Annotated in this window: 48 protein-coding genes, 1 tRNA gene and 1 pseudogene (1 of these 50 only partly in view); 19 read left to right on the forward strand and 31 right to left on the reverse strand. The window is 68.5% G+C overall.

Translation table 11 applies throughout. The features are described from left to right. The 3 genes and pseudogenes from CJ301_RS12140 to CJ301_RS12150 form a co-directional block, all read right to left on the reverse strand. Window positions 1–165: pseudogene (locus tag CJ301_RS12140) on the reverse strand (ATP-binding cassette domain-containing protein) (its annotated part extends 180 nt beyond the left edge of the window); the annotation flags it as partial. Beyond that, the gene (locus CJ301_RS12145; RefSeq protein WP_099277661.1) at window positions 150–368 is read right to left on the reverse strand and encodes a hypothetical protein; all 219 of its coding nucleotides are present in this window, start codon (window positions 366–368) and stop codon (window positions 150–152) included. The pseudogene CJ301_RS12140 and the gene CJ301_RS12145, both read right to left, overlap by 16 nt. A gap of 454 nt (window positions 369–822) precedes the next feature. After that, window positions 823–1,101 carry a hypothetical protein gene (locus tag CJ301_RS12150; RefSeq protein ID WP_099277663.1) on the reverse strand — a complete coding sequence of 93 codons (279 nt, stop codon included), beginning with the start codon at window positions 1,099–1,101 and terminating at the stop codon, window positions 823–825. Window positions 1,102–1,310: 209 nt separating this feature from the next. Here CJ301_RS12150 and CJ301_RS12155 point away from each other — a divergent pair. After that, a tRNA-Arg gene (locus CJ301_RS12155) sits at window positions 1,311–1,387 on the forward strand. Window positions 1,388–1,828: 441 nt separating this feature from the next. Then, window positions 1,829–2,275 carry a calcium-binding protein gene (locus CJ301_RS12160; protein ID WP_099277665.1) on the forward strand — a complete coding sequence of 149 codons (447 nt, stop codon included), beginning with the start codon at window positions 1,829–1,831 and terminating at the stop codon, window positions 2,273–2,275. A gap of 58 nt (window positions 2,276–2,333) precedes the next feature. Here the strand turns inward: CJ301_RS12160 and CJ301_RS12165 are convergent, their stop codons facing one another. Further along, window positions 2,334–2,549: a hypothetical protein gene (locus tag CJ301_RS12165; RefSeq protein ID WP_099277673.1), complete on the reverse strand. Its 216-nt coding sequence runs from the start codon at window positions 2,547–2,549 to the stop codon at window positions 2,334–2,336. A 255-nt stretch (window positions 2,550–2,804) separates the two neighbouring features. Between CJ301_RS12165 and CJ301_RS12170 the strand changes: the two genes are divergently transcribed. Next, the gene (locus tag CJ301_RS12170) at window positions 2,805–3,539 is read left to right on the forward strand and encodes a hypothetical protein (RefSeq protein ID WP_099277675.1); all 735 of its coding nucleotides are present in this window, start codon (window positions 2,805–2,807) and stop codon (window positions 3,537–3,539) included. On the opposite strand, the gene CJ301_RS12175 is transcribed toward CJ301_RS12170, so the two are convergent. From CJ301_RS12175 to CJ301_RS12190, 4 genes are read right to left on the reverse strand one after another with little or no spacing between them, the layout of a single operon-like run. After that, window positions 3,536–4,333 (reverse strand): alpha/beta fold hydrolase, encoded by a 798-nt coding sequence (locus CJ301_RS12175; RefSeq protein ID WP_099277677.1) that lies wholly within the window; start codon window positions 4,331–4,333, stop codon window positions 3,536–3,538. The two genes, CJ301_RS12170 and CJ301_RS12175, sit on opposite strands and share 4 nt — an antisense overlap. After that, a complete protein-coding gene (locus CJ301_RS12180; protein WP_099277679.1) occupies window positions 4,330–5,304 on the reverse strand; it encodes a threonine ammonia-lyase in 975 nt (324 codons plus the stop codon). Before CJ301_RS12180 ends, CJ301_RS12175 begins: the two co-directional genes overlap by 4 nt. Further along, on the reverse strand, window positions 5,301–6,143 hold the full coding sequence (locus tag CJ301_RS12185) for an alpha/beta fold hydrolase (RefSeq protein WP_099277680.1): 843 nt from the start codon (window positions 6,141–6,143) through the stop codon (window positions 5,301–5,303). The genes CJ301_RS12180 and CJ301_RS12185 overlap by 4 nt, the downstream gene beginning before the upstream one ends. After that, the gene (locus tag CJ301_RS12190; protein WP_099277682.1) at window positions 6,143–6,820 is read right to left on the reverse strand and encodes a haloacid dehalogenase type II; all 678 of its coding nucleotides are present in this window, start codon (window positions 6,818–6,820) and stop codon (window positions 6,143–6,145) included. The genes CJ301_RS12185 and CJ301_RS12190 overlap by 1 nt, the downstream gene beginning before the upstream one ends. 177 nt (window positions 6,821–6,997) lie before the next feature. Between CJ301_RS12190 and CJ301_RS12195 the strand changes: the two genes are divergently transcribed. Then, window positions 6,998–7,432 (forward strand): FKBP-type peptidyl-prolyl cis-trans isomerase, encoded by a 435-nt coding sequence (locus CJ301_RS12195; protein ID WP_099277684.1) that lies wholly within the window; start codon window positions 6,998–7,000, stop codon window positions 7,430–7,432. Between the two features lie 96 nt (window positions 7,433–7,528). After that, window positions 7,529–7,852, forward strand: coding sequence for a YnfA family protein (locus tag CJ301_RS12200; RefSeq protein ID WP_099277686.1), 324 nt, complete (start codon window positions 7,529–7,531; stop codon window positions 7,850–7,852). Here CJ301_RS12200 and CJ301_RS12205 read toward each other — a convergent pair. The 4 genes from CJ301_RS12205 to fabA all read right to left on the reverse strand — a co-directional run bounded on the left by CJ301_RS12205 (window position 7,849) and on the right by fabA (window position 10,910). Beyond that, window positions 7,849–8,277, reverse strand: coding sequence for a VOC family protein (locus CJ301_RS12205; RefSeq protein ID WP_099277687.1), 429 nt, complete (start codon window positions 8,275–8,277; stop codon window positions 7,849–7,851). The genes CJ301_RS12200 and CJ301_RS12205 overlap by 4 nt on opposite strands. 64 nt (window positions 8,278–8,341) lie before the next feature. Continuing rightward, entirely contained in the window at window positions 8,342–9,127 is a 786-nt protein-coding gene (locus CJ301_RS12210) for an enoyl-ACP reductase FabI (RefSeq protein WP_099277688.1), read from the reverse strand. Window positions 9,128–9,149: 22 nt separating this feature from the next. Then, window positions 9,150–10,379, reverse strand: a complete 1,230-nt coding sequence (gene fabB, locus CJ301_RS12215) for a beta-ketoacyl-ACP synthase I (RefSeq protein WP_099277689.1) — start codon at window positions 10,377–10,379, stop codon at window positions 9,150–9,152. A 21-nt stretch (window positions 10,380–10,400) separates the two neighbouring features. After that, the gene (gene fabA, locus CJ301_RS12220) at window positions 10,401–10,910 is read right to left on the reverse strand and encodes a bifunctional 3-hydroxydecanoyl-ACP dehydratase/trans-2-decenoyl-ACP isomerase (protein WP_099277690.1); all 510 of its coding nucleotides are present in this window, start codon (window positions 10,908–10,910) and stop codon (window positions 10,401–10,403) included. A 161-nt stretch (window positions 10,911–11,071) separates the two neighbouring features. Here fabA and irr point away from each other — a divergent pair, with 161 nt between their 5' ends. From irr to CJ301_RS12240, 4 genes are all read left to right on the forward strand, one after another. Further along, the gene (gene irr / locus CJ301_RS12225) at window positions 11,072–11,497 is read left to right on the forward strand and encodes a Fur family transcriptional regulator Irr (protein ID WP_099277691.1); all 426 of its coding nucleotides are present in this window, start codon (window positions 11,072–11,074) and stop codon (window positions 11,495–11,497) included. 178 nt (window positions 11,498–11,675) lie between these two features. After that, the gene (gene proC, locus CJ301_RS12230; protein ID WP_099277692.1) at window positions 11,676–12,491 is read left to right on the forward strand and encodes a pyrroline-5-carboxylate reductase; all 816 of its coding nucleotides are present in this window, start codon (window positions 11,676–11,678) and stop codon (window positions 12,489–12,491) included. Next, the gene (locus CJ301_RS12235; RefSeq protein ID WP_099277693.1) at window positions 12,484–12,837 is read left to right on the forward strand and encodes a tRNA-binding protein; all 354 of its coding nucleotides are present in this window, start codon (window positions 12,484–12,486) and stop codon (window positions 12,835–12,837) included. The genes proC and CJ301_RS12235 overlap by 8 nt, the downstream gene beginning before the upstream one ends. Next, the gene (locus tag CJ301_RS12240; protein WP_099277694.1) at window positions 12,834–13,796 is read left to right on the forward strand and encodes a 2-hydroxyacid dehydrogenase; all 963 of its coding nucleotides are present in this window, start codon (window positions 12,834–12,836) and stop codon (window positions 13,794–13,796) included. Before CJ301_RS12235 ends, CJ301_RS12240 begins: the two co-directional genes overlap by 4 nt. A gap of 3 nt (window positions 13,797–13,799) precedes the next feature. Here the strand turns inward: CJ301_RS12240 and CJ301_RS12245 are convergent, their stop codons facing one another. The 3 genes from CJ301_RS12245 to carB form a co-directional block, all read right to left on the reverse strand. Beyond that, window positions 13,800–14,384, reverse strand: coding sequence for a thymidine kinase (locus CJ301_RS12245; protein ID WP_099277695.1), 585 nt, complete (start codon window positions 14,382–14,384; stop codon window positions 13,800–13,802). 92 nt (window positions 14,385–14,476) lie between these two features. After that, a complete protein-coding gene (locus tag CJ301_RS12250; RefSeq protein WP_099277696.1) occupies window positions 14,477–15,061 on the reverse strand; it encodes an HPF/RaiA family ribosome-associated protein in 585 nt (194 codons plus the stop codon). Between the two features lie 63 nt (window positions 15,062–15,124). After that, window positions 15,125–18,454, reverse strand: coding sequence for a carbamoyl-phosphate synthase large subunit (carB, locus tag CJ301_RS12255; protein ID WP_099277697.1), 3,330 nt, complete (start codon window positions 18,452–18,454; stop codon window positions 15,125–15,127). A 180-nt stretch (window positions 18,455–18,634) separates the two neighbouring features. Between carB and CJ301_RS12260 the strand changes: the two genes are divergently transcribed. The 3 genes from CJ301_RS12260 to aspS all read left to right on the forward strand — a co-directional run bounded on the left by CJ301_RS12260 (window position 18,635) and on the right by aspS (window position 22,242). Continuing rightward, window positions 18,635–19,747, forward strand: coding sequence for an aminodeoxychorismate synthase component I (locus tag CJ301_RS12260; RefSeq protein WP_099277698.1), 1,113 nt, complete (start codon window positions 18,635–18,637; stop codon window positions 19,745–19,747). Window positions 19,748–19,786: 39 nt separating this feature from the next. Continuing rightward, a complete protein-coding gene (locus tag CJ301_RS12265; protein WP_099277699.1) occupies window positions 19,787–20,392 on the forward strand; it encodes an aminotransferase class IV family protein in 606 nt (201 codons plus the stop codon). A 74-nt stretch (window positions 20,393–20,466) separates the two neighbouring features. After that, window positions 20,467–22,242, forward strand: a complete 1,776-nt coding sequence (gene aspS, locus CJ301_RS12270) for an aspartate--tRNA ligase (protein WP_099277700.1) — start codon at window positions 20,467–20,469, stop codon at window positions 22,240–22,242. Window positions 22,243–22,324: 82 nt separating this feature from the next. Here aspS and CJ301_RS12275 read toward each other — a convergent pair whose 3' ends face one another. Further along, window positions 22,325–22,684, reverse strand: coding sequence for a diacylglycerol kinase (locus CJ301_RS12275; protein WP_099277701.1), 360 nt, complete (start codon window positions 22,682–22,684; stop codon window positions 22,325–22,327). A gap of 137 nt (window positions 22,685–22,821) precedes the next feature. On the opposite strand from CJ301_RS12275, the gene trhA reads away from it, so the two are divergent. Continuing rightward, a complete protein-coding gene (gene trhA, locus CJ301_RS12280; RefSeq protein ID WP_099277702.1) occupies window positions 22,822–23,478 on the forward strand; it encodes a PAQR family membrane homeostasis protein TrhA in 657 nt (218 codons plus the stop codon). 18 nt (window positions 23,479–23,496) lie between these two features. Here the strand turns inward: trhA and CJ301_RS12285 are convergent, their stop codons facing one another. Further along, window positions 23,497–24,270, reverse strand: coding sequence for a M48 family metallopeptidase (locus tag CJ301_RS12285; protein ID WP_173812359.1), 774 nt, complete (start codon window positions 24,268–24,270; stop codon window positions 23,497–23,499). 153 nt (window positions 24,271–24,423) lie between these two features. Between CJ301_RS12285 and CJ301_RS12290 the strand changes: the two genes are divergently transcribed. Further along, window positions 24,424–24,657 carry a hypothetical protein gene (locus tag CJ301_RS12290; protein WP_099277703.1) on the forward strand — a complete coding sequence of 78 codons (234 nt, stop codon included), beginning with the start codon at window positions 24,424–24,426 and terminating at the stop codon, window positions 24,655–24,657. 137 nt (window positions 24,658–24,794) lie between these two features. Here CJ301_RS12290 and CJ301_RS12295 read toward each other — a convergent pair whose 3' ends face one another. The 6 genes from CJ301_RS12295 to CJ301_RS12320 all read right to left on the reverse strand — a co-directional run bounded on the left by CJ301_RS12295 (window position 24,795) and on the right by CJ301_RS12320 (window position 31,788). Further along, window positions 24,795–25,055, reverse strand: coding sequence for a formate dehydrogenase subunit delta (locus tag CJ301_RS12295; protein WP_099277704.1), 261 nt, complete (start codon window positions 25,053–25,055; stop codon window positions 24,795–24,797). Further along, complete coding sequence (gene fdhD, locus CJ301_RS12300) at window positions 25,045–25,851, reverse strand: formate dehydrogenase accessory sulfurtransferase FdhD (RefSeq protein WP_099277705.1); 807 nt, start codon at window positions 25,849–25,851, stop codon at window positions 25,045–25,047. Before fdhD ends, CJ301_RS12295 begins: the two co-directional genes overlap by 11 nt. Further along, window positions 25,848–28,799 (reverse strand): formate dehydrogenase subunit alpha, encoded by a 2,952-nt coding sequence (gene fdhF, locus CJ301_RS12305; protein ID WP_099277706.1) that lies wholly within the window; start codon window positions 28,797–28,799, stop codon window positions 25,848–25,850. The genes fdhD and fdhF overlap by 4 nt, the downstream gene beginning before the upstream one ends. Continuing rightward, entirely contained in the window at window positions 28,796–30,328 is a 1,533-nt protein-coding gene (locus tag CJ301_RS12310; protein ID WP_099277723.1) for a formate dehydrogenase beta subunit, read from the reverse strand. Before CJ301_RS12310 ends, fdhF begins: the two co-directional genes overlap by 4 nt. Before the next feature lie 2 nt (window positions 30,329–30,330). Next, complete coding sequence (locus CJ301_RS12315) at window positions 30,331–30,810, reverse strand: formate dehydrogenase subunit gamma (RefSeq protein WP_099277707.1); 480 nt, start codon at window positions 30,808–30,810, stop codon at window positions 30,331–30,333. A 93-nt stretch (window positions 30,811–30,903) separates the two neighbouring features. Further along, window positions 30,904–31,788: a LysR family transcriptional regulator gene (locus tag CJ301_RS12320; protein WP_099277708.1), complete on the reverse strand. Its 885-nt coding sequence runs from the start codon at window positions 31,786–31,788 to the stop codon at window positions 30,904–30,906. 521 nt (window positions 31,789–32,309) lie between these two features. Here CJ301_RS12320 and CJ301_RS12325 point away from each other — a divergent pair. From CJ301_RS12325 to CJ301_RS12345, 5 genes are all read left to right on the forward strand, one after another. Continuing rightward, entirely contained in the window at window positions 32,310–33,953 is a 1,644-nt protein-coding gene (locus CJ301_RS12325) for a peptide ABC transporter substrate-binding protein (RefSeq protein ID WP_099277709.1), read from the forward strand. A gap of 91 nt (window positions 33,954–34,044) precedes the next feature. After that, a complete protein-coding gene (gene oppB / locus CJ301_RS12330) occupies window positions 34,045–34,968 on the forward strand; it encodes an oligopeptide ABC transporter permease OppB (RefSeq protein ID WP_099277710.1) in 924 nt (307 codons plus the stop codon). Window positions 34,969–34,979: 11 nt separating this feature from the next. Continuing rightward, window positions 34,980–35,912: an ABC transporter permease subunit gene (locus CJ301_RS12335; protein WP_099277711.1), complete on the forward strand. Its 933-nt coding sequence runs from the start codon at window positions 34,980–34,982 to the stop codon at window positions 35,910–35,912. A gap of 25 nt (window positions 35,913–35,937) precedes the next feature. Then, the gene (locus CJ301_RS12340) at window positions 35,938–36,912 is read left to right on the forward strand and encodes an oligopeptide/dipeptide ABC transporter ATP-binding protein (protein WP_099277712.1); all 975 of its coding nucleotides are present in this window, start codon (window positions 35,938–35,940) and stop codon (window positions 36,910–36,912) included. Further along, a complete protein-coding gene (locus CJ301_RS12345; RefSeq protein WP_254050146.1) occupies window positions 36,909–38,141 on the forward strand; it encodes an oligopeptide/dipeptide ABC transporter ATP-binding protein in 1,233 nt (410 codons plus the stop codon). The genes CJ301_RS12340 and CJ301_RS12345 overlap by 4 nt, the downstream gene beginning before the upstream one ends. A gap of 75 nt (window positions 38,142–38,216) precedes the next feature. On the opposite strand, the gene CJ301_RS12350 is transcribed toward CJ301_RS12345, so the two are convergent. From CJ301_RS12350 to CJ301_RS12385, 8 genes are all read right to left on the reverse strand, one after another. Next, the gene (locus CJ301_RS12350; RefSeq protein WP_216823290.1) at window positions 38,217–38,597 is read right to left on the reverse strand and encodes a response regulator; all 381 of its coding nucleotides are present in this window, start codon (window positions 38,595–38,597) and stop codon (window positions 38,217–38,219) included. Next, window positions 38,575–39,621: a sensor histidine kinase gene (locus CJ301_RS12355; protein ID WP_099277714.1), complete on the reverse strand. Its 1,047-nt coding sequence runs from the start codon at window positions 39,619–39,621 to the stop codon at window positions 38,575–38,577. Before CJ301_RS12355 ends, CJ301_RS12350 begins: the two co-directional genes overlap by 23 nt. 135 nt (window positions 39,622–39,756) lie before the next feature. Then, a complete protein-coding gene (gene rimO / locus CJ301_RS12360; RefSeq protein ID WP_099277715.1) occupies window positions 39,757–41,136 on the reverse strand; it encodes a 30S ribosomal protein S12 methylthiotransferase RimO in 1,380 nt (459 codons plus the stop codon). 19 nt (window positions 41,137–41,155) lie between these two features. Continuing rightward, window positions 41,156–42,001 carry a metal ABC transporter permease gene (locus tag CJ301_RS12365; protein WP_099277716.1) on the reverse strand — a complete coding sequence of 282 codons (846 nt, stop codon included), beginning with the start codon at window positions 41,999–42,001 and terminating at the stop codon, window positions 41,156–41,158. Next, window positions 41,998–42,846 (reverse strand): metal ABC transporter permease, encoded by an 849-nt coding sequence (locus CJ301_RS12370; protein ID WP_099277717.1) that lies wholly within the window; start codon window positions 42,844–42,846, stop codon window positions 41,998–42,000. Before CJ301_RS12370 ends, CJ301_RS12365 begins: the two co-directional genes overlap by 4 nt. Beyond that, window positions 42,843–43,730 (reverse strand): manganese/iron ABC transporter ATP-binding protein, encoded by an 888-nt coding sequence (locus tag CJ301_RS12375; RefSeq protein WP_099277718.1) that lies wholly within the window; start codon window positions 43,728–43,730, stop codon window positions 42,843–42,845. The genes CJ301_RS12370 and CJ301_RS12375 overlap by 4 nt, the downstream gene beginning before the upstream one ends. Continuing rightward, window positions 43,730–44,617, reverse strand: coding sequence for a metal ABC transporter substrate-binding protein (locus CJ301_RS12380; protein ID WP_099277719.1), 888 nt, complete (start codon window positions 44,615–44,617; stop codon window positions 43,730–43,732). The genes CJ301_RS12375 and CJ301_RS12380 overlap by 1 nt, the downstream gene beginning before the upstream one ends. A gap of 165 nt (window positions 44,618–44,782) precedes the next feature. After that, on the reverse strand, window positions 44,783–45,158 hold a 376-nt coding region (locus CJ301_RS12385), incomplete at its 5' end, for a GcrA family cell cycle regulator (RefSeq protein WP_301553817.1).

Below are 45,158 nucleotides of genomic sequence, written 5' to 3' on the forward strand. Positions count from 1 at the left end.
GATCTTCATGGTGGTGGATTTGCCCGCCCCGTTCTCTCCGATCAGCGCGTGGACCTCGCCGGGATAAAGGTCGAGATCGACGCCGTGCAACACCTCGACCGGCCCGAAGCTGCGCCTTATCTCGCGCAGCGACAGGATCGGCGCGGCGCTCACAGCCTCGTCCAGGCCGCGTCGGCGCGCGAGGAGGCGACGCAGGCGGCGATGAAGCCCATGCCCGCCATGCCGTCCCCGATCCCCGGCAGCAGCGCTTGCGCGGTGTCGCGGTCACCGCCCGCCTGCACCGCGCGGATCGCGTCGGCGGCCTCGGCATGGAACGTGGCGAAGGCTTCGAGATAGCCCTCGGGGTGGCCCGCGGGGATGCGGCTCACGGCGTTGGTCGCCTCCTGCGCGCCGCCGCCGCGGCGGATCAGGCGGCTGGCCTCGCCATGCGGGGTGAACCACAGCGCGTTGGGCGCCTCCTGCGCCCATTCGAGCCCGCCCGTCGCGGCTCCTCCACAAAGCGCACGTCGCGGGCGCGGCCCGCTTTCGGATCGCCCCCGGGTTGCCCGGGGCAGTCCTCCCTCACGAAAGCGTATGAAGCATTTTGACTTACGTCAATCATGCTCGGGCAAGAGCCGTGAAGGGCGCGCGGCCGATGGGGTGATGGGAAGGGGGGTCGCCATGCCGGGGCGATGGCCCGAGGCAGGCGGCGTGGCCGCGAAAGGCGGCGCGGCGGCCATCCCGGCAAGACGGGGCGGGAATGCCGGGGGGCGTGTCTTGAGCGAGGCGTCCCGCGCCCCAAGGCCGGTTCGGCCATGGGCGCGGGCGCCAAAGAGCGGTGGCTCAGAGCGTGGCGGCGGCCGGGCCGGAGCCCTGCTGCGGCGCCGCAAGCGGCATCTCCGCGATCACGTCGGCATCCGCGCCCAGCTCACGGCGGGCATCGGCCACGATCCGCTCCGCCTCCTCGATCGTGTCCGCGGGCTTGCGCCACAGGAACTCCGTTCCGTCCTTGTCGCGCCGCCGGGCGACGACGTCGTATTCGGTGGCGGCCTGTGGCCCGGAGCGGAGGCGAAGCCCGGTATCGGTGCATTGCAGCGGAACGATCTCGATCGAGTGGGTCATTGACTTGTCGCGTGTTGTTTCGGATGCCGCCCTCTTAGCGCAACGGGCGCCTGCATGTAACCGCTTGGCGCCAGAAGGCCGCGGGCGCTGTGTCCTGCGCCGTTCGCCTGCAATTGCCGGGTTGAGTCGCCCCGCGAATTTGCGCATCTTCGCGCCGACTCGTCAGAGTCGCCCCCGGCGCGCGGTTTCGGCCCCGAGCCGGCCTTCGCGGTCCCATAGCTCAACTGGATAGAGCAGCTGACTTCTAATCAGCAGGTTCGGGGTTCGAGTCCTCGTGGGATCGCCATGGGCCGTTTTCCTCTTTCGCAACTTATTGATAGTAATTGGTCTTTTGGCGTGTGTTTACAGCCGGTTCGGCGGTGTCTACAACTCGTCACCCCCGCCGCGCTGCTGGCGCTCGGCGCTGCCTGTGCCATGACCGCGGGGCCGGTGGGCGGGAACGGGGCGCGCGTTGCGGATCACTTCGAAGGCCGCGTCACGCAGGTCACGGCGCCGCTGACCTTTCGGCTCGTTTGCTGCGAGACGCTGCTGGGCCTTGCCGATCTGGCGCCGGTCGATGCCACCCCCGCCACGGCCCAAAAGCTGCGCGCGGCGCTTCTGGGGCAGGTTCTGTCCTGCACGACCGGCAGCGGGCTGACCGAGGCGGGGGGCGGCGCGTGCGCTGCCTCGACGCGAATGGCACGCCGCTCTCAAGGCGGCTGGCAAGGTTCGGCCTGGCCGAGAGGCGATGCGACAGCGGTGCCGCCACGCGCGACGCCTGCTGAGACGAAAGCGGCGCGGGGCGGTCCCGTGCCGGGGTGAGAGCGGCGCAATTCGGAGCGGCGTCAAGGGCACGCCCGAGCGGGCGCTGCTCTACTGGGGCGGCCTGATCGGCATCGAGATCGACGACCCGCTCACCGGGATGGAGGGGGATGACGCGATCTACGGCCTGCAGGACAACGACAGGCTGCTCGGTCTGGCGGGCAACGACATCCTCGCCGGGCACGAGGACAACGACCGGCTGGTCCGCGGGCCGGGCAATGATGCCGCGCGCGGCGGCGCGCGGCGCGACCTGCGCCGCAACCACATGGCGCAGGAGGGCGAGGATGTGCGCATCGATGACGGCGCGGGCATGGTGATCATGTTGCGCGACCTGGCCCTCGGCGATCTGCACGCGCGCGACGTCCAGTTCTGAGCGCCACGAGGCGCGGCGCCCCCGAAAATCCTTCGGGCGCCGCGCCGATGGGGCGGGGTCAGTCGGCCTTTCTTTGCAGCCGGGCCGCGCGCAGGGCGGCGATCTTGGCGGTGCGGGCCTCGGTCTCGGCGTCGAGGATGGCGCGGGCGGCGCGGGTGGTGATGTCGCCCTTGGTTTCGGCGACGGGCGCCGGGGCGGGCCGGGCGGGGGCGGCGCCATTCGCCTGGGACATGCGGGCTTCGAGGTTGGCGAAGGTCAATTCGAGGGCGTTCATGATCTGTCCTTTGTCGGGGCACGGTGTCGGGGCACGGTGTCGGGGCACGTTCGGACCATTGCGTCGGGGTCGGCGCGCCGCCTGTGCCGTTGCGATAGAAGCTATGTCGCCACCGTCATCCGGCAAGGTGCCGCGAGGTGCGGCATTGCGCATCATGCCGCGCGGGGGTGCGAAAGGGGCTGTGGCGGCGCGGCGGGGCGGTGTAGACCAAGCCCCGAGGATCGGCATCAAGACCAACCCATGAGGACAGAGCAGATGATGACACGGGCAATCGGCATGGCGGGGCTTTCGGCGGCCTTTGGCCTCGCGGCGGCGGCCGCATCGGCGCAGGGGCTGGCGGGCGGCACGCTCGCGCTCGAAACCTCCGCCTTCTTCGAAGAGGGCGCGATCGGCCATACCAGCTATTCGGGCGGGCTTCAGTTCGACATCGGGCTGGGCTTCGGCGCGGCGATCGACCTGGCCTCCTATGGCTTTTCGGGCTTCGGGGCCGATGGCAGCAATGCGACGCTGCACGCGCTTTACGATTTCGGCCCCTATGTGATGGGCCTCGACGGCGCGGTGGTCGGGGCCTTCATCGGGCGCGACGGCTACGAGGAGGGCGACGCGGAGATCCTTGGCGTCGAGGCTGCCGCATCGGTCTTCGGCCTGCGTGCGGAGGGCTATCTCGTCCGCCATGACGGCACGCGGGGGCAGGCCGACGTGGCCGGTCTTTCGGCGCGCTACGAGATCACGCCCGCGATCTTCGCCACGGGCGGGGTCGGCTATGCCGATGCCGATGAGGGCGCGCTGACCCGCATGGCGCTGGGCGGCGGCTACCGGATCGAGGGCGGCCCGCGGCTCTGGGGCGAGCTGGGCCGGATCGAGGCCGAGGACGAGGCCTTCGGCGGCGACGAGACCTTTCTCGCCATCGGCGCGGAGATCGGCTTCGGCCCGCTGTCGGGCACCAGCTTCGGCACGCGCAGCCTGTTCGACGTGGTGCCGGGGCTCTAGGCCCCGCCCGAGAGCCCGAGCGCGCGCAGTTGCGCGCAGACGAGAGCGGCCCAGTCCTCGGGCCGCTCCATCGGGGGCAAGTGCCCGGCGCGGCGCAGGATCTCGAAGCGCGCGCCGGGGATCAGCTCCACCGTCTCGCGCATGAGATCGGTGGGCACCGAGCGGTCCTCGGCGCCCGCGATGCCCAGCACCGGCAGGCGCAGCCCCGAGACCGGGGTCCACAGATCGGTGCCCGAGACGGCGGCGCAGCCGCCGAGATAGCCCTCCAGCTGCGTGCCCCCCAGCATCCGCCGCGCCCGCCCCGCCGCCGAGCCGTGGCGCGCGTCGCGCCCGAGCCAGCGGTCGAGCACCGTCTCGACCTGTGCCGCGAGCCCGTCGCGCCGGATCGTGGCGATGCGGTCCTCCCAGATCCTGGGCGTGCCGATCTTGGCCGCGGTGTTCGACAGGATCAGCGCGCGCACGAGGTCGAGCCGCTTGACCGCCAGCCCCTGCGCCACCATGCCGCCCAGCGACAGCCCCGCCACCACCGTCTCGCGCAGGCCATGCGCCTCGATCACCGCCTCGGCATCCGAAACCATCTGCCCCATGGAGTAGGGCGCGGGCGGCACGTCCGAGCCGCCATGGCCGCGCAGATCGTAGCGCAGCGCGCGGATGTCGCCGGGCAGCAGCGGCAGCACCGCGTCCCACAGCGTCATGTCCATCCCGAGCCCGTGCAGAAGCACCAGCGCGGGCGCGCCCTCGGGCCCCTCGATCCGGGTGGCGAGCCGGCAGCCATCGCGCGCCCCGACGATCACCGGGCCGTCTCCAGCGCGCGGGCGAAGAGCGGCCCGTCGACATTGCCGCCCGTCGCCACCGCGATCACTGCCTCGCCCTCGATCTCGCCGGGGTGAAACAGCGCCGCGGCCAGCGCCACCGCGCCGCCCGGCTCGATCACGATCTTCAGGTGCCGGAAGGCCAGCGCCATGGCGCGCAGCACCTCCTCCTCGGTCACCACGAGGCCGGGCCCGGCGAGGCGGCGCAGGATCGGAAAGGTGATGTCGCCCGGCTGCGGCGTGACGATGGCGTCGCAGATCGAGCCGTTCAGCCGGGCGTTGCGGCGGATCTCGCCCGCGGCGAGGCTGCGGGCCGTGTCGTCGAAGCCCTCGGGCTCTGTAGTGCGCAGCCGCATCTTCGGGGCCTGCGCCTCAAGCGCCAGCGCGATGCCCGCGCTGAGCCCGCCGCCACCGCAGCAGACCAGCACCTCCGCTTCGCTCACGCCGAGCTCCGACGCCTGCTCGGCGATCTCCAGCCCGGTGGTGCCCTGACCCGCGATCACCAGCGGCGCGTCGAAGGGCTTGATCAGCGTCAGCCCGCGTTCCTCGGCCAGCGCCGCGCCCATGGCGTCGCGGTCGTCGGTCTCGCGGTCGAAGGGCACGACCTCCGCGCCCAGCGCCCTCGTCCCGTCGATCTTGGCCTGCGGCGCGTCCTTGGGCATCAGGATCACCGCCGGGATGCCGTGTTCGCGCGCGGCATGGGCCACGCCCTGCGCGTGGTTGCCCGAGGAAAAGGCGATGACGCCGCGCGCGCGGATGTCTTCGGGGAGGGCCGAGACGGCGGACCAGCCGCCGCGCGCCTTGAAGGAGCCGGTGACTTGCAGGCACTCGGCCTTCACCAGCAAGGGGCGGCCTGCCATGCGGTCGAGCGCGGGGGCCCTGAGAAGCGGCGTGCGCCGCAGCCTGTCGCCGATGCGGGCGCGTGCCGCGCGGATCATCTCGATATCGCTCAAAGCCCGTCCTCCATGGCCGACCGGCACTTCGCCAGCCAGCCCTGCAATGCCGCGAGGGATCGGGCCTCGTCAAGAAAGGGCACATGGCCGCGGCCCGGCACGTCGGCAAAGATCATGCCGGGGTTGCGGCGGCGCATCTCACCCGCTGTCTCTCGGGTCAGCAGTTCGGAATTCGCGCCCCGGATCAGCGCCACGGGCAGGCCCGAGAGCGCATCGAAGAGCGGCCACAGATCGGGCGCGGGCTGCACCGCGCCGCCCAGCACCGCCTCGCGCAGAGCCGGGTCGTAGCGCAGCTCGAGCCCGTCAGGCGTCTGCTCGTAATGCGCGCGCACCTCCGCCAGCCAGCGGTCATGCGGCACGTCCTCGAAGCCGGTCCATGTCCTGGCGCGAAAGCGTGCGGCCTCTTCCCATGTCCTCTGCGCGGGACGCCGCCCGAGATAGCCCTTGATCGTCTCCAGCCCCGCGGGCGCGATCTCGGGGCCGATGTCGTTGAGCGCCACGCCGATCAGCCGCCGCTTCGCGCTGGCGGCGAGCGCCATGGCGATCAGCCCGCCGCGCGAGGTGCCTAGGATCGCGGCGCGCTCCAGCCGCAAGTGATCCATCAGCGCCAGCACGTCGCGCGCCTCCTGTCCCACCGTGTAGCTCGCCGGATCGGCCCGATCCGACCGCCCCCGGCCGCGGTAATCGGGCCGGATCAGCCGGACGCCGCCCAGATGCGGCGCGACATGGTCGAAATCGGCGGCGTTGCGCGACAGGCCGGGCAGGCACAGAAGCGGCAGGCCCTCGCCCTCGTCGAGGTAATGCAGCCCGACGCCGTCTTCCGCCGCAAAGCGCGGCATCAGGCGAAGCCCGCGATACGGGTCAGGTCGGGCAGCACATGGGTCGGGCGCGACCAGAGCCTGTCGCGCGGCTCCTCGTTGCGGTTCACCCATGCGGTGATGAAGCCGTAGCCCGTGGCCCCCGCGATGTCCCAGAAGTTCGAGCTGACGAAGAGCACCTCGTTCCTGGTGCAGCCGAAATGCTGGCCGACGAGGTCGTAGACCCGCGCATCGGGCTTGTAGACCCCGGCGGCCTCGGCCGAGAGCACCGCGTCGAGGCTGCCGCCGATGCCGGCGCTCTCAACGGCGCGGTCGAGCATCTGCGGCGCGCCGTTCGACAGGATCGCGACGTTGCGGCCCTTGGATTTGAGGTCGGCCAGCACCTCGCGCGCTTCGGGAAAGGCGGGCAGCGTGTCGTAGAGCGCCAGGAGCCGCGCGCGCAGGTCGGGGTCAGGCAGCCCGGATTTTTCGAGCGCATAGGTCAGCGCGTCGGCGGTGACATGGCCGAAATCGATGTGGTGGCCCGCGATGCTGCGCAGCCATGTGTATTCGAGCTGCTTGGTGCGCCAGTCGCGCGAGACCTGCTCCCAGCTTTCGGCCAGCGCCTCGCCGCCCGGCTCGGCGCTGGCGATGCGGGCCGCGCCGGCGACGTCGAAGATCGTGCCGTAGGCGTCGAAGACGATGGTGCTGATGGTCATGAAATCCCCCTGTGGTGGCGAGGCTGGCATGCCTCGTGTCCCAGTGAAAGGCTTCTGGGGGCGATCGGGTTGCGAATTGGGCGCAGTCTTCCTACCTAGGGGGGGACAGACGAGGAGCACCCGCCAGACGCGGCCTCCGGAAATTCACCCCCACGATCCCAGTTCAAGGAGAGGCTCATGACGCAAGTCAAGCAGGGCGACACCGTGCGCATCCATTACACCGGCACTCTGAATGACGGCCAGACCTTCGATTCGAGCGAGGGCCGCGACCCGCTCGAATTCCAGGTCGGCTCGGGCCAGATCATTCCCGGTCTCGACAGCGCCATGCCCGGCATGGAAGTCGGCGAGAAGAAGACCGTCGAGGTCGCCTGCGACAACGCCTATGGCCAGCCCGACCCGAACGCCCGCCAGGCCGTGCCGCGCGATTCGATCCCGGCCGACATCCCGACCGATCCGGGCACCCGCCTGCAGATGCAGACCCCGCAGGGCCAGGTCGTGCCGGTCACCGTGATCGAGGCCAATGAAGAGCAGGTCGTGCTCGATGCGAACCACCCGCTTGCCGGTCAGGACCTGACCTTCAATGTCGAGCTCGTGGGCGTCGACCCGGCCTGATCTCGGGCTTCGAACATCCGGGAAAGGCCCCGGCAGCGTGCGCTGCCGGGGCCTTTTTCATGTGACATCCCGACCCGTGGAGGCGAAGAAGGGGCCATGCCGATCCTGCCGCTCTACCTCCTTGCCGCCCTGCTCGAAATCTCCGGCTGCTTCGCGGTCTGGGCCTGGTGGCGGGCAGGGGGCTCGGCGCTGTGGCTGATCCCCGGGGCCGCCGCGCTGGCGGGCTTTGCGCTGCTGCTGGCGCTCAGCCCCGCCGCCTTCGCGGGAAGGGCCTTCGCGGCCTATGGCGGGGTCTATATCGCGGCCTCTCTGGGCTGGCTCTGGATCGCGGAAGGCCAACGCCCCGACCGTTTCGACGCGGGCGGGGCGCTCCTATGCCTGATCGGCGCGGCGCTGATCCTCTGGGGGCCGCGCGGCTAGTCTTTCTGTGCCGCCATCGCGGCCTGCATCTTTTCGGCGTCCATCCAGCCGGTCTCCAGCACGTTGCCGTCCGGGTCGCGGATGGTGCGGCCATACATGACATCGCCGTGCTCGACCGTCTTGCCGGTGTCGCTGCCGCCCTGCGCCACCGCCGCCTCGACGATGGCGTCGACCGCGTCGCGGCTCTCGCGCGGGATCGCCACCAGAACCCCGACCGTCTCGTGCGGATCGGCGACGGGGCCGGGGGCGAAGCCGGCGAAGGTTTCGCGGTCGAGCAGCATCAGGCAGACGCCATCGGTCACGCGGATGCAGGTGGTTTGATCGCCGGTGAACTGCGCCACAACGGAAAAGCCCAAGCCCTCGTAGAAGGTGCGGGCGCGGGCGGCGTCCTTCACGGGCAGGTTGATGAAGACGTCCTGTGACATGGAAAGGCTCGCGACAGGGGAAACCTGCCGCGAGCCTAAACCCGTTGCGCTTTCGCGCAAGTCTTCAGATGTTCTCGCTCTGGGGCATGCCCAGCACGTGGTAGCCGCCATCGACATGCACGATCTCGCCGGTGGTGCAGGCCGCCGCATCCGAGCAGAGGTAGAGCGCCGTGCCGCCCACCGCCTCGAGCGTGGCGTTGGCGCGCAGGGGCGCGTTGGCGTCGGTGTGCTTGAAGGTCTTGCGCGCGCCGCCGATCGCGGCGCCCGCCAGCGTCTTCATCGGCCCGGGCGAGACCGCGTTGACGCGGATGCCCTCGGGGCCGAGATCGTTGGCGAGGTAGCGCACGCTGGCCTCCAGCGCCGCCTTGGCCACGCCCATGACGTTGTAGAAGGGCGTCACCTTGTTCGAGCCCTGATAGGTCAGGGTGATGATCGAGCCGCCGGCGCTCATCAGCGGATGGGCGCGGCGGGCGATGTCGATCAGCGAGTAGCAGGAGATGTCGAGCGAGTTGCGGAAGTTCTCGCGGCTGGTGTTGATGAAGCGGCCCGTCAGCTCGTCCTTGTTGGAATAGGCGATGGCGTGGACCACGAAATCGAGCCGGCCCCAGCGCTCCTCGATCTTCTTGAAGGCCGCGTCGAGCGAGGCGTCGTCGGTGACGTCCACGTCGAGCAGGAAGTCCGAGTTGAGCTGCGCCACGAGCGGCGCGACGCGCCGCCCGAAGGTCTCGCCCTGATAGGAGAAGGCCATCTCGGCCCCCGCGCCATGCAGCGCCTTGGCGATGCCCCAGGCGATCGACCGGTCGTTCGCGACCCCCATGACAAGGCCGCGCTTGCCCACCATCGACATCATGTCCGTCTCTCCCGCCTCTGCGTCAGTCGTCGTAGCGGGACAGCAGCATCGAGCCGTTGGTGCCGCCGAATCCGAAGCTGTTGGTCATCACCGTGTCGAGCCCGGCATTCTCGCGCAGCTCGGTCGCGATCTCGCCTTCGTTGATCCCCTCGGCGAGGTTCTCGACATTGATCGAGGGCGCGATGTAGTCGCCCTTGAGCATCAGCAGGCAATAGATCGCCTCCTGCGCGCCGGTCGCACCCTGGCTGTGGCCGGTCATCGACTTGGTCGAGGAGATCGGCGGGGTGGAGCCCTCGCCGAAGACGCGGCGCACCGCCTCGACCTCGCCCACGTCGCCCACGGGCGTCGAGGTGCCATGCGCGTTGATGTAGCCGACCTTGCGCCCTTCGGGCAGGGTGTTCAGCGCCAGCCGCATCGCCCGCTCGCCGCCTTCGCCGGAGGGGGCCACCATGTCGTGCCCGTCCGAGGTCGCGGCGAAGCCGGTCACCTCGGCATAGATCCTAGCGCCGCGGGCGCGGGCGTGCTCGAGATCCTCGAGCACCACCATGCCGCCGCCGCCCGCGATGACGAAGCCGTCGCGGTCGCGATCAAACGCACGGCTGGCCTTTTCGGGCGTGTCGTTGAACTTCGAGGACATCGCGCCCATCGCGTCGAAGAGGCAGGACAGGGTCCAGTCCAGCTCTTCGCCGCCGCCGGCGAACATCACGTCCTGCTTGCCCATGACGATCTGCTCGGCGGCCGCGCCGATGCAGTGCAGCGAGGTCGAGCAGGCCGAGGTGATCGAGTAGTTGATGCCCTTGATCGAATAGGCGGTCGAGAGGTTCGCCGAGACGGTCGAGGACATGCCGCGCGGCACCATGAGCGGGCCGATGCGCTTGGGCGAGCCCGATTTCAGCACGGTCTGGTGCGCGGCGAAGAGGTTCGAGGTCGAAGGCCCGCCCGAGCCCGCGATCAGGCCGGTGCGCTCGTTCGAGATCTCGGCCTCCTCGAGCCCGGCATCGGCGATGGCCTGGCGCATCGAGAGATAGGCATAGCCCGCGCCCGGCCCCATGAAGCGCAGGGTGCGCTTGTCGATCTCTTCCTTGAGATCGACCTTGAGCGTGCCCGCGACACGGCTGCGAAAGCCGTATTCGGCCATTTCCTCGGAGGCCTCGATGCCGGAGCGGCCGGCGCGCAGCGCGGCGTCCACTTCTTCGGCGGAGTTTCCGATGGGCGAGACGACCCCGAGGCCGGTGACGACGACGCGACGCATGGCGCCTCCTTCCTTGTCCGGTCAGCTCTCGGAGAGAGCGACCTTCATGTCCTTGACGAGATAGATGGTCTCACCATCGGCTTCGACGCGGCCATCGGCGACGCCCATGGTCAGCCGGCGGGTCTGCACCGCCTTGGTGAAATCCACGTGGTAGGTAAGCTTCTTGCGATCCGGGCGCACCATGCCGGTGAGCTTGACCTCGCCGACGCCGAGCGCGTAGCCGCGGCCCTTCCAGCCGCGCCAGCCGAGGTTGAAGCCGGTGAGCTGCCACAGCCCGTCGAGCCCGAGGCAGCCGGGCATGATCGGGTTGCCGGGGAAGTGGCATTCGAAGAACCACAGGTCCGGCTTGATGTCGAACTCGGCGGTGATGTGGCCCTTGCCGTGCTCGCCGCGGTCGGCCGAGACATCAGTGATGCGGTCCATCATCAGCATCGGCGGCTCGGGAAGCTGGGCGTTGCCTTCGCCGAACAGTTCACCGCGCGCGCATTTCAGGAGCGCGTCCTTGTCGAACTGGGTCGGATATTCTGACATGTGGCCCCGTCGGTTGCTCGTTGTTTGTCTGACCCAAGGCTCTAGCATCGCGGCGCGCGCGAGGGCAAGGGCGGCAGCATCGCGGCGCGCGCGAAGGCAAGGGCGGCGCGATGCAGGGCCACATTGAAATCCCGCGCGATAAAGGGCATATCTATCGGGTCATGACGCAAACGCCCCACCCCCCCGCCCGCCGCGGCGCCGACTGGCTGGCCACCGCCGGGCTGCGCCCGACGCGCCAGCGGCTCGCGCTCGCCACGCTGCTGGTGGGCGACGGGCAGAACCGCCACGTCACCGCCGAAAGCCTGTTCGAGGCGGCGTCGCGCTCGGGCCACAAGGTCTCGCTCGCCACGGTCTACAACACGCTCTCGGCCTTTTGCGCCGCCGGGCTGATGCGCGAGATCACGGTGGATGGCTCCAAGAGCTATTTCGACACCGACATGACCGATCACCCGCATTTCTACTGGGAGGACGAGGCGCGCCTGTCGGATGCGCCTTCCGAGCAGCTGGAGATCTCGCGCCTGCCCGATGCGCCCGACGGCGCGGAGATCGCCAAGGTCGACGTGGTGATCCGGCTGCGCCGCCGCTGAGCGTTCGGCGGCCTCGGCCCCGAGGCGGCCGGGCTGTCGCAGGCGAGGCGTCTCCCTTTCATCTTTCTTCAAATACGCAAGGCCCGCCGCCGGCCCCGGGCGCTGCCTTCGGGTCATCTGCTTGCAGCTTCGCGTCCGCGCGCCTAGCCTCCGGCGCAAACTCAAAGGAGGTTGCGCCATGCAGATGGATGAAGTCGCGCGCCGGGGCCTCGTGCTCCTTGGTTGCGGCAAGATGGGTTCGGCGATGCTGGCGGGCTGGCTCGATGGCGGGCTGCCCAAGACGTCGGTCACCGTGCTCGACCCCAAGCCCTCGGACTGGCTGCAAAACCAGGGCATCCGCCTGAACGAGGATCTGCCCGAGGACCCGGCGATCGTCCTCGTCGCGGTCAAGCCGCAGATGATGGGCGACGCGCTGCCCTCGATGCAGGCCAAGGGCAACGGCACGACGCTGTTCGTCTCGGTCGCCGCCGGCACGCCGATTTCCAGGTTCGAGGACGCGCTGGGCGAGAAGACCCCGATCGTGCGCGCCATGCCCAACACGCCTTCGGCGATCGGGCGCGGCATCACCGCGATCATCGGCAACGCGCATGCGACGGCCGAGCAGGTCGATCTCGCCGAGGAGCTTCTGAAGGCGGTGGGGCAGGTCGTCCGGCTCGAGAGCGAAGATCAGATGGACGGCGTGACGGCGGTCTCCGGCTCCGGCCCGGCTTACGTGTTCCACCTGATCGAGACGATGGCCAAGGCGGGCGAGGAGCAGGGGCTCAGCTCCGAGCTGGCGCTGCGGCTGGCCTCGGCCACGGTGGCGGGGGCGGGCGCGCTGGCGGATGGCTCGAACGAGCATCCCGGCAAGCTGCGCGAGAACGTGACCTCGCCCAACGGCACGACGCAGGCCGCGCTCGACGTTCTGATGAACGAGACCGACGGTTTCCCGGTGCTCCTGAGCCGGGCGCTCAAGGCCGCCGCCGACCGCTCGCGCGAGCTTGCGAATGGGTGAGGCGGTGGCCCCTGAGATCGTCTTCGACGACTTCGCCCGCGTGGACATCCGCGCGGGCATGGTGACCCGCGCGGAGCCCTACCCGGAAGCGCGCAGGCCCGCGATCAAGATGTGGATCGATTTCGGCCCCGAGATCGGCGAGAAGCGCTCTTCGGCGCAGGTCACCGAGCATTACGACCCGGCGGATCTCGAAGGGCGGCAGGTGCTTGCGGTGGTGAACTTTCCGCCGCGCCAGATCGGCAAGTTCCTTTCCGAGGTGCTGGTGCTGGGCCTGCCGGATGCCGAAGGCGCGATCGTGCTGATCGGGCCGGACAAGCCGGTGCCGCAGGGAGGGCGGCTGTCATGACCAGGAAGGCATTGCTTGTCACGCGGCCCTTGCCGCAATCGGTGCTCGATGCCTGCACGAGGCATTTCGACACCACCTTCCGCGACGCCGATCGCGGCCTGACCGAGGCCGAGGCGGCGGAGGCGCTTGGCGCCTATGACGCGATCCTGTGCACACTGGGCGACCGGTTCACGGCAGATGCCTTCGCACAGGCGGGCGAAATCCGCTGCGGCGTGCTGGCCAATTTCGGCGTGGGCTACAACCATATCGACGCGGAGGCCGCGCGCGCGGCCGGTGTCGCGGTGTCGAACACGCCCGACACGGTGACGGATGCCACCGCCGATATCGGCATGACGCTGCTTCTGGCCACCGCGCGGCGCGCGGGCGAGGGCGAGCGGCTGGTGCGGGCGGGCGGCTGGACCGGCTGGGCGCCAACGCAGATGCTCGGCACGCATGTGACCGGCAAGACGGTGGGCATCGTCGGCATGGGCCGGATCGGTCAGGCGGTGGCCAAGCGCTGCGCGCTCGGCTTCGACATGCAGCTTCTGTATCACAGCCGCTCCTCCAAGGCGGTGCCGCTGCCGGCGATGCAGGTGGACGATCTCGAGGAATTGATGTCCTCGGCCGATTTCATCGTCGTCACCGTCCCCGCGACGCCCGAGACGCATCACCTGATCAGCCGCGAGATGATCGGGCTGATGAAGCCCGATGCCATCCTGATCAACATCGCGCGCGGCGACGTGGTCGACGAGGCGGCGCTGATCGAGGCGCTGGAGGCGGGCCGGATCGGCGGTGCGGGGCTCGACGTCTACGAGAACGAGCCGGAGGTGCCAGAGCGGCTCGCGAAGCTCGACAACGCGGTGCTGCTGCCGCATCTGGGGACGGCGGCCTTGGAGGTGCGCGAGGCGATGGGGCGGATGGCGCTCGACAATGCCTGCGCCTGGGCCAAGGGGCAGGCGCTGCCCAACCTCGTCAATTGAGGCTCACGCGGGGCGGTCGCCGATCGCCTCGCGGAAATGCCGCCGGCAGAGCGAGACGTAGCGGTCATTGCCGCCGATCTCGACCTGGTCGCCCGCCATGGCGACGCGGCCTTCGGCATCCTTGCGCACCACCATGGTCGCCTTGCGCCCGCAATGGCAGATGGTGCGCACCTCGCGCATTTCGTCGGCGAGCGCCAGAAGCGTGGCCGAGCCGGGAAACAGCTCACCGAGGAAATCGACGCGCAGACCGTAGCACATCACCGGCACGCGCAGATCATCGACCGCGCGGGCGAGCTGCCAGACCTGATCGGGCGAGAGGAACTGCGCCTCGTCGACGAAGACGCAGGCGCAGGGCGTTTTCAGCCGCGCCTGGATCTTCTCGAACAGGTCGTCACCCGCATCGAAGGTATCGGCCCGGCTGCCGATGCCGATCCGGCTCTTGATGAAGCCTTCGCCCGCGCGGTTGTCGAACTTGGCGGTGAGCAGGTAGGTCTGCATCCCCCGCTCGGCATAGTTGTGCGCGGCCTGCAACAGCACCGTCGACTTGCCGGCGTTCATGGTCGAGTAGTTGAAATAGAGCTTGGCCATGGGGCGGGGACATACAAAGGGCGGCGCGCCATGACAACGCGCCGCCCTCGTGCGTGGGGCGTTTTTCGTGAGGCCCGCGATCAGGCCCGCGATCAGGCCTGCGAGGGCACGTCGCCTTGAAGCTGCATCCTGCCGATCGGGCGCACGCTGGTTGCCTGCGGGCCCATGCCGTTCGGGCCGTCATCGACGATGGACAGCTCGACCGGCGTGTCCTCTTCGAGCTTCTCGAAGCCGTCCTCGGCGACGCTGGCCTTGTGGAACCAGATGTCGCGCCCGTCGAGGGTTTCGATAAAGCCGTATTCGGTGAAGAGCTGGCGCACCCGGCCCTGCGGCGGCCCCTCATGCGCCTTCACCTCGCCCTGCACCTTCTGGGCGGCGTGTTCGAGCTGGCGCTCCATGGCGTAGAAGGCGTCGCGCACGGCGAGGTAGGGGTCGTGCTTGTCGCCGTTCCCCGGGTCCTGGCTCACCACGAGCTCCTTGCCGGGCACGCGGCATTCGACGCGCACATGGTAGCCTTTCGGCCCGCCCTGGCTGCGGTTCGGAACCTCGACCACGACATGGCAGCTGGTGATGTGGTTGTGGAACCGCTCCAGCTTGGCCGCGCGTTCGCGGATCCGGGCCTCCAGCCCGTCGGAGCTGTCCATGTTGTGGAAGGCGATTTCGAGGGGGGTGTCCATGCGTCTCTCCCTTCTGCTTGGTAAGGGAGAAACGCATGGGTCATTGTGCCGTTCCGGCTGACGTCACGCCTGCAGCGAGCGCACGCCGACATCACCCTCGACGCGGGCCTTCATCGCCTGCGCCGCGGCTTGCGCGGCGGCGGCGGTGGTGAAGTAGGGGATCTTGGCGTGCAGCGCCGCGGAGCGGATGTCGCGGCTGTCCTCGATCGCCTGCGCGCCCTCGGTGGTGTTCATCACCAGCGCCACATGCCCGTCTTTCAGCCGGTCGACGATGGTGAGCCCGCCCTCGTAGAGCTTGTTGACCAGCTCGGCCTCGATGCCGTTCTCCTTGAGCCAAGCCAGCGTGCCGCGGGTGGCGAGGATGCTCAGCCCCAGATCGGTGACGATGCGCGCGGCTTCGGCCATGTCGGGCGTCTTGTCGCCGTCACGGATCGACAGGAAGACGCGGCCCTCGCGCGGCAGGTCGGAGCCCGCGCCCATCTGCGCCTTGAGGAACGCGAGCGCGAAGCTGCGATCCCAGCCCATCACCTCGCCGGTGGAGCGCATCTCCGGCCCGAGGATGGTGTCGACGCCGGGGAAGCGGGCGAAGGGCAGCACCGCTTCCTTGACCGAGAACCACGGCATGTTGGGGTCCGCGAGCGTCATCGGGTCGGCATAGGGCAGGTCGCTGTCGTAATCGACGTTCTCATAGGCCGGGCGGAAGGGGAAGGCCGAGAGCTTCTCGCCCGCCATGAGCCGCGCGGCGATGCTCGCGATGGCGCTGTCGGTCGCCTTGGCGACGAAGGGCACGGTGCGCGAGGCGCGCGGGTTCACCTCGATCAGGTAGACCTCGTCCTCCTTGACCGCGAACTGCACGTTCATCAGCCCGACCACGCCCAGCGCCTTGGCCAGCGCCTCGGCCTGACGGCGGATCTCGGCCTGGATCTCCTCGCTCAGCGAATGCGGCGGCAGGCAGCAGGCGCTGTCGCCCGAATGGACGCCCGCCTCCTCGATGTGCTGCATGATGCCCGCGACATGCACCTTCTCGCCGTCGCAAAGCGCATCCACGTCCACCTCGGTCGCGCCCGAGAGGTAGCTGTCGAGCAGCACCGGGCTCTTGCCCGAGACCACCACCGCGTCGCGGATGTAGCGCTTGAGGTGATCCATGTCGCGGACGATCTCCATCGCCCGGCCGCCCAGCACGTAAGACGGGCGGATCACCAGCGGGAAGCCGATCTTTTCGGCGATCTCGAGCGCCTGCTCGTCGGTCGCGGCGATGCCGTTCCTGGGCTGCTTGAGGCCGAGCCGGTTGACGAGGTCCTGAAAGCGCTCGCGATCCTCGGCGAGGTCGATCGCGTCGGGGCTGGTGCCGAGGATCGGGATGCCTTCGGCCTCGAGCGCATTGGCGAGCTTCAGCGGCGTCTGGCCGCCGAACTGCACGATCACGCCGTGCAGCGTGCCGTTCTCCTGCTCGACCCGCAGGATCTCCATGACGTGCTCGAAGGTCAGCGGCTCGAAATAGAGCCGGTCCGAGGTGTCGTAATCGGTCGAGACGGTCTCGGGGTTGCAGTTGACCATGATGGTCTCGTAGCCCGCATCGGTCAGCGCGAAGCAGGCGTGGCAGCAGCAGTAGTCGAACTCGATGCCCTGGCCGATCCGGTTCGGACCGCCGCCCAGGATCACGACCTTCTTGCGGTCCGAGGGGCGCGCCTCGTCCTCGACCTCGCCCATCACCGGGGTCTCGTAGGTCGAATACATGTAGGGCGTCTGCGCCTCGAACTCGGCCGCGCAGGTGTCGATCCGCTTGAACACCGCCGTCACGCCGAGATTGCGGCGCGCGCGGCGGATGTCGTTCTCGTCGCGGCCCGTGAGGGTGGCGAGGCGGGCATCGGTGAAGCCCATCATCTTGAGATGGCGCAGCCCGGCCTCATCGGTGGGCAGGCCGTCGCGGCGGATCCCGTTCTCGGTTTCGACGATCTCGCGGATGCGGTCGAGGAACCACGGGTCGAACTTGGTCACCGCCTGGATCTCGTCGTTCGACAGCCCCTCGCGCATCGCCTGGGCGATGACGCGGATGCGGTCGGGGGTGGTCTTCGACAGCGCCTTGGTGATGGCGGCGCGGTCGGGCGCGCCCGCGATCTCGATCTCGTCGAAGCCGGTGAGGCCCGTCTCCATCGAGGCCAGCGCCTTTTGGAAGGATTCGTGGAAGGTCCGGCCGATCGCCATCGCCTCGCCCACCGATTTCATCGCGGTGGTGAGATGCGGCTCGGAGCCGGGGAATTTCTCGAAGGCGAAGCGCGGGATCTTGGTGACGACATAGTCGATGGTCGGCTCGAAGCTCGCCGGCGTGACCTTGGTGATGTCGTTGTCGAGCTCGTCGAGCGTGTAGCCCACGGCGAGCTTGGCCGCGATCTTGGCGATCGGGAAGCCGGTGGCCTTGGAGGCCAGCGCCGAGGAGCGCGAGACGCGCGGGTTCATCTCGATCACCACCATGCGGCCGTCATCGGGGTTCACCGCCCATTGCACATTGGAGCCGCCGGTTTCGACGCCGATCTCGCGCAGCACGGCGATCGAGCCGTTGCGCATGTGCTGGTATTCGCGGTCGGTCAGGGTCAGCGCGGGGGCGACGGTGATCGAATCACCGGTATGCACGCCCATCGGGTCGACGTTCTCGATGGCGCAGACGATGATGGCGTTGTCGGCGCGGTCGCGCACGACTTCCATCTCGTATTCCTTCCAGCCGAGCAGGCTTTCGTCGACGAGGATCTGGCCCACGGGCGAGGCGTCCATGCCGGTGCGGCAGTAATGCTCGTATTCGGCGCGGTTGTAGGCGACGCCGCCGCCCGTTCCGCCCAGCGTGAAGGCGGGGCGGATGATCGCCGGCAGGCCGATCTCCTCGAGCGCCTCGATGGCGAGGGAAACGCCCGCGTTCAGGTCGCGCTTGCCATTGTCGAGCTTGGGCGCGGTGACGATGGTGGCCTTTGGGTTTTCCAGCCCGATCCGGTCCATCGCCTCGCGAAAGAGCTTGCGGTCCTCGGCCATTTCGATGGCTTCGCGCCGGGCGCCGATCATCTCGACGCCGAACTTTTCCAGCACGCCCATATCGGCCAGCGCGAGAGAGGTGTTGAGGCCGGTCTGCCCGCCCATGGTCGGCAAGAGCGCGTCGGGGCGCTCCTTTTCGATGATCTTGGCGACGACCTCGGGGGTGATCGGCTCGATATAGGTGGCGTCGGCGAGGCCGGGATCGGTCATGATCGTGGCGGGGTTGGAGTTGACGAGGATGACCCGGTAGCCTTCCTCGCGCAGCGCCTTGCAGGCTTGCGCGCCCGAGTAATCGAACTCGCAGGCCTGGCCGATGACGATCGGCCCCGCGCCGATGATCATGATCGAGCGGATATCGGTTCTTTTCGGCATGGGACCCTCGTGTTTCTCGCGCCGCCTCAGGGAGGGGGGCCGCGCAAATCGTCGCGGTTATAGACATGGGCCGCCCCAGCGCAAGGCCTTGCGGTCCCGCTAGGGAAGGCAATCGCATCGCCCCCTGTCGCAGGGGGGCCGGTCGATGTATCGGGAGGGCGCAAAAGAGTGTGGGCGAACATGCGGATCGGCTTCGACAAGGGCCCCGGTGGCGGGGCGGTGCGGTTTTCGCGGCCCCGGCGGCTGATCGAGGCGTGGCGGCCCGCGGGCGTGCCGCTGGCGCTCGCGGCGCTCGACGCCGCGCGGGCCGAGGGGGCGTGGGTCTCGGGCTATGCGAGCTATGAGCTGGGCTATGCGTTGGAGCGGCGGCTTCTGCCCCTGATGCCCGAGCACCGCCGCCTGCCGCTCCTGCGCTTCGGCGTGTTCGAGGATGGCCCCGAAGCCTGGCAGCCCGAGGCCGGGCCAGCCCGTTTGGGCAAATTCGCGCCGCGCTGGAGTGCGGAAGATCACCGGGCGGCGCTCGACCGGGTGCGCGGCTATATCGGCGCGGGCGACATCTACCAAGCGAACCTGACCTTTCCGCTCGACGCCGCGTGTTCGGGCCGCCCGGAGGCGCTCTTTGCGGCTCTGTCGCGCGGTCAGCCGGTGGCGCATGGCGCGCTGGTGGAGCAGGAGGGTCTGCCCGCGCTGATCTCGCGTTCGCCGGAGCTGTTCTTCGCCACCGACGGGGCAGGGGGCATCGAGACGCGCCCGATGAAGGGCACGCGCCCGAGGGGCGCGACCGAGGAAGAAGACGCGGCCCACCGGGCGTTTCTCACCGCCGACGAGAAGAACCGCGCCGAGAACCTGATGATCGTCGATCTGCTGCGCAATGATCTTTCGCGCGTTGCCGTGCCCGGCACGGTCGCGGTGCCGCGTCTGTTCGATGTCGAGACCTATGCCTCGGTGCACCAGATGGTGAGCCATGTCACCGCGCGGCTCGCGCCGGGCGCGGGGCTGGGGGCGATCATGGCGGCGCTGTTTCCCTGCGGCTCGATCACCGGCGCGCCGAAGCTGCGCGCGATGGAGAACATCCGCGAGTTGGAGTCCTGGCCGCGCGAGGCCTATTGCGGCGCGATCGGCTGGGCCGCGCCCGATGGCCGGTCCTCGTTCAACGTGGCGATCCGCACGCTGATGGTCGAGGCGGGGCGCGCGACGCTCAATGTCGGCGGTGGCATCGTGTGGGACAGCGAGGCGGGTTCGGAATGGGACGAGGCGTTGTGGAAGACGCGCTTCGCCCGCATTCTGGGCTGAACCCCCGTTCATCTTTCTTCAAATACGCAAAGACCGCCGATGCCGCCCGAGACCCCGCCGAAGATCATAGAGACACTTGGCGTCCATCCCGGCGAGGGGCCGCGCCGCCTGAGCGCCCATCTCGACCGCATGGCGGGGACCGCGGCGGCGCTGGGCTATGCCTTCGACCGGGGCGAAGCGAAGGCCCTGTTCGAACTTGCGCCCGAGACCCCGCTGCGCTGCCGGCTGACGCTCGATGTGGCCGGTGCGCTGGAGCTGACCACCGCGCCCTTGGGGGCGACCCCGCCCGAGTGGCGCGTGGCGATCCATCCCCGGCGGCTCGACCCGAGCGATCCGTGGCTTTACCGCAAGACGACGCGCCGCGCGCTTTACGATGCCGCGCGGGCCGGGCTGCCCGAGGGCGTGGATGAGTGGCTGTTTCTCAACACGCGCGGCGAGCTTTGCGAAGGCACCATCACCAATCTCTTCACCGCCGAGCTGACGCCCGCGCTCTCCTGCGGGCTGCTGCCGGGCGTGCTTCGCGCGGAGCTGCTGGGGCAGGGGCGGCGCGAGGCGGTGCTGCGGCCCGGCAATCTGGAGGGGGCGCGGTTCTTCATGGGCAATTCGCTGCGCGGGCTGATCCCGGCGCGGCTCGTCGCGGCCTGACCCCTCGGCTTGCTTGACATCAAGCCCCCAACCCGGTGTATCGGCGCGACACCCGCCACAAGGGATATCCTTTCATGCACGCCTACCGCACCCATACCTGCGCCGCCCTGACCTCTGACAATGTCGGCGATACCGTCCGGCTGTCGGGCTGGGTGCATCGGATCCGCGACCATGGCGGCATCCTGTTCATCGACCTGCGCGATCATTACGGCATGACGCAGGTGCTGTGCGACCCCGACAGCGCCGCCTTTTCCGAGGTGGAGAAGCTGCGCTCCGAATGGTGCATCCGCATCGACGGCGAGGTGAAGGCGCGCGCGCCCGAGCTTGTGAACCCCAAGCTGCCCACCGGCGAGATCGAGGTCTTCGTGCGCGGCGTCGAGGTGCTCGGCGCGTCGAAGGAGCTGCCGCTTCAGGTCTTCGGCGATCAGGAATACCCCGAGGAGACGCGGCTCAAGTATCGTTACCTCGACCTGCGCCGCGAGCAGATGCAGGCCAACATGACGCTGCGCTCGGACGTGGTGCGCTCCATCCGCCAGCGGATGTGGGACCAGAACTTCCGCGAATACCAGACGCCGATCATCACCGCGTCCAGTCCCGAGGGCGCGCGCGACTTCCTCGTGCCGAGCCGCCTGCATCCGGGCAAGTTCTACGCGCTGCCGCAGGCGCCGCAGCAGTTCAAGCAGCTGCTGATGGTGTCGGGCTTCGACAAGTATTTCCAGATCGCGCCGTGCTTTCGCGACGAGGACCCGCGCGCCGACCGTTCGCCCACCGATTTCTACCAGCTCGACATGGAGATGAGCTTCGTCGAGCAGCAGGACGTGTTCGACACGATCCAGCCGGTGATGGCGGGCGTGTTCGAGGAGTTCGGCGGCGGCCGCAAGGTCGATCAGGAGTGGCCGCTCATTTCCTACAAGGATGCGGCGCTGTGGTACGGCACCGACAAGCCGGACCTGCGCAACCCGATCAAGATGCAGGACGTCTCCGAGCATTTCAAAGGCTCGGGCTTCGCGATCTTCGCCAAGCTCCTCGAGCAGGAGGGCACCGAGATCCGCGCCATTCCCGCGCCGACGGGTGGCAGCCGCAAGTTCTGCGACCGGATGAACGCCTTTGCCCAGAAGGAAGGCCTGCCGGGGATGGGCTACATCTTCTGGCGCGATCAGGGCAATGGCATGGAGGCCGCCGGTCCGCTCGCCAAGAACATCGGCCCCGAGCGCACCGAGGCGATCCGCGAGCAGCTGGGCCTCGGCGTCGGCGATGCGGCCTTCTTCCTCGGCGGCAAGCCCGAGGCCTTCGAGCGCGTGGCGGGCCGGGCGCGGGTGGTGATCGGCGAGGAGCTCGGCCTGACCGAGACCGACCGCTTCGCATTCGCGTGGATCGTCGACTTCCCGATGTACGAGAAGGATGACGAGGGCCGGATCGACTTTTCGCACAACCCCTTCTCGATGCCGCAGGGCGGGATGGAGGCGCTGCAGGGCGATCCCATGAAGGTGCTGGGCTACCAGTACGACCTTGCCTGCAACGGCTACGAGCTGATTTCGGGCGCGATCCGGAACCACAAGCCGGAGATCATGTTCAAGGCGTTCGAACTTGCCGGTTACGGCGAAGACGAAGTGCGCAAGCGCTTCGGCGGCATGGTCAACGCGTTCCAGTACGGCGCCCCGCCGCATGGCGGCTGTGCGGCGGGCATCGACCGGATGGTGATGCTCTTGGCCGATGAGGCGAACATCCGCGAGGTCATCCTCTTCCCGATGAACCAGCGGGCCGAGGACCTGATGATGGACGCGCCGTCCGAGCCCTCGAACGAGCAGCTGCGCGAGCTGCGGCTGCGGGTGCTACCGCCCGAGAGCTGATCGGCCCCGCCTGGATCGAAGAAGGCCGCGACCCCCGGTAGGGGCGCGGCCTTTCTCATGCGGGGGCGGTGTTTCACGTGTCTCAGAGCACCAGCCCGCCCAGAACGCAGAGCCATGCCAGCCCCACGGCGGCGCCCGCAACGGCCACGGCGGCGGAACCTGAATCCTTGGCCTGCTTGGCCAGCGCGCGGCGCTCCTCGCTCACATCGTCGACGACGCGCTCGATCGCGGTGTTGAGACATTCGAAGGCCAGCACCATGACACCGCCCATCAGCAGCATCCCCCGCTCGCCCGCCGTGATCGGCAGGGCGAAGGCCAGCGCGGCGGAGATGATGTTGGCCCACATCCATTGATGCAGGCTGCCCTCGGTGCGCCAGATGTGCTTGAGCCCCTGCCAGGACCACAGCGCGCGGATGCGCAATCTCTCGTAATGTTCGCGCATGTGCTCTCCCGGCGTGCCGCAGCCGCGACAATGACCCCGGCTCGCGGCGAAGCCAAGACAGCAACTCTTTGCCAATGGAGCGCGTTCCTATGCCGATGCCCCCTCGCGGAACCCGGCCAGCGCATTAGATTGGACCCATGACACCTCAGCACGAAGACTATCCCGCCTATGCCCGCTCCGAGCGCATCGCCGATGGCGTGATCCATGCCCTCGGCGTGATCTTCGCTCTGTCGGGCGCGGTGCTGCTCGTCGTGTTCTCGGCCCTGGCGGCAGAGGTCCGGGCCGAGCGCATCGCCGCCGTCGCGATCTATGGCGGCGCGCTGGTCGCGACCTTCTCGGCCTCGGCCTTCTACCACATGACGCCCTGGACCGGTCTGCGCCCGGTGCTGCGCCGGATCGACCACGCCGCGATCTATCTCAAGATCGCGGGCACCTATACGCCGCTGGTGGTGCTGATCGGCTCGGCCTTCGCCTATGGCGTGCTGGCGGTGGTCTGGATCGTGGCGCTGGGCGGGGCGATCGCCAAGCTGTTCTTCTGGAAAAGCCCCGGCAGGCTCGGTCCGACGCTCTACCTGCTGCTGGGCTGGCTCAGCGTGGCGCTGGTCTGGTCGCTGGCGCTGACCCTGCCCGTCGCCTCGACCGCGCTGGTGGTGATCGGCGGGCTGCTCTACTCGGCCGGGGTGATCTTCTTTCTGTGGGAAAAGCTGCGCTTTTCCAACGCGATCTGGCATGGCTTCGTGCTGGCCGCCTCGGCCTGCTTCTTTGCCGCGATCGCGATGGGGGTGCTCGGCTGAGCGCCCCCAAAGCCCGCCTTACAGCCCCGCCACGGTCTGGCGCACGATGTCCATGCGCTGCGCGTTCGGCGGATGGGTGCCAAGCAGCCGGTCGCCGGGATCGGGAATGCGCAGGAAGAATTGCGCGCCCTTGATGGCGTCATAGCCCGCCCGCTCGGCGATGGTCGCGCCCAGAGCGTCGGCCTCCAGCTCGAAATCCTTGGAATAGCTGCGCGCGCCGAAGCCCGCGCCAAGCTGCTGGGCGGTGCGCACCACGCTCTCATTGCCGCCGCCCAGCCCGCTGGCCAGCTGGCCGAACACCGTGGCGCCGATCGCGGCGTTGCGGTTCTGCCGGTCGAGATGGCCCGCGATGTGATGCGCCGCCTCGTGGCTGAGCACGAAGGCCAGCTCGTCGGCGTTCTCCACCTCGCCCAAGAGCGCCACGGTGAAGGCCAGAAGCGGGCGGCCCTGCGCGTCGCGGGTCTGGAAGGCATTGGCGGGCTGGCCCGGGCGGTCATCGACGACGATGCGGAAATCGCAATCGAGCTGCGGCGCATTGGCGCGGCAGACCTGCTCGGCCACCGGCTCCAGCCGCTCGACCACGGCGACGAAATTGCGCGCCGCCATGCGCGCGGCGGCCGGGTTGGCCACCGGGCCGGGGCCCTTCGATATGGTGACATTGGTCGGCGCGGGCGCGCCGGGGCGGGTCACGGTGGTGGTGCGTTGCGGCCCGGTCGCCACGACGACAGGCGGCGCGCAGGCCGACAGTCCGAGACCGGCGACAAGGGCGAGGCAGGAAAGGCGGGAAATCATCGGCAAGGGGGTCCGCTGCGTCGGTATGGGTTGCCCCGATCCTAGACGCCGCTCCCCCGCGCGGCCAGCCCCGGCCAAGGCCCTGTCACGCGATCGGCATCGCCCTGCCGCACATGGCTTGCGAAGCCGCGAGCCGCCCCCTAGGCTGATCCCATGTTCACCATCGAGCACGATTTCGACGCCACCGTGGTCACCCTCGTCGACGAGGGCGGGGCCAATCTGCAGGAGGACGTCACCGTCTGCGCCTTCGAGGATTGCGTGACGGTGGAGCAATACGATCCGCGCCGCGACGCGGTGGTGCGCATCACCCTGTCGCTGCACCAGGCGCGCGAACTGGGCGCGGCGCTGCACCTGCCCGAGGGGATCTACCGCGCCAAGGAGGGGTGAGCGCCTTCGGGTTTTCCTGAATACGCAGGGCGCAGAGCGGCCGGCGGGGCAAGACCGGTGACGTGGCGCATGGGGCGGCGTTGCGCCATGCGTATTTGATGAAAGATGAAAGGGAAGGGGCGCCTCTGCGCCCCGTCTCACTCTTCTTCGGAATGGGCGGGCACGGCCTGCCCATGCGCGCGCCAGATCTCGGCGCCCTTGCGCGCCAGCGGCTTGAGATCGTCGGCCTCGCCCCTATCCATCATTTCAAAGAGCCGGTCGCGCATGCGCGGCTCCCAGAAGCTGCGCAGATGCTCGGCCACGCGCTGCGCACGGGTGCCCTCGGCCTGGCTTTCGAAGAAGGTGGCGATCTGGTTGGCCATGTAGACGAGCTTTTCGTCGGTGGTTCTAGAGGACATGGGCGCTCCCTATGCGGGCGTGATGGGTGAAGATGCGTGTGCCGTGGCGGTTATGGGTCACCAGCGCGATCCCGGCCTCGTCGGCAAGCCGCACCGCATGGGCCGTGGGCTGGGAAACCGAAAGCATGAGCGGCGCGCCGATCATCGCGGTCTTCTGCACCATCTCCAGTGACAGGCGCGAGGTCAGCACCACCGCGCCCGAGGCCGGATCGGTCCCGGCGGCGGCCATGGCGCCCGCGAGCTTGTCGAGCGCGTTGTGGCGGCCGACATCCTCGCGCGCCAGCACGATGCCATGGCCGGGGACGTAGAACCCCGCCGCATGGACGGCGCGCGTCTCGTCATGCAGTGGTTGCAGCGCGCGCAAGGCGTCGAGCGCATGGCCGATTTCGGAGGGGGCGAGCACGAGGTCGGAAGGCGGCACGGCCCGCACCTCGCGTGCCGCCTGCGCGAGGCTGTCGATGCCGCACAGCCCGCAGCCGACGGGTCCGACCTGCGCGCGGCGGCGCGCGTCGAGCGCGGCCTGCCGCGTCTCGGGCAGCCAGATCCGCGCCTCGATGCCGTTGGGCTGCACAACGATCTCGACCTCGCCGATCTCATGCGCCTCGGCAAAGCCCTCGGTGAGGGTGAAACCGCGCGCGAAATCCTCGATATCGGCGGGGGTGGTCATCATCACCGCCTGCGTCGAGCCGTTATAGACCACCGCCACCGGGGTCTCCTCGGGCAGCGACACGGGCGCGGATGCAGCGCCCGTGTCATGGGCCGCAACCCGGCGAAAGGGATGCAGCCCCTCGCTCATTCCGCCGCCGGCAGGATGCGGCGCGATTGCTCGGCCTGCGCCTCGTAATCCCGCTGCCAGTCCGACGGCCCGTTCGACGGGCTGACCTGCACCGCCGTCACCTTGTATTCCGGGCAGTTGGTGGCCCAGTCCGAGAAGTCGGTGGTGATGACGTTGGCCTGCGTCGTCGGGTGGTGGAAGGTGGTGTAGACCACGCCGGGGCTGACCCGGTCGGTGATCTCGGCCCTGAGCGACGTCTCGCCTGAGCGCGAGGCAAGACGGACATAATCGCCATCGCGCACGCCGCGCGTCTCGGCGTCATGCGGGTGGATCTCCAGCACGTCCTCCTCGTGCCAGCGGGAGTTCTCGGTCCGGCGCGTCTGCGCGCCGACATTGTATTGCGAGAGAATCCGACCCGTGGTCAGCAGCAGCGGGAAACGCGGGCCGGTCTTTTCATCCGTCGCCACGTATTCGGTGCGGATGAACCGCCCCCGACCGCGCACGAAGCCGTCGATATGCATCAGCGGCGTGCCCTCGGGCGAGGCGTCGTTGCAGGGCCACTGCACCGAGCCCTTCTCCTCCAGAAGCTCGTAGCTGACATTGGCGAAGCTCGGCGTGGTCGCCGCGATCTCGGCCATGATCTGCGCGGGGTGGGTGTAGGTCCAGCCGCCGCCCATGGCGTTCGCCAGCAATTGCGTCACCTCCCAGTCGGCATAGCCGTTCTTCGGCGCCATCACGCGGCGCACGCGGTTGATGCGCCGCTCGGCATTGGTGAAGGTGCCGTCCTTTTCGAGAAAGGTCGAGCCGGGCAGGAAGACATGCGCGTAATTCGCCGTCTCGTTGAGGAACAGGTCCTGAACGATCACGCAGTCCATCGCGGCCAAGCCCGCCGCGACATGCTTGGTGTCGGGGTCGGATTGCAGGATGTCCTCGCCCTGGCAGTAGAGGCCCTTGAAGCTGCCATCGACCGCCGCATCGAGCATGTTGGGAATGCGCAGCCCCGGCTCGTGGTCGAGCTTGACGTTCCAAAGGCTTTCGAACACCTCGCGCACCTCCGAGCCCGAAACATGCCGGTAGCCCGGCAGCTCGTGCGGGAAGGAGCCCATGTCGCAGGAGCCCTGCACGTTGTTCTGGCCGCGCAGCGGGTTCACGCCCACGCCCTTCCTGCCGATATTGCCGGTGAGCATGGCAAGGTTGGCGATGCCGATGACGGTGGTCGAGCCCTGGCTGTGCTCGGTCACGCCGAGACCGTAATAGATCGCGCCGTTGCCGCCCGTGGCGTAGAGCCGTGCGGCCTTGCGCAACTCTTCCGCCGGAACGCCGGTCAGCATCTCGACCGCCTCGGGCGCATGGCGCTCCTCGGCCACGAATTCCACGTAGTCCTGAAACTCCTCCCAGTCGCAGCGGGTGCGGATGAACTCTTCGTCGTAAAGCCCCTCGGTCACGATCACATGCGCCATGGCGGTGACCACGGCGACGTTGGTGCCCGGGCGCAGCGGCAGGTGATGCGCCGCCTCGACATGCGGGGATTTCACGAGGTCGATCCGGCGCGGATCGACGACGATCAGCTTCGCGCCCGCGCGCAGCCGCTTCTTCAGGCGGCTGGCAAAGACCGGGTGGCCGTCGGTCGGGTTGGCGCCGATGACCACGACGACATCGCTGTCCTCGACCGAATCGAAATCCTGCGTGCCGGCGGAGGTGCCGTAGGTCTGGCCCAAACCATAGCCGGTGGGCGAATGGCAGACGCGGGCGCAGGTGTCGGTGTTGTTGTTGCCAAAGACGGCGCGGGCCATCTTCTGGACCAGATAGGTTTCCTCGTTGGTGCAGCGGCTCGATGTGATCACGCCGATCGACTTCTTGCCATACTGCTCCTGGATGCCGCGCATCCGGGTCGCGGCGAAGGAGATCGCCTCCTCCCACGACACTTCGCGCCACGGCTCCTCGATCGTATCGCGGATCATCGGGTTCAGGATGCGATCCTGATGCGCGGCGTAGCCATAGGCGAAGCGGCCCTTGACGCAGGAATGGCCGCGATTGGCCTTGCCGTGCTTGTAGGGGGTCATGCGGACCAGCTCGTCGCCGCGCATCTCGGCCTTGAACGAGCAGCCGACGCCGCAATAGGCGCAGGTGGTGACGACCGCGCGATCCGGCGTGCCGATCTCGATCACCGATTTCTCCTGCAGCGTCGCGGTCGGGCAGGCCTGCACGCAGGCGCCGCAGGACACGCAGTCCGAGGTCATGAAATCGTCGAGCTTCATCCCCGCCGAGACCCGGCTGTCGAAGCCGCGCCCCTCGATGGTCAGCGCGAAGGTGCCCTGCACCTCGTCGCAGGCCCGCACGCAGCGCGAGCAGACGATGCATTTGGAGGGGTCGTAGGTGAAATAGGGGTTGGAGTCGTCCTTGGGCAGGAACTGCGGGTTGTTGATGCCCACCGGATCGCGCAGCCGCGCCTCGGCCTGAGAGCGCGCGCCGGTGCCCGAGGGGTCGTAATGGTTGTCGCCCGGCGTGTAGCGCACGTCGCGCAGGCCGACGGCACCCGCCATGTCCTGCAGCTCGCAATCGCCATTGGCGCCGCAGGTCAGGCAGTCGAGCGGGTGGTCGGAGATGTAGAGCTCCATCACGCCGCGGCGGAGCTTCTTGATCCTGGAGGTCTGGGTATGGACCACCATGCCCTCGGCCACCGGCGTGGTGCAGGAGGCGGGCGTGCCGCGCCGCCCCTCGATCTCCACCACGCAAAGCCGGCAGGAGCCGAAGGCCTCAATGTTGTCGCTGGCGCAGAGCTTCGGGACCTCGATGCCAAGCTCGGCGGAGGCGCGCATGACGCTGGTGCCCTCGGGCACCGTCACCTCGAAGCCGTCGATGCGCAGCGTGACGGTCCTGGTCGAGGTCGAGGCGGGCGTGCCCATGTCGGTGTCGTCATGCAGACCGGTGCCGCCGGGTCCGTCGAAGGGGATGAGAAAATCCTTCATTCCGCCGCCTCCTTGGCATTGGCATGGAAATCGTCGGGGAAATGCCTGAGCGCCGACATGACGGGGTAGGGGGTGAACCCGCCCAGCGCGCAGAGCGATCCATCCGTCATCGTATCACAAAGATCGGTCAGCAGCGGAATGGCCTCCACCTCGCCGCGCGCGATCCGGTCCACCGTCTCGACCCCGCGCACCGCGCCGATCCGGCAGGGCGTGCATTTGCCGCAGCTTTCGACCGCGCAGAACTCCATCGCAAAGCGCGCCATGCCGAGCATGTCGGCAGTGTCGTCGAACACCACCACGCCCGCATGGCCGATGAGCCCGCCCTCGCCGTCGAACTCCTCATAGCCGAAGGGGGTGTCGAACTTCGAGCGCGGGAAATAGGCCCCGAGCGGCCCGCCGACCTGCACCGCCTTCACCGGGCGGCCCGAGAAAGTGCCGCCGCCGATCTCGTCCACCAGCGCGCCTAGAGAGGTGCCGAAGGCGGTCTCGAACAGCCCGCCGAACTTCACGTTGCCCGCGATCTGGATCGGGATGGTGCCGCGCGAACGCCCGAGGCCGAAATCGCGGTAATGCGCGGCACCCCGCTCGAAGATCACCGGCACGGTGCCCAGAGAGATGATGTTGTTGACCACCGTGGGCTTGCCCAGAAAGCCCTCGATCGCGGGCAAAGGCGGCTTGGCGCGCACCACGCCGCGCTTGCCTTCGAGGCTGTTGAGAAGCGAGGTTTCCTCGCCGCAGACATAAGCGCCCGCGCCGACGCGGACCTCCATGTCATAGGCGAAATCCGAGCCCAGCACCGAAGGCCCCAGAAGCCCGCGCGCGCGGGCGATGCGGATCGCCTCGTTCATCACATGGATCGCCTCGGGGTATTCCGAACGCAGATAGATGTAGCCGCGCGTCGCACCGACGCAGATGCCGGCGATCGCCATGCCCTCGATCAGGCTGAAGGGATCGCCCTCCATCAGCATCCGGTCGGCGAAGGTGCCCGAATCGCCCTCGTCGGCATTGGCGACGATGTATTTCTGCGAGGCTTCGGCAAGCCGCACCGTGTCCCACTTGATCCCCGTGGGAAAGCCCGCGCCACCGCGGCCGCGCAAGCCGCTTTCCTTCATCTCGTCGATCATCGCCGCGCCGGTCATCCCGAGCGCCCGGCGCAGGCCCTTGAGCCCGCCATGCGCCTCGTAGGCGTCCAGCGACAGCGGGTCGATCACGCCGACGCGGGCGAAGGTCAGGCGGGTCTGGCGCTTGAACCACGCGATTTCCTCGGTCGGGCCGAGGGCGAGGGCATGATCGCCCCAATCGGCGTCGAACAGCGCCCGCACGTCGCCCGGCGCGACCGGGCCGAAGGCGTGGCGGATGCCGTCGCGCTCGATCTCGACCAGCGGTTCCAGCCAGAGCATCCCGCGCGAGCCGTTGCGGATGAGCTCGACCTCGACATCGCGGATTTTCGCCTCGGCCAGAACGGCCTCGGCCACCTTTTCGGCATCGGCCGCGAGGGCGGCGGCGTCGCGAGGGACGTAGATCTTCAGGCTCATGCCTCGACCTCCGCCAGCAGCGCGTCGAGCCGGGTCTTGTCCACCCGCGCCACGACGCGCCCGTCGAGCATCATCGCCGGGCCGGTGGCGCAAAGCCCGAGGCAATAGACCGGCTCCAGCGTCACGCCGCCATCCTTGCTGGTGCCGTGCCAATCGACGCCGAGCCGCGCCTTGGCGGCGGCCTCGATGCCCTGTCCGCCGCGCGCCTGGCAGGCCTCGGCGCGGCAGATCTTGAGCATGTGACGCCCCGCCGGTGCCTCGCGGAAATCATGGTAGAAGCTGACCACGCCATGCACCTCGGCGCGGCTGATGTTCAGCCCCTTTGCGATGATCGGCAGCGCCTCCGGCGGGACGTAGCCCCATTCGGCCTGCACCGCGTGCAGGATCGGCAGCAAGGGCCCTTCGAGATCCGCATGATCGGCAAGGATCGCATCCAAACGGCCCTCTAGATCAGCGGGGGCTGGCGGTATCGGCATCGGCTGGCTCCTCATCGGCTCTCGGGCGCAGACAACGCGAGAACTGCATTGCAAATCAATATCGCAATTCCGTGCCGCGATAGAGAAATCCTATCAATCCCGGTCGAAGCGCCGGGCTTCCGCCAAAAGCGCGGCCAGTAGCGGCGTATGCGGCTCGCGCCATGGCGCGATCAGCCCGATCTCATGCGCGGCGTCGGGTGCGGTGATCGGGCGCGCCACCAGCGGCAGCCCTTCGAGAAAGATCGCCGCCGCGCGCTCGGGCAGGATGGTGACCCAGCCCGAACTCAGCACGTGGCTGATCAGCACGATGGTCGAATTGGTCTCGACCTTGGGCGCCACCTCGACACCCGCGGCCGCCAGATGCCCGGCGATGATCCGGCGATTTTGCATGTCGGGCGTCAGCAGGCACAGATCGGCCCCCGAAAGATCGGCCCAGCGCAGCCGCGCCTTTCCGGCCAGCGCCGCATCGGCGCGCAGCACCGCGACGTAGCGCTCGGAATAGAGCGGCACGGTGACGACGCGGCCCAGCGGCTCGTTGTCGAGATAGCCGATCCCGGCATCCACCTCGTGATCCTCCAGCGCCGAGAGCAGCTGCGTGGTCGTGGCCGAGCGCAGCGAAAAGCGCATTTTGGGATGGGCCTCGGCAAAGCGGGTGGTGAGCTGCGTCACCGCGCCGAGCGCGGTGGGGATCACCGCAAGCCGCAGCACCCCGGTCAGCCCCTCGCGCCCCGCGCGCAGCTCCTCCTTCATGGCGCGCATGTCGCCGGTGATCCGCCGGGCCCAGTCGCGCACCCGCTCGCCCTCGGGCGTCAGCCCCTGGAACCGCGAGCCGCGCCGCACCAGCATGACGCCGAGCTGATCCTCGAGCTGCCGGATCGCCGCCGAAAGCGTCGGCTGCGTCACCCCGACCGCCTCGGCCGCGCGGCCGAAATGCCGCGCCTTGGCCAGCGCGAGGAACATCTCCAGCCGGTCGATCATCGGCTCTGCCCCGACCGCAACCCCGGCCGCACCCCCGGCCGGACCGCGGCGAAGCGAGAACCGGCCCGCCGGAACGGACCTGCCGGCCCCGCGGCCCGGGCACGACTGCGCCGCGCCGGGGGGGTGAAGCCCCTCGCGGGGCGGTGCGTATGGTCGGGCATCCTCGGTCTCCTCGGGCCGAGATCTAGCCTTTCGGGGCCGAACTGGCGAGGGGAGGGCAGGGGCGGCGGGGAATTGCCGATCACGATTTCGCATGTTGCGCGGGCCGCGCGGTGCCTGTTGGTGTCGTTTGAGGGCGCTGTTCGGGCATCTTTGCTGCGCGCGGCGGGGCCGTTTTGCCACATGCTTGCGAAATCGGTGTGACCTTGCGGAAGGGGCGCGGCGGGCTGTCGCGTGGTCATGCACGGATTAGTCTTGCAAATAACGGCCGCTCGCAAAAGGATCGGGCCACAACCACGCCCGCAAAGGGCGGACGTCCATCGGCGGCGGCCCGCGCCGCCCACTGACACAGGGATGACCTCATGACCTTGAAGACCCATCTTCTTGCCGGCACCGCGGCGCTGTTTGCGCTGAGCGGCGCGGCCCAGGCCGAAAGCCACGCGATGACGGAGCACCCCGAGACCGGGGAAAAGCTCGCCGCGGACCAGAGCTTTTCCTACCGCGTGCTCGACGAGTTTCCCTCGATCGACCCCAACCTGATCGAGGATGTCGAGGGCAGCCATATCGGCCGCCAGCTGTTCGAAGGCCTGATGAACCAGGACGAGAAGGGCGACGTGATGCCGGGCGTGGCCACGGGCTTCGAGGTGTCCGAAGACGGTCTGACCTACACCTTCACCCTGCGCGACGACGCCAAGTGGTCGAACGGCGAGCCGGTCACCGCCAATGACTTCGTCTATTCCTGGCGCCGCGCCGCCGACCCGGCGACCGCCTCCGAGTACCAGTGGTACATGGGGCTGATGAAGCTCGCCAACATCGAGGAGGTGATCGCCGGCGACAAGTCGCCCGAGGAGCTGGGCGTCGAGGCGGTCGATGACCACACGCTCAAGGTCACCCTGTCGCAGGCGCTGCCCTATTTCCCGCAGATGGTGACCCACACCACCACCTTCCCGGTGCCGCAGGCGGTGATCGAGGAGCATGGCGACGCCTGGACCCAGCCCGGCAACATGGTGTCGAACGGCGCCTACGTGCTCGAGGACCGCGTCCCGCAGGAATACATCACCCTGACCAAGAACCCCGAATACTGGGACGCCGAGAACGTCATCATCGAGGAAGTCACCGCGCTCGTCATCAACGACGAGAACCAGGCGCTGACCCGCTACCTCGCCGGTGAGTTCGACCAGACCGACGTGCCCGCGGGCCAGTTCCCGCGTCTCTCGGAGGAATATCCCGACCAGGCCGTCTCGGTGCCGGATCTGTGCTCCTACTACTACAACCTCAACGTCTCCGACTCGGGCCCCGAGGCGCTGCAGGACGTGAAGGTGCGCGAGGCGCTCTATCTCGCGATCGACCGCGACGTGATCACCGACAACGTGCTCGGCGGCGGTCAGAAGCCGGCCTACACGCTGACCCACTGGGCCACGGCGGGCTTCGAGGTACCGGCGATCGAGGTGGCTCAGATGAGCCAGCAGGAGCGCAACGAGCGCGCCAAGGAGCTGATGAGCGAGGCCGGCTACGGCACCGATGGCGAGCCGCTGTCGCTCGAGATCCTTTACAACACCTCCGAGTCCCACAAGCAGGTCGCCACCGCGATCAGCCAGATGTGGAAGCAGACGCTCGGCGTCGACACCACCATGGCCAACATGGAGTGGCAGACCTTCCTGACCGAGCGTCACGAGAAGAACTACGAGGTGGCGCGCGCCGGCTGGTGCGCCGACTACAACGAGGCGTCTTCCTTCCTCGACATCATGCAGACCGAGTCCTCCTACAACGACTCGGGCTTTTCGAGCGAGGAATACGACCAGCTGATGGCCGACGCGGCGACCTCCGAGGACCCGCTGCCGCTCTATACCGAGGCGGAGACGATCATCACGCAGGAATTCCCGATCCTGCCGATCTACCACTATGCCGAGGTGTTCATGATGGACGAGACCATCAAGGGCTATCCCTATGAGAACGCCCAGAACAACTGGTACGCCAAGGAGCTCTACCGCGTCGCCGGCGAGTAACCCCTGATCGCAAGACAGCCGCGCCCCCTGGCCTCAGGCGCCGGGGGGCGCGGTCCATTTCCGCAAGCGCGGAAACGAGGTATCATCCCCCATGCTCAATTACGTTCTCAGACGCGTCGCCATCGCGATCCCGACGATTCTCCTGCTCGTCGTGATCTCCTTCGTGCTGATGTATGCCGCCCCCGGCGGCCCCTTCAATTCCGAGCGCCCGCTGCCCGCGCAGGTGATGGCCAACATCGAGGCGCGCTACGGGCTCGATCAGCCCTACTGGAAGCAGATGGCGACCTATATCTGGAACGTCGTCGTGCATTTCGACTTCGGCCCCTCGTTCCAGTACCGTGACCGCACGGTGAACGACGTGATCGCCCAGGGCTTTCCGGTGACGCTCACCTACGGGTTCTGGAGCTTCATCGTCGCCCTCGTGGTCGGCGTGGCGCTCGGCGCCGCCGCCGCGATCCGGCACAATTCCTGGCTCGACTACCTCGCCGTCGGCATCTCGATCGGCGCGCAGGTGCTGCCCAACTTCGTGATGGCGCCGATCCTCGTCCTGATCTTCACGCTGTGGCTGGGCTGGCTGCCGGGCGGCGGCTGGCAGGGCGGGCAGATCGAATACATCATCCTGCCGGTGATCGCGCTCTCGACCTCCTACATGGCCTCGATCGCCCGGATCACCCGCTCCTCGATGCTCGAAGTGCTAAATGCGGGCTTCATCCGCACGGCCCGCGCCAAGGGCCTGCCGACCCGCCGGATCATCTGGACCCACGCGATGAAGCCCACCATGCTGCCGGTGCTGTCCTATCTCGGGCCCGCCTTCGTCGGCATGATCACCGGCTCGGTCATCATCGACGTGTTCTTCTCGACCGGCGGCATCGGCCAGTTCTTCGTCAACTCCGCCTTCAATCGCGACTACTCGGTCATCATGGGGATCACCATCCTCGTCGGTGTGCTGACCGTCACGTTCAACCTCGTGGTCGACCTGCTCTACGCCTGGATCGATCCGAAGATCCGCTACTGAGGAGGGGTCCCATGTCGCTCAATCCCGATCCCGGCACCGCCGACCGCCTGCTCGACGCGCAGGCCGCCGCCGACGTCAAGGGCCGCTCGCTGTGGAAGGACGCGCGCCAGCGCTTCATGCGCAACCGCGCGGCGCTCGCCGGCCTCGTGGCGCTGGTGCTGATCTGCATCTTCGCCTTCTTCGGCGGCTTCATCGCCCAATACGAGCCCGACTATGTCGATTTCTCGCTGATCGGCGCCAACGCCTCGCAGGGCGTGCCCTCGATCGAGACGGGGCATTACTTCGGCACCGACAGCTCGGGCCGCGATCTTTACGCGCGCACCGTGCAGGGCACGCGGATCTCGCTTCTGGTCGGCATCGTCGGCGCGGGCGTGGCGGTGATCGTCGGCACGCTCTATGGCGCGATCGCGGGCTACAAGGGCGGGCGCACGGATGGCGCGATGATGCGCACCGTCGATATCCTGATGTCCGTGCCCTACATGTTCGTGCTGATCCTGATGCTGGTGATCTTCGGCCGCTCGATCCTGATGCTGTTCATCGGCATCGGCCTGATCTCATGGCTCGACATGTCGCGCATCGCGCGCGGCCAGACGCTGACCATCAAGGGCAAGGAATTCGTCGAGGCCGCCCATGCCACCGGCGTGCGCCCCATGACGATCATCCTGCGCCACATCGTGCCGAACCTGCTGGGCCTCGTCATCGTCTATGCCACGCTTCTCGTGCCGCAGATGATCATCACCGAGAGCTTCATCAGCTTCCTCGGCCTCGGCATCCAGGAGCCCAACACCTCGCTCGGCGCGCTGATCTCGAATGGCGCGAGCAACATGCAGTACGGGGTGATCTGGCAGCTGGCCTTCCCGCTCTTCTTCTTCGTCGTCACGCTCTTCGCCTTCTTCTTCGTCGGCGACGGGCTGCGTGACGCACTCGATCCGAAGGATCGGTAATGCCTACAATTCCCAAGGATCGCTGATGGCACTCCTCGATATCGAAGACCTGCGCGTCACCTTCACCACCGGGGACGGCGAAGTGAACGCCGTCAACGGGGTCAGCTTCTCGGTGGAGGAGGGCGAGACCCTCGCCATCGTCGGCGAGAGCGGCTCGGGCAAGAGCCAGACCGCCTTTGCCGCGATGGGCCTCCTGGCGCGCAATGGCCGCGCCACGGGCCAGATCCGCTATGACGGGCGCAACCTGCTGGACCTCAAGCAAAAGGAGCTGAACCGGGTCCGCTCCGAGGAGATCGGCATGATCTTCCAGGACCCGATGACCTCGCTCAACCCCTATATGCGGATCTCGGACCAGATGGCCGAGGTGCTGACCCTGCACAAGGGCATGACCAAGCGCGACGCGGTGGCCGAGGCCGTCAAGATGCTCGACGCGGTCAAGATCCCCGACGCGAAGAACCGCATCACCATGTTCCCGCACGAGTTCTCGGGCGGGATGCGGCAGCGGATCATGATCGCCATGGCGCTGCTGTGCCAGCCGCGCCTGCTGATCGCCGACGAGCCGACCACCGCGCTCGACGTCACCGTGCAGGCGCAGATCATGGAGCTGATGGCCGAGATCCGGCAGGAATTCGGCACCGCGATCATCCTGATCACCCATGATCTCGGCATCGTCGCCGACACCTGCGAGCGCACGCTCGTCATGTATGGCGGCCAGATCATGGAGACCGGCCCGACCGACCAGCTGTTCGAGCGCCCGACCCATCCCTACACGCTGGGGCTTTTGCGCGCCGTGCCGCGCATCGACCGCGACGACGAGACGCTCTCGACCATCGCGGGCGAGCCGCCGGACATGTCGCGGCTGCCCAAGGGCTGCCCCTTCACGCCGCGCTGCGCCTGGGCGCACGGGCCGTGCCCGACGGTGCGCCCCGAGCTTCTGCCCGCCGAGGGCTACCCGATGCTGCGCCGCGCCTGCCATGCCCCCGTTGAGGAGGTGAAGTGATGACCGATCCCACCGATCCCAAGGACGACAAGTTCACCGACGCCACCGGCCGCGACGAGGCGGGCGATCCGATCCCCGCCGCACCGCCGGCCACGGGCACCCCGGTGGCCACCCCGCCATCGCCCGAACCCGCGGGCGTGGCGCACAAGGACGCGCCCGTGGCCGAGGAGGCCGGCAATGGCGGCCGCCCGGACCGCACCGGCCACCTGCCGCAGCCGATCCTGCGGGTCGAGGATCTGCGCGTCGCTTTCGACATCCGCCCGCGCGGCGCCTGGCCCTGGACGCCCTCGAACAAGCTGCACGCCGTGGGCGGCATCAGCTTCGACCTCGCGCCGGGCGAATCCCTGGGCGTGGTGGGCGAGAGCGGCTCGGGCAAGTCGACGCTGGCGCGCGCCATCGTCGGCACCATCCCCTCGACCGGCGGGCGGATCGAGTTCGAGGGCCAGGACCTCGCCTCGATGACCGAGCGCCAGCGCCGCGTCCACCGCAAGGACGTGCAGATGGTGTTCCAGGACCCTCTGGCCGCGCTCAACCCGCGCATGACGGTGGGCGACATCATCGCCGAGCCGCTGGTCACGCATGAGCCCTCGACCCCGCGCAAGGAGGTCCGCCGCCGGGTGGCCGAGCTGATGGAGCGGGTCGGGCTTCTGCCCAACCTCGTCAACCGCTACCCGCACGAGTTCTCGGGCGGCCAGTGCCAGCGCATCGGCATCGCCCGCGCGCTGATCCTCAAGCCCAAGCTGCTGATCTGCGACGAGCCGGTCTCGGCGCTCGACGTGTCGGTGCAGGCGCAGGTGGTGAATCTCCTCAAGGAGCTTCAGCGCGACATGGGGCTGGCGATGATCTTCATCGCGCATGACCTCTCGGTCGTGAAGCACGTCTCCGACCGGATCGTGGTGATGTATCTGGGCCGGGTGATGGAGGTGGCGAAATCCAAGGCGCTCGTCACCAACCCCGAGCATCCCTACACCCAGGCGCTCATCGCCTCGGTGCCGATCCCCGACCCGGTGCTGGAGCGCCAGCGCCAGCGCCCGGTGCTGGGCGGCGAGCTGCCTTCGCCGATGGCGCCGCCCTCGGGCTGCGTGTTCCGCACCCGCTGCCCCAAGGCGCATGCCGATTGCGCCCAAGGCCTGCCGCCGATGGTCGATCTGGGCGATGGGCACCGCGTGGCCTGCCCCTATCACGAAGAGCCCAGCGTGCTCGACGCGGCGCGGCAGATGGCCGGCTGACGGCCTGCGCGACCGTCCGGGCCGGGCGGTCGCGTTTTCGAAAGAAGCGGTAAGAGAGCGTGGCCGCAACCGGGGTCAGGCGCCCAGCGCGGCCTCTGCGGCCATGAGCAGCTGGTCGGGGTCGTAGGGCTTTTGCACGCAGCGATGGGTGGCATAGCCGCCCGACAGCCCCGCCGCCGCATAGCCGGTGGCGAAGATGAAGGGGATCTTGCGGCGCGCCAGCTGCTCGGCCACGGGGTAGCTCGTCTCGTTGCCCAAGTTCACGTCGAGGATCGCGACGTCGAACTCGATCTCCGCCAGCACGCGCAGCGCCTCGCTCAGCCGCATCGCCACGGTGACCCGGCAGCCCGCCTCGCTGAGCACGTCCTCGCCGAGCATCGCCAGAAGGCTCTCATCCTCGACCAGGAGCACCCGCGCGCCATCGAGCCCGCCGCTACCCATGGCCGATATCCGCATGGGGCTCCAGCGCCACCGGGTCGGGCAGTTGCGGCAGCAGCATCTCGATCCGGCAGCTCAGCCCCTCGGGCCGGAACTCGACCTGCGCGGTGCCGTCGAACTCCATCGCCACCTGCCGCTCGATCAGCCGCAGCCCGAAGCCGCGCCGGGACGGCTCGGCCACGAGCGGCCCGCCGCTCTCGGTCCAGCTCAGGACCAGACGGGTCCGCTCGTCCTCGGTGGGGCTGGCCGTCCAGCCGAGCCGGACCTCGCCGCTCTCGCGGCTCAGCGCGCCGTATTTCAGCGCGTTGGCACCGAGTTCGTGCAGCGCCATCGACAGGCTCACCGCCGCCTTGGGGTGGATGTCGAGATCCTCGCCCTCGACCCGGACGCGGCCGGGCGCGACCGTGTCCACCGCCGCATCGGCGATGACGCGCAGCGAAGCGCGCGCCCATGCGGTTTCGGTCAGCACGTTATGCGCGCGCGACAGGGTGGTGAGCCGCCCCGAGAACCGCTCGAAGGTCTCGGCATCCGTGCCCTTGAAGGTCTGCCAGGCGATGGACTGGACCGTCGCCAGCGTGTTCTTCACCCGATGATTGAGCTCGTTGACCAGAAGCCGCTGCCGTTCCTGCGCGCGCTTTTCGTCGGAGATGTCGCGCACCTCGATGATGGTGCCGATGGTCTGGCTGTCCTCGTCGCGGATCGGGCTGGCGGTGAAGCCCACCGGGTAGAAATGCCCGTCGCGATGCACGAAGACCTCTTCGCCCTGGGTCTGGTTGTATTCGGGAAAGGCGCGGTCGATCGCGCAGTCATGCAGCGGAAAGGGCGTGCCGTCGGGATGGGTGTGATGGATGATGTCGTGCAGCGGCTTGTCGAGCGCCCTGACCTCGTCGAGGCTCCAGCCGGTCAGGATCTCGGCGGCATGGTTCATGTAGACGCAGTGCTGCCTGTCATCCATCAGAAAGATGGACACGCTGGCATTGTCGAGCACGGCCTGAAGCCGCCTTTGGGTGTCATCGAGCGGGCGCGCCTGCGATGTCGTCATGTATGCGAATCCCCGTGATCTACATCGCTGCCGTGCGACCATGCCTTCCGAGCCTCGGTGTCGTCAGCGGCCATTTCATGACCATTTAACGCACACCGCTGCAGGGCAATGCCGACCGCACGTCACGATTGCATTTCAGCTTCCGACCATCCGCCCCCAGAGGTCGTATTCCCCCGCCTCGTCCACCTCGACGGTGAGCATGTCGCCGGGTTTGAGAATCTCGTGGCCGTCATCGATGAAGAGATTGCCGTCGATCTCGGGCGCGTCGGCCATGGTGCGGCAGGTCGCGGCCTCGGCATCGACCTCGTCGACGATCACCTGAAGATGCTGGCCGACCTTGGCCTGAAGCCTGGCCTCCGAGATCGCCTGCGCCTTGGCCATGAAGCGCTCCCAGCGTTCCTGCTTGACCTCCTCGGGCACGTGATCCGGCAGGTCGTTGGAGCGCGCGCCGGCGACGTTCTCGTATTTGAAGCAGCCGACCCGGTCGAGCTGCGCCTCGTCGAGCCAGTCGAGCATGTAGTCGAACTCGGCCTCGGTCTCGCCCGGATAACCCACGATGAAGGTCGAGCGCAGCGTGATGTCGGGCGCCATCGACCGCCACGCCGCGATCTCGTCGAGCGTCCTGGCGGAGGCCGCGGGCCGGGCCATGCGCTTGAGCACATCCGGGTGGCCGTGCTGGAACGGGATGTCGAGATAGGGCAGCAGGCCCGAGTTCGGATCGGCCATCAGCGGGATCAGATCGCGCACATGCGGGTAGGGATAGACGTAGTGCAGCCGCACCCACGCGCCCAAGGAGCCGAGATCGCGCGCCAGATCGGTGATGTGGGCGCGGTGGCCGCGCTCCTCGGCGTGGCGGATGTCGAGCCCGTAGGCCGAAGTGTCCTGGCTGATCACCAGAAGCTCGCGCACCCCCGCCTCGACGAGCTTCTCCGCCTCGCGCATCACGGCGTGCGCCGGGCGCGACTGCAGCCGCCCGCGCATGTCGGGGATGATGCAGAACTTGCACTTGTGATTGCAGCCCTCGGAGATCTTCAGATAGCTGAAGTGCCGCGGCGTGAGCGAGATGCCGCGCGCTGGCAGCAGGTCGACGAAGGGATCGGGGCTGGGCGGCACCGCGCCATGCACCGCGTCGAGCACCTGCTCGTATTGATGCGGGCCGGTGACGGCGAGCACCTTCGGGTGCGCGCCGGTGATGTAGTCGGGCTCCGCCCCGAGGCAGCCGGTGACGATCACCTTGCCGTTCTCGTTCAGCGCCTCGCCGATGGCGTCGAGGCTCTCGGCCTTGGCGCTGTCGAGAAAGCCGCAGGTGTTGACGATCACCGCGTCGGCGCCCGCGTAGTCGGGCGAAATCGCGTAGCCCTCGGCCCGCAGCCGGGTCAGGATCCGCTCGCTGTCCACCAGCGCCTTGGGGCAGCCCAAGGAGACCATGCCGATGGTCGGCTGGCCGGGACGGGCGGCGTCGGTGAAGCGCGCCTTGGGGGCGAGGTCGGGACGGAGATCGGGAGGATTCTGCATTCGCGCGATCTAATCGCTCTCAGCCCGTCTGGGAAGCCCTCCCGTTCTCGGCCCGACGGATCGTGAACGACTTCCACATGAAGGCCGCGATGAAGATCAGCGTGAGGCCGAGGATGATCGTCGGCGCGGGCGCGCTGTCGAGCCAGAAGCTCGCATAGACCCCGCCCCAGCCCGCCGCGAGCGTCACCGCCACCGCGACGGCGAGCATCGCGCCGAAGCGGCGGGTGACGAGAAAGGCGATGGCGCCGGGCGCGATCAGAAGGCCGATGGCGAGGATCAGGCCGACCGCCGAGAGCGTCGAGACGATGGTCAGCGACAGCACCGCCAGCAGCCCGTAATGGAACAGCCCCACCGGCAGGCCGAGCGCCCGGGCATGGGCGGCGTCGAAGGCGTGCAGCATCAGGTCGCGCCAGCGGGCGAGCAGCGCGAGGCTGACCAGCCCGCCGACGACCCCGGCGGTCCAGAGATCGGCCGCGCCGACGCCGAGCATGTTGCCGAAGAGGATATGGTCGAGATGCACCTCGCTCTCGATCCAGGTGTAGAGCACCAGCCCCATGCCGAACATGCCCGAGAAGACGACGCCCATCACCGTGTCCTGCTTGATCCGGCTGTGATCGGTCAGGAAACCGGTGAGCAGCGCGCAGGACATGCCCGCGGCAAAGGCGCCGATCAGCAGGGGGATGCCCGTGATATAGGCCAGCACGATGCCGGGCAGCACCGCGTGGCTTACCGCGTCGCCCATCAGCGCCCAGCCCTTGAGCACCAGAAAGCACGACAAGAGCGCGCAGGGCACCGCGATCAGCCCGGCGATCACGAAGGCGTCGCGCATGAAATCGAGCTGGAAGGGAAGAAGAAGCTCGCTCATAGCGCCGCCCTCGCGCGGGCCTTTGCCGCGAGCCAGCCATGCTTCGGCGCGAAGACGAAGGCCGCGAGGAAGATCAGCGTCTGCAGGCTGATGATCACCCCGCCCGTCGCCCCGTCGAGAAAGAAGGAGAGATAGGCGCCGACGAAGCTGGTGACCGAGCCCAGCGCCACGGCGATGACGATGAGCCGCGGGAAACGGTCGGTCAGCAGGTAGGCGGTGGCGCCGGGCGTCACCACCATCGCGATGACGAGAAACGCGCCGACCGTCTGCAACGCCGCGACGCAGGCCGCCGACAGCAGCACGAAGAAGACGAAGCGCAGCAGGCCGGGGCGCAGGCCGACGGAGCGGGCATGGCTTTCGTCGAAGAAGGCGACCATGAGATCCTTCCACTTCAGGAGCAGCACGATCATGCAGACCGCGCCGATGATGGCGAGCTGCAACGTGTCCTCGGGCGTGATGGCGAGGATGTTGCCGAGGATGATGGTCTGCACGTCCACCGGCGTGGGCGAGACCGAGACCATGAACAGCCCCAGCCCGAAGAAGCCGGTGAAGATCAGGCCGATCACCGTGTCTTCCTTGAGCCCCGTGCGCTGGTTGAGAAACAGCATCGCGCCCGCGGCCAGCCCGCCCGAGAGGAACGCGCCCAGCGCGAAGGGCAGGCCCAGCATGTAGGCCCCCGCGACGCCCGGCACGATGGAATGCGACAGCGCGTCGCCGATCAGCGACCAGCCCTTGAGCATGAGATAGGCCGAGAGGAACGCGCAGACCGCGCCGACGAGGGCCGAGACCCACATGGCGTTGAGCATGTAGCCATAGGTGAAGGGCAGGGTGAGCGTCTCGATCATCGCCCGCCGCCCCCCGAGCGCTGCTGCTCGTCGTAGAAGACCAGCGGGCGCTCGTCATCCGACAGGATCCGCAGCTTGCGCGCATCCTCGTCCTCGTGCAGATCCGCGCCGCCCAGAACGAAGTGCCGCAGCACGCCGCCGAAGGCCTGTTCGAGATTGTCGCGGGTGAAGACATCGCGCGTCGGGCCATGCGCCAGCACCGTGCCCTTCACCAGCACGGTGCGGTCGCAGAATTCGGGCACCGAGCCCAGATTGTGGGTCGAGACCAGCATGACCCGGCCCTCCTCGCGCAGCTCGCGCAGGAGCCGGATGATCGCCTCCTCGGTCTTCACGTCGACCCCGGTGAAGGGCTCGTCCAAGAGGATCACCCGCCCGTCCTGCGCCAGCGCGCGGGCGAGGAAGACGCGCTTGCGCTGCCCGCCCGACAGCTCGCCGATCTGGCGGTGGCGGAACTCGGTCATGTTGACCCGCGCCAGCGCCGACGAGACGGCCTCGCGGTCGGCGTCGCGCGGGCGGCGCAGGAAGCCCATGCGCCCGTAGCGGCCCATCATCACCACGTCCTCGACCAGCACCGGGAAGGACCAGTCGACCTCCTCGGCCTGCGGGACGTAGGCCACGAGGCCGGAGCGCAGCGCCTGCTTCACCGGCTGGCCGAGGATCGAGATCGCGCCGCGGGCCAGAGGCAGGAAGCCCATGATCGCCTTGAACAGCGTCGACTTGCCCGCGCCGTTGACCCCGACCAGCGCCGAGATCGTGCCCTCGGGCAGCGAAAAGCTCGCCTCGCGCAGCGCGGTGACGCCGTTGCGGTAGGAGACGGTGACGTCCGTCACCGCAAGGCCCGCGCCCTCCCGCGCGGCCTGTTCGGGATGGGCGCGGGCATCCATCATGCGCCCCCGTTCAGCCCGGTGGCGATGGTCTCGGTGGTGACCCGCAGGAGGTCGAGGTAGCTCGGCACCGGGCCGTCCGGCTCGGAGAGCGAATCGACGTAGAGCTCGCCGCCATAGGCCGCGCCGGTTTCACGTGCGACCTGCTTCGCGGGGTCGGTGTTGACCGTGCTCTCGCAGAACACCGCCGGGATGTCATGCTCGCGCACCCCGTCGATCACCCGGCGCACCTGTTGCGGCGTGCCGGTCGCGTCGGCGTTCATCGGCCACAGGAACAGCTCGTTCAGACCCAGATCGCGGGCGAGGTAGCTGAACGCCCCCTCGCAGGAGACGAGCCAGCGCTTCTCCTCGGGCACCCGCTCGATCTCGGCGCGGAGCGGCTCGATCATCGCGGCGATCTCGGCCTTGTAGCTTTCGGCATTGGCGGCATAGGCCTCCGCGTTATCGGGGTCCGCCTCGCTGAGCGCCTCGCGGATGTTGTCGACGTAGATCGCGGCGTTGTCGGGGCTCATCCAGGCATGCGGGTTGGGCTTGCCATCGTAATCCCCGCCCGAGATAGAGATCGGCTCGATGCCTTCCGAGATCACGGCCGCCGGGCGGTCGCCCGCATTGTCGAGGAACTGCTCGAACCACAATTCGAGGTTCAGCCCGTTCCACAGCACGAGATCGGCGTCGCGGACGCGCAGGATGTCGCGCGGGGTGGGCTGGTAATTGTGGATCTCGGCGCCGGGCTTGGTGATCGACACCACCTCGGCGGCGTCGCCCGCGACGTTGCGCGCCATGTCGGCGATCACGGTGAAGCTGGTCGCCACCTTGAGCCGGTCCTGCGCCGCGGCGGGCACGGCCAGGGCTGACAGGGCGAGGGCGAGAAGGGGCAGGCGGCGCATGGGGCTCTCCGGTGACTAAAGGCTTTGAACTGAGAAGATGCGAACCATTCGCAGGAAGTCAACTGGATTGCGAATAATTCGCAAGTTTGCGCGCCCCATGGCCGATGCGAAACGCAAAAGGCCGCCCCCGGGGGAGCGGCCTTTCAAGAAACATGCAGGGCGCGATCAGCGGCGGCGGTCGCGGCGCGAGGACATCGGCTGGAAGGCGACGCCGACATGGGCCTCGCAATAGGGCTTGCCCGATTGGGTCGGCAGGCCGCAGAACCAGAACTGGTCGGTGGCGGGGTCGCCCACCGGCCATTTGCAGGTCTTTTCGGTCAGCTCCATCAGCGTCAGCTTCTTGGCGCCCTTCTCCACCTCGGAGACCTTGGCGAGCGCCTCGGGGCTGATCTCGTTGGCCGAGGGCTGCGGCGGCAGCGGCTGGCCGGCGGGGATGATCGCGCGGCGCGCGGCGCTCATCGGGATCGGCGCGTCCTCCTCCTCGGCGGGCTTGGCCGCCTCGGGCTCGGCCGGGGCGGCGGGCTCGGGGCGCGCGGCAGCG

Source organism: Limimaricola cinnabarinus (assembly GCF_002723615.1).
Classification (GTDB): domain Bacteria; phylum Pseudomonadota; class Alphaproteobacteria; order Rhodobacterales; family Rhodobacteraceae; genus Limimaricola; species Limimaricola cinnabarinus_B.

Coding starts and splice junctions, on each gene's coding strand:
- CJ301_RS12150 (WP_099277663.1), bottom strand. CDS start 1,101: ATGACCCACTCGATCGAGATCGTTCCGCTGCAATGCACCGATACCGGG.
- CJ301_RS12160 (WP_099277665.1), top strand. CDS start 1,829: ATGCGACAGCGGTGCCGCCACGCGCGACGCCTGCTGAGACGAAAGCGG.
- CJ301_RS12165 (WP_099277673.1), bottom strand. CDS start 2,549: ATGAACGCCCTCGAATTGACCTTCGCCAACCTCGAAGCCCGCATGTCC.
- CJ301_RS12170 (WP_099277675.1), top strand. CDS start 2,805: ATGATGACACGGGCAATCGGCATGGCGGGGCTTTCGGCGGCCTTTGGC.
- CJ301_RS12185 (WP_099277680.1), bottom strand. CDS start 6,143: ATGCCGCGCTTTGCGGCGGAAGACGGCGTCGGGCTGCATTACCTCGAC.
- CJ301_RS12190 (WP_099277682.1), bottom strand. CDS start 6,820: ATGACCATCAGCACCATCGTCTTCGACGCCTACGGCACGATCTTCGAC.
- CJ301_RS12195 (WP_099277684.1), top strand. CDS start 6,998: ATGACGCAAGTCAAGCAGGGCGACACCGTGCGCATCCATTACACCGGC.
- CJ301_RS12200 (WP_099277686.1), top strand. CDS start 7,529: ATGCCGATCCTGCCGCTCTACCTCCTTGCCGCCCTGCTCGAAATCTCC.
- CJ301_RS12205 (WP_099277687.1), bottom strand. CDS start 8,277: ATGTCACAGGACGTCTTCATCAACCTGCCCGTGAAGGACGCCGCCCGC.
- CJ301_RS12210 (WP_099277688.1), bottom strand. CDS start 9,127: ATGATGTCGATGGTGGGCAAGCGCGGCCTTGTCATGGGGGTCGCGAAC.
- fabB (WP_099277689.1), bottom strand. CDS start 10,379: ATGCGTCGCGTCGTCGTCACCGGCCTCGGGGTCGTCTCGCCCATCGGA.
- fabA (WP_099277690.1), bottom strand. CDS start 10,910: ATGTCAGAATATCCGACCCAGTTCGACAAGGACGCGCTCCTGAAATGC.
- irr (WP_099277691.1), top strand. CDS start 11,072: ATGACGCAAACGCCCCACCCCCCCGCCCGCCGCGGCGCCGACTGGCTG.
- proC (WP_099277692.1), top strand. CDS start 11,676: ATGCAGATGGATGAAGTCGCGCGCCGGGGCCTCGTGCTCCTTGGTTGC.
- CJ301_RS12235 (WP_099277693.1), top strand. CDS start 12,484: ATGGGTGAGGCGGTGGCCCCTGAGATCGTCTTCGACGACTTCGCCCGC.
- CJ301_RS12240 (WP_099277694.1), top strand. CDS start 12,834: ATGACCAGGAAGGCATTGCTTGTCACGCGGCCCTTGCCGCAATCGGTG.
- CJ301_RS12245 (WP_099277695.1), bottom strand. CDS start 14,384: ATGGCCAAGCTCTATTTCAACTACTCGACCATGAACGCCGGCAAGTCG.
- CJ301_RS12250 (WP_099277696.1), bottom strand. CDS start 15,061: ATGGACACCCCCCTCGAAATCGCCTTCCACAACATGGACAGCTCCGAC.
- carB (WP_099277697.1), bottom strand. CDS start 18,454: ATGCCGAAAAGAACCGATATCCGCTCGATCATGATCATCGGCGCGGGG.
- CJ301_RS12260 (WP_099277698.1), top strand. CDS start 18,635: ATGCGGATCGGCTTCGACAAGGGCCCCGGTGGCGGGGCGGTGCGGTTT.
- CJ301_RS12265 (WP_099277699.1), top strand. CDS start 19,787: ATGCCGCCCGAGACCCCGCCGAAGATCATAGAGACACTTGGCGTCCAT.
- aspS (WP_099277700.1), top strand. CDS start 20,467: ATGCACGCCTACCGCACCCATACCTGCGCCGCCCTGACCTCTGACAAT.
- CJ301_RS12275 (WP_099277701.1), bottom strand. CDS start 22,684: ATGCGCGAACATTACGAGAGATTGCGCATCCGCGCGCTGTGGTCCTGG.
- trhA (WP_099277702.1), top strand. CDS start 22,822: ATGACACCTCAGCACGAAGACTATCCCGCCTATGCCCGCTCCGAGCGC.
- CJ301_RS12285 (WP_173812359.1), bottom strand. CDS start 24,270: ATGATTTCCCGCCTTTCCTGCCTCGCCCTTGTCGCCGGTCTCGGACTG.
- CJ301_RS12290 (WP_099277703.1), top strand. CDS start 24,424: ATGTTCACCATCGAGCACGATTTCGACGCCACCGTGGTCACCCTCGTC.
- CJ301_RS12295 (WP_099277704.1), bottom strand. CDS start 25,055: ATGTCCTCTAGAACCACCGACGAAAAGCTCGTCTACATGGCCAACCAG.
- fdhD (WP_099277705.1), bottom strand. CDS start 25,851: ATGAGCGAGGGGCTGCATCCCTTTCGCCGGGTTGCGGCCCATGACACG.
- fdhF (WP_099277706.1), bottom strand. CDS start 28,799: ATGAAGGATTTTCTCATCCCCTTCGACGGACCCGGCGGCACCGGTCTG.
- CJ301_RS12315 (WP_099277707.1), bottom strand. CDS start 30,810: ATGCCGATACCGCCAGCCCCCGCTGATCTAGAGGGCCGTTTGGATGCG.
- CJ301_RS12320 (WP_099277708.1), bottom strand. CDS start 31,788: ATGATCGACCGGCTGGAGATGTTCCTCGCGCTGGCCAAGGCGCGGCAT.
- CJ301_RS12325 (WP_099277709.1), top strand. CDS start 32,310: ATGACCTTGAAGACCCATCTTCTTGCCGGCACCGCGGCGCTGTTTGCG.
- oppB (WP_099277710.1), top strand. CDS start 34,045: ATGCTCAATTACGTTCTCAGACGCGTCGCCATCGCGATCCCGACGATT.
- CJ301_RS12335 (WP_099277711.1), top strand. CDS start 34,980: ATGTCGCTCAATCCCGATCCCGGCACCGCCGACCGCCTGCTCGACGCG.
- CJ301_RS12340 (WP_099277712.1), top strand. CDS start 35,938: ATGGCACTCCTCGATATCGAAGACCTGCGCGTCACCTTCACCACCGGG.
- CJ301_RS12350 (WP_216823290.1), bottom strand. CDS start 38,597: ATGCGGATATCGGCCATGGGTAGCGGCGGGCTCGATGGCGCGCGGGTG.
- CJ301_RS12355 (WP_099277714.1), bottom strand. CDS start 39,621: ATGACGACATCGCAGGCGCGCCCGCTCGATGACACCCAAAGGCGGCTT.
- rimO (WP_099277715.1), bottom strand. CDS start 41,136: ATGCAGAATCCTCCCGATCTCCGTCCCGACCTCGCCCCCAAGGCGCGC.
- CJ301_RS12365 (WP_099277716.1), bottom strand. CDS start 42,001: ATGAGCGAGCTTCTTCTTCCCTTCCAGCTCGATTTCATGCGCGACGCC.
- CJ301_RS12370 (WP_099277717.1), bottom strand. CDS start 42,846: ATGATCGAGACGCTCACCCTGCCCTTCACCTATGGCTACATGCTCAAC.
- CJ301_RS12375 (WP_099277718.1), bottom strand. CDS start 43,730: ATGGATGCCCGCGCCCATCCCGAACAGGCCGCGCGGGAGGGCGCGGGC.
- CJ301_RS12380 (WP_099277719.1), bottom strand. CDS start 44,617: ATGCGCCGCCTGCCCCTTCTCGCCCTCGCCCTGTCAGCCCTGGCCGTG.